At 32.2% G+C, this 57,671-nt stretch carries 52 protein-coding genes and 2 tRNA genes (1 of these 54 running past the window's edge); 32 read left to right on the forward strand and 22 right to left on the reverse strand.

All coding sequences use genetic code 11. The annotated features are described in order from the left end of the window. From AC3IF2_RS00005 to AC3IF2_RS00040, 8 genes are all read left to right on the forward strand, one after another. On the forward strand, positions 1–1,673 hold a 1,673-nt coding region (locus tag AC3IF2_RS00005; RefSeq protein ID WP_489164949.1), incomplete at its 5' end, for an OmpA family protein. Positions 1,674–1,785: 112 nt separating this feature from the next. Next, positions 1,786–2,778 (forward strand): OmpA family protein, encoded by a 993-nt coding sequence (locus AC3IF2_RS00010; RefSeq protein WP_489164950.1) that lies wholly within the window; start codon positions 1,786–1,788, stop codon positions 2,776–2,778. Positions 2,779–2,890: 112 nt separating this feature from the next. Beyond that, positions 2,891–4,456, forward strand: coding sequence for an OmpA family protein (locus AC3IF2_RS00015; RefSeq protein WP_489164951.1), 1,566 nt, complete (start codon positions 2,891–2,893; stop codon positions 4,454–4,456). 120 nt (positions 4,457–4,576) lie between these two features. Beyond that, positions 4,577–7,981, forward strand: coding sequence for an isoleucine--tRNA ligase (gene ileS, locus AC3IF2_RS00020; RefSeq protein WP_489164952.1), 3,405 nt, complete (start codon positions 4,577–4,579; stop codon positions 7,979–7,981). A gap of 6 nt (positions 7,982–7,987) precedes the next feature. Further along, positions 7,988–8,365, forward strand: a complete 378-nt coding sequence (locus tag AC3IF2_RS00025) for a TraR/DksA family transcriptional regulator (protein ID WP_489164953.1) — start codon at positions 7,988–7,990, stop codon at positions 8,363–8,365. 83 nt (positions 8,366–8,448) lie between these two features. Then, complete coding sequence (locus tag AC3IF2_RS00030) at positions 8,449–9,183, forward strand: lipoprotein signal peptidase (RefSeq protein WP_489166895.1); 735 nt, start codon at positions 8,449–8,451, stop codon at positions 9,181–9,183. A gap of 35 nt (positions 9,184–9,218) precedes the next feature. Beyond that, a complete protein-coding gene (uvrC, locus tag AC3IF2_RS00035) occupies positions 9,219–11,012 on the forward strand; it encodes an excinuclease ABC subunit UvrC (protein WP_489164954.1) in 1,794 nt (597 codons plus the stop codon). Positions 11,013–11,040: 28 nt separating this feature from the next. Further along, positions 11,041–13,266, forward strand: a complete 2,226-nt coding sequence (locus AC3IF2_RS00040; RefSeq protein WP_489164955.1) for a patatin-like phospholipase family protein — start codon at positions 11,041–11,043, stop codon at positions 13,264–13,266. Between the two features lie 41 nt (positions 13,267–13,307). Here the strand turns inward: AC3IF2_RS00040 and AC3IF2_RS00045 are convergent, their stop codons facing one another. From AC3IF2_RS00045 to AC3IF2_RS00060, 4 genes are read right to left on the reverse strand one after another with little or no spacing between them, the layout of a single operon-like run. Continuing rightward, positions 13,308–16,823 carry an efflux RND transporter permease subunit gene (locus AC3IF2_RS00045; RefSeq protein WP_489164956.1) on the reverse strand — a complete coding sequence of 1,172 codons (3,516 nt, stop codon included), beginning with the start codon at positions 16,821–16,823 and terminating at the stop codon, positions 13,308–13,310. 9 nt (positions 16,824–16,832) lie between these two features. After that, a complete protein-coding gene (locus tag AC3IF2_RS00050) occupies positions 16,833–18,014 on the reverse strand; it encodes an efflux RND transporter periplasmic adaptor subunit (RefSeq protein WP_489164957.1) in 1,182 nt (393 codons plus the stop codon). 8 nt (positions 18,015–18,022) lie between these two features. After that, the gene (locus tag AC3IF2_RS00055) at positions 18,023–19,342 is read right to left on the reverse strand and encodes a TolC family protein (protein WP_489164958.1); all 1,320 of its coding nucleotides are present in this window, start codon (positions 19,340–19,342) and stop codon (positions 18,023–18,025) included. A 2-nt stretch (positions 19,343–19,344) separates the two neighbouring features. Beyond that, the gene (locus AC3IF2_RS00060; RefSeq protein WP_489164959.1) at positions 19,345–19,950 is read right to left on the reverse strand and encodes a TetR/AcrR family transcriptional regulator; all 606 of its coding nucleotides are present in this window, start codon (positions 19,948–19,950) and stop codon (positions 19,345–19,347) included. A 125-nt stretch (positions 19,951–20,075) separates the two neighbouring features. On the opposite strand from AC3IF2_RS00060, the gene AC3IF2_RS00065 reads away from it, so the two are divergent. The 3 genes from AC3IF2_RS00065 to AC3IF2_RS00075 all read left to right on the forward strand — a co-directional run bounded on the left by AC3IF2_RS00065 (position 20,076) and on the right by AC3IF2_RS00075 (position 21,544). Continuing rightward, complete coding sequence (locus AC3IF2_RS00065) at positions 20,076–21,044, forward strand: polyprenyl synthetase family protein (RefSeq protein ID WP_489164960.1); 969 nt, start codon at positions 20,076–20,078, stop codon at positions 21,042–21,044. Between the two features lie 61 nt (positions 21,045–21,105). Then, positions 21,106–21,179: transfer RNA gene (locus AC3IF2_RS00070), tRNA-Ile, on the forward strand. Between the two features lie 137 nt (positions 21,180–21,316). After that, positions 21,317–21,544, forward strand: coding sequence for a PID-CTERM protein-sorting domain-containing protein (locus AC3IF2_RS00075; protein WP_489164961.1), 228 nt, complete (start codon positions 21,317–21,319; stop codon positions 21,542–21,544). Here AC3IF2_RS00075 and AC3IF2_RS00080 read toward each other — a convergent pair whose 3' ends face one another. Beyond that, the gene (locus AC3IF2_RS00080; RefSeq protein ID WP_489164962.1) at positions 21,545–22,129 is read right to left on the reverse strand and encodes a riboflavin synthase; all 585 of its coding nucleotides are present in this window, start codon (positions 22,127–22,129) and stop codon (positions 21,545–21,547) included. A 113-nt stretch (positions 22,130–22,242) separates the two neighbouring features. On the opposite strand from AC3IF2_RS00080, the gene pdxA reads away from it, so the two are divergent. The 7 genes from pdxA (at position 22,243) to AC3IF2_RS00115 (ending at position 27,690) form a co-directional block, all read left to right on the forward strand. Further along, complete coding sequence (pdxA, locus tag AC3IF2_RS00085; protein WP_489166896.1) at positions 22,243–23,283, forward strand: 4-hydroxythreonine-4-phosphate dehydrogenase PdxA; 1,041 nt, start codon at positions 22,243–22,245, stop codon at positions 23,281–23,283. Between the two features lie 75 nt (positions 23,284–23,358). Then, on the forward strand, positions 23,359–23,889 hold the full coding sequence (locus AC3IF2_RS00090; protein WP_489164963.1) for a YceD family protein: 531 nt from the start codon (positions 23,359–23,361) through the stop codon (positions 23,887–23,889). A gap of 2 nt (positions 23,890–23,891) precedes the next feature. Continuing rightward, complete coding sequence (rpmF, locus tag AC3IF2_RS00095; RefSeq protein ID WP_489164964.1) at positions 23,892–24,086, forward strand: 50S ribosomal protein L32; 195 nt, start codon at positions 23,892–23,894, stop codon at positions 24,084–24,086. A 172-nt stretch (positions 24,087–24,258) separates the two neighbouring features. Then, positions 24,259–25,260: a beta-ketoacyl-ACP synthase III gene (locus tag AC3IF2_RS00100; RefSeq protein WP_489164965.1), complete on the forward strand. Its 1,002-nt coding sequence runs from the start codon at positions 24,259–24,261 to the stop codon at positions 25,258–25,260. A 30-nt stretch (positions 25,261–25,290) separates the two neighbouring features. Next, positions 25,291–25,767 carry an acetyl-CoA carboxylase biotin carboxyl carrier protein gene (accB, locus tag AC3IF2_RS00105; protein ID WP_489164966.1) on the forward strand — a complete coding sequence of 159 codons (477 nt, stop codon included), beginning with the start codon at positions 25,291–25,293 and terminating at the stop codon, positions 25,765–25,767. Between the two features lie 27 nt (positions 25,768–25,794). Further along, complete coding sequence (accC, locus tag AC3IF2_RS00110) at positions 25,795–27,144, forward strand: acetyl-CoA carboxylase biotin carboxylase subunit (RefSeq protein ID WP_489164967.1); 1,350 nt, start codon at positions 25,795–25,797, stop codon at positions 27,142–27,144. Between the two features lie 81 nt (positions 27,145–27,225). Continuing rightward, on the forward strand, positions 27,226–27,690 hold the full coding sequence (locus AC3IF2_RS00115; RefSeq protein ID WP_489164968.1) for an Lrp/AsnC ligand binding domain-containing protein: 465 nt from the start codon (positions 27,226–27,228) through the stop codon (positions 27,688–27,690). Positions 27,691–27,734: 44 nt separating this feature from the next. Here the strand turns inward: AC3IF2_RS00115 and AC3IF2_RS00120 are convergent, their stop codons facing one another. Continuing rightward, positions 27,735–28,427, reverse strand: a complete 693-nt coding sequence (locus AC3IF2_RS00120; protein WP_489164969.1) for a zinc metallopeptidase — start codon at positions 28,425–28,427, stop codon at positions 27,735–27,737. Between the two features lie 176 nt (positions 28,428–28,603). Between AC3IF2_RS00120 and AC3IF2_RS00125 the strand changes: the two genes are divergently transcribed. From AC3IF2_RS00125 to AC3IF2_RS00155, 7 genes are all read left to right on the forward strand, one after another. Continuing rightward, entirely contained in the window at positions 28,604–29,635 is a 1,032-nt protein-coding gene (locus AC3IF2_RS00125; RefSeq protein ID WP_489164970.1) for an asparaginase, read from the forward strand. A gap of 78 nt (positions 29,636–29,713) precedes the next feature. Further along, positions 29,714–29,800 (forward strand) — tRNA-Ser (locus AC3IF2_RS00130). A 74-nt stretch (positions 29,801–29,874) separates the two neighbouring features. Next, a complete protein-coding gene (locus tag AC3IF2_RS00135; protein ID WP_489164971.1) occupies positions 29,875–30,612 on the forward strand; it encodes a MotA/TolQ/ExbB proton channel family protein in 738 nt (245 codons plus the stop codon). Between the two features lie 8 nt (positions 30,613–30,620). Next, positions 30,621–31,070 carry a hypothetical protein gene (locus AC3IF2_RS00140; RefSeq protein WP_489164972.1) on the forward strand — a complete coding sequence of 150 codons (450 nt, stop codon included), beginning with the start codon at positions 30,621–30,623 and terminating at the stop codon, positions 31,068–31,070. A gap of 4 nt (positions 31,071–31,074) precedes the next feature. Next, positions 31,075–31,665, forward strand: coding sequence for an ExbD/TolR family protein (locus AC3IF2_RS00145; RefSeq protein WP_489164973.1), 591 nt, complete (start codon positions 31,075–31,077; stop codon positions 31,663–31,665). A gap of 5 nt (positions 31,666–31,670) precedes the next feature. Further along, a complete protein-coding gene (locus AC3IF2_RS00150; protein WP_489164974.1) occupies positions 31,671–32,144 on the forward strand; it encodes an ExbD/TolR family protein in 474 nt (157 codons plus the stop codon). Between the two features lie 76 nt (positions 32,145–32,220). Beyond that, positions 32,221–32,898: a porin family protein gene (locus tag AC3IF2_RS00155; RefSeq protein WP_489164975.1), complete on the forward strand. Its 678-nt coding sequence runs from the start codon at positions 32,221–32,223 to the stop codon at positions 32,896–32,898. On the opposite strand, the gene AC3IF2_RS00160 is transcribed toward AC3IF2_RS00155, so the two are convergent. The 12 genes from AC3IF2_RS00160 to rplM form a co-directional block, all read right to left on the reverse strand. Further along, a complete protein-coding gene (locus tag AC3IF2_RS00160) occupies positions 32,886–33,500 on the reverse strand; it encodes a hypothetical protein (RefSeq protein ID WP_489164976.1) in 615 nt (204 codons plus the stop codon). The two genes, AC3IF2_RS00155 and AC3IF2_RS00160, sit on opposite strands and share 13 nt — an antisense overlap. Before the next feature lies 1 nt (position 33,501). Then, the gene (rpoN, locus tag AC3IF2_RS00165; protein ID WP_489164978.1) at positions 33,502–34,953 is read right to left on the reverse strand and encodes an RNA polymerase factor sigma-54; all 1,452 of its coding nucleotides are present in this window, start codon (positions 34,951–34,953) and stop codon (positions 33,502–33,504) included. A gap of 70 nt (positions 34,954–35,023) precedes the next feature. Then, complete coding sequence (gene asnS, locus AC3IF2_RS00170) at positions 35,024–36,454, reverse strand: asparagine--tRNA ligase (protein ID WP_489164980.1); 1,431 nt, start codon at positions 36,452–36,454, stop codon at positions 35,024–35,026. 68 nt (positions 36,455–36,522) lie between these two features. Continuing rightward, a complete protein-coding gene (rfbA, locus tag AC3IF2_RS00175; protein WP_489164981.1) occupies positions 36,523–37,383 on the reverse strand; it encodes a glucose-1-phosphate thymidylyltransferase RfbA in 861 nt (286 codons plus the stop codon). Beyond that, a complete protein-coding gene (locus AC3IF2_RS00180; protein WP_489164982.1) occupies positions 37,380–39,779 on the reverse strand; it encodes an efflux RND transporter permease subunit in 2,400 nt (799 codons plus the stop codon). The genes rfbA and AC3IF2_RS00180 overlap by 4 nt, the downstream gene beginning before the upstream one ends. A 65-nt stretch (positions 39,780–39,844) precedes the next feature. After that, positions 39,845–42,352: a DUF5686 and carboxypeptidase-like regulatory domain-containing protein gene (locus tag AC3IF2_RS00185; RefSeq protein WP_489164983.1), complete on the reverse strand. Its 2,508-nt coding sequence runs from the start codon at positions 42,350–42,352 to the stop codon at positions 39,845–39,847. Between the two features lie 99 nt (positions 42,353–42,451). After that, entirely contained in the window at positions 42,452–43,006 is a 555-nt protein-coding gene (frr, locus tag AC3IF2_RS00190) for a ribosome recycling factor (RefSeq protein ID WP_489164984.1), read from the reverse strand. 51 nt (positions 43,007–43,057) lie between these two features. Then, positions 43,058–43,765, reverse strand: a complete 708-nt coding sequence (pyrH, locus tag AC3IF2_RS00195) for a UMP kinase (protein WP_489164985.1) — start codon at positions 43,763–43,765, stop codon at positions 43,058–43,060. 92 nt (positions 43,766–43,857) lie between these two features. Beyond that, positions 43,858–44,679 carry a translation elongation factor Ts gene (gene tsf, locus AC3IF2_RS00200; RefSeq protein WP_489164986.1) on the reverse strand — a complete coding sequence of 274 codons (822 nt, stop codon included), beginning with the start codon at positions 44,677–44,679 and terminating at the stop codon, positions 43,858–43,860. A gap of 32 nt (positions 44,680–44,711) precedes the next feature. Beyond that, positions 44,712–45,503, reverse strand: coding sequence for a 30S ribosomal protein S2 (rpsB, locus tag AC3IF2_RS00205; RefSeq protein ID WP_489164987.1), 792 nt, complete (start codon positions 45,501–45,503; stop codon positions 44,712–44,714). 116 nt (positions 45,504–45,619) lie between these two features. Then, entirely contained in the window at positions 45,620–46,006 is a 387-nt protein-coding gene (rpsI, locus tag AC3IF2_RS00210; protein WP_489164988.1) for a 30S ribosomal protein S9, read from the reverse strand. Beyond that, the gene (gene rplM / locus AC3IF2_RS00215) at positions 46,006–46,461 is read right to left on the reverse strand and encodes a 50S ribosomal protein L13 (protein WP_489164989.1); all 456 of its coding nucleotides are present in this window, start codon (positions 46,459–46,461) and stop codon (positions 46,006–46,008) included. Before rplM ends, rpsI begins: the two co-directional genes overlap by 1 nt. A 288-nt stretch (positions 46,462–46,749) precedes the next feature. Here rplM and AC3IF2_RS00220 point away from each other — a divergent pair, with 288 nt between their 5' ends. From AC3IF2_RS00220 to AC3IF2_RS00250, 7 genes are all read left to right on the forward strand, one after another. Continuing rightward, the gene (locus AC3IF2_RS00220) at positions 46,750–49,386 is read left to right on the forward strand and encodes a DUF5916 domain-containing protein (RefSeq protein WP_489164990.1); all 2,637 of its coding nucleotides are present in this window, start codon (positions 46,750–46,752) and stop codon (positions 49,384–49,386) included. Between the two features lie 105 nt (positions 49,387–49,491). Continuing rightward, the gene (locus AC3IF2_RS00225) at positions 49,492–52,239 is read left to right on the forward strand and encodes a DUF5916 domain-containing protein (RefSeq protein WP_489164991.1); all 2,748 of its coding nucleotides are present in this window, start codon (positions 49,492–49,494) and stop codon (positions 52,237–52,239) included. Between the two features lie 183 nt (positions 52,240–52,422). Further along, entirely contained in the window at positions 52,423–53,268 is an 846-nt protein-coding gene (locus AC3IF2_RS00230) for a helix-turn-helix domain-containing protein (RefSeq protein WP_489164992.1), read from the forward strand. A gap of 96 nt (positions 53,269–53,364) precedes the next feature. Beyond that, entirely contained in the window at positions 53,365–53,739 is a 375-nt protein-coding gene (locus AC3IF2_RS00235; RefSeq protein ID WP_489164993.1) for a DoxX family membrane protein, read from the forward strand. 158 nt (positions 53,740–53,897) lie between these two features. Next, positions 53,898–54,218, forward strand: a complete 321-nt coding sequence (trxA, locus tag AC3IF2_RS00240; RefSeq protein ID WP_489164994.1) for a thioredoxin — start codon at positions 53,898–53,900, stop codon at positions 54,216–54,218. A 108-nt stretch (positions 54,219–54,326) separates the two neighbouring features. Then, entirely contained in the window at positions 54,327–54,884 is a 558-nt protein-coding gene (locus AC3IF2_RS00245; RefSeq protein WP_489164995.1) for a carboxymuconolactone decarboxylase family protein, read from the forward strand. Positions 54,885–55,036: 152 nt separating this feature from the next. Beyond that, the gene (locus tag AC3IF2_RS00250) at positions 55,037–55,492 is read left to right on the forward strand and encodes a nuclear transport factor 2 family protein (protein WP_489164996.1); all 456 of its coding nucleotides are present in this window, start codon (positions 55,037–55,039) and stop codon (positions 55,490–55,492) included. Here the strand turns inward: AC3IF2_RS00250 and AC3IF2_RS00255 are convergent. The 4 genes in view from AC3IF2_RS00255 to AC3IF2_RS00270 are tightly spaced (at most 11 nt apart) and all read right to left on the reverse strand, a layout consistent with a single transcriptional unit that may run on beyond the window. Beyond that, positions 55,481–55,888 (reverse strand): hypothetical protein, encoded by a 408-nt coding sequence (locus tag AC3IF2_RS00255; RefSeq protein ID WP_489164997.1) that lies wholly within the window; start codon positions 55,886–55,888, stop codon positions 55,481–55,483. The two genes, AC3IF2_RS00250 and AC3IF2_RS00255, sit on opposite strands and share 12 nt — an antisense overlap. Before the next feature lie 11 nt (positions 55,889–55,899). After that, the gene (locus AC3IF2_RS00260) at positions 55,900–56,655 is read right to left on the reverse strand and encodes a class I SAM-dependent methyltransferase (protein WP_489164998.1); all 756 of its coding nucleotides are present in this window, start codon (positions 56,653–56,655) and stop codon (positions 55,900–55,902) included. Then, positions 56,643–57,383: a DUF2071 domain-containing protein gene (locus tag AC3IF2_RS00265; protein ID WP_489164999.1), complete on the reverse strand. Its 741-nt coding sequence runs from the start codon at positions 57,381–57,383 to the stop codon at positions 56,643–56,645. The genes AC3IF2_RS00260 and AC3IF2_RS00265 overlap by 13 nt, the downstream gene beginning before the upstream one ends. Further along, a protein-coding gene (locus AC3IF2_RS00270) for a DoxX-like family protein (protein ID WP_489165000.1) crosses the window boundary here: on the reverse strand, positions 57,376–57,671 show its 3' portion. The gene runs 70 nt beyond the window's last position; 296 of the gene's 366 nt are visible here — the last part of the coding sequence; the start codon falls outside the window, past its right edge; the stop codon is at positions 57,376–57,378. The genes AC3IF2_RS00265 and AC3IF2_RS00270 overlap by 8 nt, the downstream gene beginning before the upstream one ends.

The following is a 57,671-nucleotide window of genomic DNA, read 5'->3' on the forward strand; positions in this document are numbered from 1 at the left end:
CTAAAAGACAACATCAAATTATGAAGAAATATCTTTTAATAATAAGTATACTTAGTCTAACATTCTTGTATGCACAAGAGGGTTCAGGTAAATACAGTATCAAAAATTTAGAAGTCAATACAGAGAATTCTGATTTTGGAACTTCTTTTTTAGGAGATGGTAAGTTAGTTTTTACTTCACCACGGAAAGGGTTTAGAATAATCAGAGATGTTTGGGAACCTAATGGACAACGATTTTTAGATCTTTATATAGGCGATATTGGCGAAGGAGGTGATATTTCAAATAAAGAAAGATTACAAGGCGAAGTAAATAGTAGATACCACGAAGGAAATGCTGTATTCACTAAGGATGGTAAAACTGTATACTTTACACGTGATAATTACTACAGAAAACGTCTAGCTCAAGATAATAAAGGTTGGACAAATCTTGCAATGTTCAAAGCGACAGTAAACGAAGAAGGAGAATGGATTAATATTATACCAATGCCTTTTAATAATGTAGAGTATTCTGTAGGGCATCCTGCATTGAGTGAAGATGAAAAGACATTATATTTCGCATCAGATATGCCTGGTACTTTAGGTGAAACAGATATTTTTAAGGTAGATGTAAATCAGAGTGGTTTTGGCGTTCCGGTTAATTTAGGACCAAAAGTAAATTCTAAAGCTAAAGATTGGTTTCCATTTGTAGATGGCGAAGTATTGTATTTTACTTCTGATAGATATGGAGGAAGAGGTGGTGCAGATGTTTATGCTACTAAACTGACTGGTTTTGCACTTGATCCTGTTTTGCTGAATGAACCAATCAATACAATTAATGATGATTTTGCTTTTATCATTAATAAAGAAACAAGAAAAGGATATTTCTCTTCCAACAGATCTGGAGGTAAAGGAGATGATGATATTTATTCATTAATTGAAGAAGAACCAGTAGAATTTAAATGTAAACAGTTAATAGTAGGAGAAGTTCTAGATAAGAATACTGGTGATTTTTTACCTGGAGCAGAAATTGCTCTTAGAGATAAAGATGAAAATATTCTACAAACGGTAACTGCTGATGAAAAAGGAGTCTTTTCAATTGATATAGTTTGTGAAACAGAATATCAGTTAGAAGGTAAAAAAGAAGGTTATACACCCCAAATTAAAAATTTCACGACTTCAGATATTGGAGATATAGAACTTAAAATAAGAATTCTGCTAGGTGAAGGAGATATAAATTTTGCTGATGGTCAAACTACTCAAGATGAAGGAGAAGATGTAAAACCCGAAGGCTTGCCAGATGTATTACCAGATGAAATAGTTCGTTTAAGAGCAAGCACATATGCAGTAAATATTGAACCGATTTACTTTGACCTAAACTCATCGTATTTAAATAAGAAAGCTCAACAAGAATTACAAAAGGTAGTTGATTTAATGAATAAATACCCAAAAATGATTATTGAATCGGCTTCTCACACCGATACTCGTGGACCAGATGGTTATAATATGTGGTTATCTGACCGTAGAGCTAAATCTACAGTGAACTTTATTATAGATAGAGGTATAGATCCGAGAAGAATTACTGGTAAGGGTTATGGAGAAACTCAGTTAATAAATCAATGTTCTGAAGGAGTTGAATGTACTGAAGCAGAACATGAGAAAAACCGTAGAACAGAATTTGTAATTATAAGAATGTAAAAAATATATAATTGAAAAAATAAAAAAGCCTCCAAATTCTCGGAGGCTTTTTTATTTTAGAAACAATACTTTCACCCACTTTTACGTTAGTAATTAGTGTAAAATATATGTTATGAGACTATTAACTTTGTTTTTTCTTATTTCGATCACGTTTCTAAATGCACAAGATAAAAAGGTTGATGCAGTTAAGGTCGGAGATAAAAATGGTCCTTGTGATCAAATTATTAAAGGAGAAGTAAGAGATAAAGCAACAAACGAATTATTACCTGAAACGATAATAACATTAACCGATGAAGACGGTAATCCTATTGAGACACAAATGATGCCCGCTAATGGATCGTTTATTTTTGGTGTAAAATGTAATAAAGGATATATTCTAACAGCAAGTAAAGAATCATATACCTCTCAGACAAAAGAATTCGTAACAAACGATTTAGCCGATAGAACATTGGTAACGATTATTTCACTAGATAAAGGTAGGATAGATTTTGTTAAATCGGCTGTGACAACTGAAACTGCAGATTTAACTGATTTAGAAGCTAAAATATCTACAGAATCAACAGAGGTTAAAAGTATTCCTTCTGTTAAAGAAATACCTCAATTAAAAGAAGAAGTAACTACAGTTGAGGAATCAATAGGAAAACCAAATTTAAATCTAAGCACTACGATTAAACCTGTAGAAGTTGAGAATACGTCTATAACCAAAGTTATACCTCCTGTTAAAACAGTAAAAAATTCGGAAAATAAAGATGTACTAGTTTTAGAACCGGTATTTTTTGAGTATGAATCATCTTATTTAACTAAACAAGCTAAGAAAGAACTGCTAAAGGTTGTAGATATTATGAAGAAGAATCCTAACATGATTATTGAAGCTACTGCACATACTGATGCTAAAGGGCCAGAAAATTATAATATGTGGATTTCTGAAAGAAGAGCAAAAAGAACTATAGAATATATTATTAAAAGAGGCATAAACCCTAAAAGAATTACTGGTAAAGGTTTTGGTGAATTGAAACTTATAAATGATTGTACAGAAGGAGATGACTGTACAGATGAACAAAGAGCAATAAATCGTAGAACTGAATTTGTAGTGATAAAAAAGTAAACACAAAACTTTATAGTTAAAAGCCTTCGTTTATCGAAGGCTTTTTTTATTTAGAGCAGATAGTTTACTACTTTTGGTACAGCATTTGATTTATACTCTAAAAATTGTTAAAATGAAACTTTTATTCAAAATTATAATTGTTTTAAGTCCTCTTATTTTACCAGCTCAAATTGAAAGAGCAGATTCTATTATGGCAGCTAAGTATAGCATTAAAAGTATTGATGCTAATACTAAATATTCAGATTTTGGCGCTACGTTTATGGGAGACAAGTTGGTTTTTTCATCAACTAGACCCAAATCAGGAATTGTAAAAAGAGTCTGGAGAGGTAACAATCAACCATTTTTAGACTTGTATATTGGTAATTTAACCAGTAATGGCGAAGTTGAAAAGATAAGACCTTTTTCAAAAGAGGTAAACACGAAATACCATGACGCATTTGTAAGCTTTACGGAAGACTTGAAACATGTATATTTTACTTCGAATGATAAGGTAAATAGAAAGATAAAATCTAAAAGTGTAAAGCTATTTAAAGGAACAGTTGGTGATAATGGAGAATGGCAAAACATTGAAAATTTACCTTTTAATAGTGATGGCCATGATGCAGGACATCCATTTATTAGTAAAGATGGTAAGCGGATCTATTTTGTGTCAGATATGAACGGTACTTTAGGTGATAAAGATATTTTTTATGTAGATATTAATAAAGGATATTATGGAGCACCTGTTAATTTAGGGCCAACAATTAACTCGCCTCACAAAGAATACACACCTTTTATTGATGGAGATTTGATTTACTTTTCATCTAATAGACCAGGAGGGAAAGGCGGATTTGATATTTATGTAGCAAAAGTTGATGGTTCGTTACCACAACCCATCAATTTAGGATCACCAATTAATAGCAAGGGAGATGATATATCATTTATTATAAATAGTGAAAAGCTACAAGGTTATTTTTCTTCAAATCGCTCTGGAGGAGAGGGAGATGATGATATTTATACATTTGTACAGAAAACCACAATGACTATTTGTGACCAATCCGTAAGTGGTGTAGTAAAGGATAAAGTTACTCGATTACCACTTCAAAATGCATTAGTAACTCTAAAAGACATGAATGGCACCAAACTTAGAACGGTTGCTACGCTCGCAGATGGAGAATTCTATTTCGGATTGGATTGTGCTTTAGATTATACTATAGAAGTTAGTAAGAATGGATTTTTTAATATAGCTGCTGGTCTAGAAACTAACAATTCTAATGGTTTTAAACATAATATGGAGCTTTTTATTGAAGAAAAGGAATTTGTTACCAAAAATGGTGTTGAGATGCTTAATGTAAGTAATATTGATTTTGAGTTGAATAAAGCTGAAATCAAAGAAACATCTATTAATACTTTAGGTAAAGTAGTTCGTTTACTAAAAAAATATCCTAAAATGGTTATAGATTTTGGAGCTCATACTGATTCTCGAGGCCCGGATGGTTTAAACTTATCACTATCGCAACGTAGAGCTGTAGAAACTATTACTTATATTATAAATCAAGGAATAGAACCTGAGCGAATTACTGGCAAAGGATATGGTGAAACACGTTTATTGAACAATTGCTCAAATGGTATAAAATGTAAAGATGCAGAGCATAGAATAAATAAAAGAACAGAATTTATAGTGGTAAAGAAAGAATAAAAACTCAGATTTTGTTTATTATATCATAACATCTCTTTTGAGGTGTTTTTTTTATGCTATAATCACTAGTTATTAATAAAATATGTAATTTCGCGAATCCAAAAGAATTTCGACAGATAGATGAGTGCTAAGTTTAGAGAATATAAGGGTTTAGACCTTGCAAAGGTGGCAGAAGAAACACTTCAGTTCTGGGAAGAAAATGATATTTTTCAAAAGAGTATCACTTCACGTGAAGATAATAAGCCATATGTGTTTTATGAAGGACCACCTTCAGCAAACGGATTGCCTGGTATTCACCATGTAATGGCACGATCTATTAAAGATATTTTTTGTAGATATAAAACATTAAAAGGTTATCAGGTTAAGCGTAAAGCTGGTTGGGATACTCATGGTTTACCAATAGAATTGGGTGTAGAAAAAGAATTGGGTATTACCAAAGAAGATATTGGCAAAACAATATCAGTAGAAGAATATAACGAGGCCTGTAAAAAGGCTGTAATGCGCTATACAGACGTTTGGCTAGACCTTACTAAGAAAATGGGGTATTGGGTAGATATGGAAGATCCATATATTACTTATAAGCCAAAATATATAGAATCTGTTTGGTGGTTACTTAAGCAGATATATGACAAAGGATTGTTATACAAAGGCTATACTATTCAACCATATTCTCCAAAGGCTGGCACAGGACTTAGCTCTCACGAATTAAACCAACCAGGTACTTATCAAGATATTACCGATACAACCGTTGTAGCGCAGTTTAAAGCTAAAGAAGAATCGTTACCTGATTTTTTACAAGACGAAGGTGATGTCTATTTCTTAGCTTGGACGACCACTCCATGGACGTTGCCAAGCAATACAGCTTTAACTGTAGGTCGAAAGATTGATTATGTTTTGGTAGAAACATATAATCAATACACTTTTAAGCCGATGAATGTAATATTGGCTAAAAATCTTGTTGTGAAACAATTTTTAGGGAAATATTATGAAGTTGAAGCAAAATCAGATTTACTAGCTTACGCTGATGGTGATAAGAAGATTCCATATTTTGTAGTAAAAGAATTTAAAGGAAAAGATCTTGTAGGAATAAAATATGAGCAATTATTACAATTTGCTTTGCCATATCAAAATCCAGAAAATGCTTTTAGAGTTATTTCTGGAGATTTTGTAACTACCGAAGATGGTACAGGTATTGTACATACCGCACCTACTTTTGGCGCAGATGATGCTTTGGTTGCCAAACAAGCTACTCCAGAAGTACCACCGATGCTGGTGCTAGACGATAATGAGAATCCAGTACCATTAGTTGACCTACAAGGGCGTTTTACCAAGCATATGGATGAATATGCTGGTAAATATGTAAAGAATGAATACTATAAGGCTGGTGAGGCTCCTGAGCGTTCAGTAGACGTTGAATTAGCAATTCAATTAAAAGAAGAAAATAAAGCCTTTAAGGTTGAAAAATATAAGCATAGTTATCCTAATTGTTGGAGAACCGATAAACCGATCTTATACTATCCTTTAGATTCTTGGTTTATAAAAGTCACCGAGAAACGAGATAGAATGTTTGAATTGAATGAAACCATTAACTGGAAGCCAAAATCTACAGGAGAAGGACGTTTCGGTAATTGGCTTAAGAATGCAAATGATTGGAATTTATCACGTTCTCGTTTTTGGGGAATTCCGTTACCAATTTGGCGTACTGAAGATGGTTCTGAAGATATAATCGTTGGTTCTGTAGAGGAGTTAAAAACCGAGATGAAAAAATCAGTTGAAGCAGGATTAATGAGTCAAGATATTTTCGCTGATTTCCAAGTAGGAAATATGAATGAAGATAATTATGATAAAATAGATCTTCATAAAAATATAGTCGATAGAATTATATTAGTTTCCTCGAAAGGGCAACCCATGAAAAGAGAGTCAGACTTAATAGATGTTTGGTTCGATTCTGGTTCTATGCCATATGCACAATGGCATTATCCTTTTGAAAACAAAGAACTAATAGATCAACAGAAATTCTATCCTGCAGATTTTATTGCTGAAGGTGTAGACCAGACGAGAGGGTGGTTTTATACTCTGCATACTATAGGCAGTTTGGTGTTTGATTCGGTAGCATATAAAAATGTTGTTTCTAACGGATTAGTTTTAGACAAAGAAGGTAAAAAAATGTCTAAACGATTAGGCAATGCTGCTGATCCGTTTACTACCATGGAAAAATATGGACCAGATGCTACACGTTGGTATATGATTTCAAACGCTAATCCATGGGATAACCTAAAATTTGATATAGATGGTATAGATGAGGTTCGTCGTAAGTTTCTTGGCACATTGTATAATACTTATTCGTTTTTCTCTTTATACGCAAATATTGATAGTTTCTCTTACGAGGAAGAAAATATAACGATAGAAAAGCGCCCTGAAATTGATCGTTGGATTCTTTCAGAGTTAAATACATTAACTAAAAATGTTGATGCTTTTTATGCAGATTATGAGCCGACAAGAGCAGCAAGGGCAATTCAATACTTTGTTACTGAGAATTTGAGTAATTGGTTTGTGCGATTAAGCAGGAGACGTTTTTGGAAAGGTGAGTACGGTCAAGACAAGATATCTGCTTATCAGACTTTATATACCTGTATGCTAACTGTAGCTAAATTAGGGTCGCCAATTGCACCATTTTTTATGGATCAATTATATAGAGATTTAGTAAAAGTTTGTGATAAAAATTCTGCAGAATCTGTACATTTATCAGATTTTCCAGTATACGAAAAAGAATTGGTAGACGTTTCATTAGAGCGTAAGATGCAAAAAGCACAAGCTATTTCATCTATGGTGTTATCATTACGTAAAAAAGAAATGATTAAAGTTCGTCAGCCTTTACAGCGTATAATAATACCAGTATTAGACGCTCAAGATCGAGAAGATGTTGAAGCTGTGGCAGATTTAATTACAGCCGAAGTAAATGTAAAAGAGATTGAACTGATAGATGATGCATCAGGCATTTTAGTAAAGAATATTAAACCAAATTATAAGGTTTTAGGACCTAAATTTGGTAAAGATATGAGATTGGTGGCAGTTGAAATTCAAAAACTTACCCAAGATGACATTTTAACTGTTGAAAAAGAGGGTGAGTTAAATATTGAAATTAATGGTAAAAATACTATATTGACCCTCGATGAAGTAGAAATTTCATCACAAGATATAGAAGGTTGGCTTGTGGCTAACCAAGGCAATTTAACTGTAGCTTTAGACGTTACTATATCTGACGAATTAAAGAAAGAAGGTATAGCCAGAGAATTAGTAAATAGAATTCAAAATTTACGTAAAGAATCTGGTTTAGAAGTAACAGATAAAATTAAGCTAAGTGTTATGAAGGATGGCATTGTAGATGATGCTATATTAATTAATGAAAAGTATATTAAAAACGAAACCCTTACTAATGAATTGGTATTAGAAGATGAAGTAAAAAATGGCATAGAAATTGCCTTTGACGACGTAAATACCAAATTATTGATTGAAAAAAATTAGAGTATTATGACAGACAATAAAGTAAAATATTCTGACAAAGAATTACAAGAATTTAGAGAAATTATAGAGAAGAAGATTGCTCTAGCTCAAGAAGATTTAGAACTTATTAAAAGTTCTTATATGAATAATAGCAATAACGGAACTGATGATACTTCGCCAACATTTAAAGCATTTGAAGAAGGTTCAGAAACTATGTCTAAAGAAGCGAATGTGCAATTGGCTATTCGTCAAGAAAAATTTATTCGAGATCTTAAAAACGCGTTATTACGTATTGAAAATAAAACCTATGGTGTTTGCCGTGTTACGGGTAAGTTAATACAAAAAGAACGTTTAAAGCTAGTACCACATGCAACTTTAAGCATCGAAGCCAAAAAACGTCAATAAGAATTTATGAAGCTTCCTAATCAGGAAGCTTTTTTTTGCGCTACATTCTATAATAATATTCTTATTTTTGTGAACTTTTTAAAATTGACTCGTTGAAGAAGGCACTCCTTATCATTATAATAATTCTCTTAATAGATCAGATTAGCAAAATTTGGATTAAAACCCATTTTGAGTTAAGCGAAGAGATTAAAGTATTAGGCTTCGATTGGTTTCGTATACATTTTTTAGAGAATAACGGAATGGCTTGGGGGAAAGAATTTGGAGGTAAGAATGGTAAGTTGTTTTTAACTTTATTTCGTTTAGTTGCTATTTCGGGTATAGGTTATTGGTTACACACTGCTATAAAAAATAATTCACCAAAAGTTCTAATTACTTCTATAGCATTAATTTTTGCAGGAGCATTCGGTAATATTATTGATTCTGTTTTTTACGGACAGCTTTTTGGTGAAAGCACTTACAATTCTGTAGCTACTTTTTTACCAGAAGAGGGTGGCTATAGTTCATGGTTTCATGGTAAAGTGGTAGACATGTTATATTTTCCATTAATAGACACACAATTGCCCAGTTGGGTTCCTGCAATAAGTTTTATTTGGCCAGATTGGTTACCTTTTGTAGGAGGTAAAGATTTTAGCCTTTTTGTAGATAGGCGCTTCTCTTTTTTCGACCCTGTTTTTAATATTGCTGATATGGCTATTTCTACTGGAGTTGGTATTTTATTAGTTTTTAATAAAAAAGCATTCCCTAAAAAAGTAGAAGAAGACATAGATCATATAGTACCACCAATAGTTGTAAAGCATTACGAAAAGCCAAAATCGTAATTTTTAAAAGAAGTTAAAATGTTTAACTTCGCTCAGTGTCAAATTCAGCCTTAGAAATACAGCTTAAAACCTTACCAAATTCACCTGGTGTTTATCAATATTTTGATAAAGATGATGCTATTTTATACGTTGGCAAAGCCAAGAATTTAAAGAAACGAGTTGCATCTTATTTCACCAAAAATCATGAGTATGGTAAGACGAAAGTTTTGGTTAAAAAAATAGCTTCTATTAAACACATTGTTGTTGAAACCGAAACAGACGCCTTATTACTTGAAAATAACCTTATAAAAAAATACCAACCACGTTATAATGTAATGCTTAAGGATGATAAAACCTATCCTTGGATTTGCATAAAGAAAGAATCTTTTCCTAAAGTATTTTTAACAAGAAATGTCATAAAAGACGGATCAGAATATTTTGGCCCTTATACATCTGTTAGAACTGCAAAAGCTCTATTGTCTTTAATTAAGGAGTTATATCCACTACGTACCTGCGCTTATGATCTTTCGCCTAAAAACATTGAAAATAGAAAGTATAAAGTGTGTTTAGAGTACCACATTAAAAACTGCAAAGGGGCTTGCGAAGGACTGCAGCCCGAATCGGAATATTTAGAAGATGTAAAAGCAATTAGAAATATTATAAAAGGAAATTTTAAAGAGTCATTACAAAGGTTTAATCAATTAATGAATGATTTTGCTGCTGATTTAGAATTTGAAGAAGCCCAAAAGATCAAAGAGAAAATAGATTTATTGGCTAATTATCAAGCTAAATCTACTGTGGTTAATCCTTCTATAAATAATGTAGACGTTTTTTCGATTGTATCAGATGAGAGCTATGCTTATATTAATTTCTTTAAGATTGCTAATGGCGCTATTATTCAATCGCACACCACAGAATTAAAGAAAAAATTAGATGAATCTGATAAAGATCTGTTAGAACTAACAATAGTTGAGATTAGACAACGATTCAATTCTCAATCTAAGGAGGTTTATGTTCCATTTAAAGTTGATTTGGGTGATGCTATTAAAGTTACCGTGCCAAAACTTGGTGATAAGAAACGAATTGTAGAACTATCTACTAGAAATGCTATGTATTTCCGCCAAGAGCGATTTAAACAGATTAAAATTGTAGATCCAGATCGTCATGTAAATAGAATTATGGCACAAATGCAAAAAGATTTAAGATTGACAGCTCAGCCAAGACACATAGAGTGTTTTGATAATTCCAATATTCAAGGATCAACCCCAGTAGCATCTTGTGTTGTTTTTAAAAACGGTAAGCCCAGCAAAAAAGAATATCGCCATTTTAACATTAAAACTGTTGAAGGTCCCGATGATTTTGGTTCTATGGAAGAAGTTGTACATAGACGCTATAAAAGGTTATTAGAAGAAGGGCAAGACCTGCCACAGTTAATTGTTATTGATGGGGGAAAAGGGCAGTTATCTTCGGCGTTAAAAAGTCTAGATGTTTTAGGTTTAAGAGGTAAGATTGCAATTATAGGTATCGCTAAAAGGTTAGAAGAAATTTACTACCCTGGTGACTCCATCCCTATGTATTTAGATAAGAAATCAGAATCACTCAAAATTATTCAGCAATTGCGTAATGAAGCCCACAGATTTGCTATCACATTCCATAGAAACAAGCGTAGTAAAAGTGCTATACAAACAGAGCTAGAGTTAATTCCTGGTATTGGTAAACAAACAATAGTGACTTTATTAAAACAATTTAAATCGGCTAAACGAGTTAAAGGAGCAACAATAGATGAGTTAATTGATGCTATTGGTAAAGATAAAGCCAATAAAATATTTAACTTTTACAATACTAAATAATACTCTACTTTTATAGAAAAATTGATAGATGAGGGGTCTTCTGATTTTTATATTCCTACTTACTACTTTTGGTGTTTTTTCTCAAGAAGTTACTTCAGAAAAAAAAGACTTAAAGGTAGGATTGGTGCTAAGTGGTGGAGGCGCGAAAGGATTTGCACATATAGGCGTCCTTAAAGTATTAGAAGAAGCAGGAGTTAGAATTGATTATGTCGGAGGAACGAGTATGGGAGCAATTATTGGCTCATTATATGCATCTGGTTATAATGCCTCTGAATTAGACTCTATAATTAATTCATATGACTTTAACGAATTAATGCAAGATAATTTACCACGTAGATCTAAATCAATTTATCAAAAAGAAAATTCTGAACGCTATGCACTTACGCTTCCAATTAAAAATGGGAGTATAGGATTACCCTCTGCTTTATCTAAAGGGCAAAATGTTTTTAATGAATTATCAAAGCTGACAGAACACATTCACTTTATAGATGATTTTACTAAACTACCTATTCCATTTTTTTGTGTCGCTACAAACTTAGAAAATGGCCAACAAGAAGTTATAGAAAAAGGATTTTTACCAGAGGCGGTTAAAGCTAGTGGTGCTTTTCCTACGTTATTAGATCCTGTAGAGATTGATGATAAATTATTAGTAGATGGAGGTATAGTTAATAATTTTCCAGCAGATATTATGCGTCAAAAAGGAGTTGATGTTGTTATCGGGGTTGATGTTCAAGACCAATTAAAAGTAAAAGAGGGTTTAGACTCTGCACCAACTATTTTAATGCAAATTGTCAATTTTCAGATGTATGATGATGTTGAAGACAAAAAACAGCAAGTTGATAAATACATGCACCCTGATATTACGGGATATACTGTGGTTTCATTTGAAGATACTGAGAAAATTATCAAACAAGGCGAAGATATAGCGCAAGACCAATTTTCTTATTTTAAAGAGATTGCCCAAAAACAAAAACAAAATAATATTATTCAAGGTAAAACTATTCGTGTTAAACGTAAGAATTTACAAATTGATAATGTAATAATTAAAGGAGCGAAGAATTATACGAATGAGTATATTTTAGGAAAGTTAGGTATTAAAGAAGGGGAACCATTGACCTATGAAGAATTTTCTAGAGGAATAGATCAATTATCTGCTACAAAAGATTTTAAAAGCATTCAATATAAATTTATTGACAACAAAACTGTCGAGTTTAAATTAAAAGAGAATGAAGTATCTTCATTTTTGCAAATTAGTGCTCATTTTGATGATTTGTTTAAAACATCTGCACTGTTAAATGTTACTTCTAAACATTTACTTTTTAAGAATGATGTTATTTCTGCTGACCTAATTTTAGGAGATAATATTCGTTATAATTTTGATTATTTTATTGATAACGGATTCCATTGGAGTTACGGAATCAATTCACATTTTAATAGATTTGATAAAGACATTTTTAAAAGCACTTTTATAGAATTAGAAGAAAATGAAACTGACTCTAAGTTAGCCACTAAATACAACGATTTTACAAATCAACTGTATGTGCAATCTTCTTTTACAAATGGTTTTGCGTTACGTTTAGGGGCAGAAACAAAATATTTAAGAATACTAACAGAGAGCATTACCAATAATCAAACAATCAAGACTTTTTATGATAACACTACCTATGGCAACGCTTTCGCAGAAGTGAAGGTTGATACTTATGATAAAACATTATTCCCTAAAAAAGGATTTTTTTTAGATGTTAATTATAAAGCATATTTATTTTCTATTGACAATGTGAAAACTGATACAGAGTTTAATCCGTTTACACAATTAAAAGGAAAATTTGGCTTTGCTTATACTTTTGGCGATAAATTAACAGCTCATATAATTTCTGAAGCAGGTGTTACAATTGGCGAAAATGAGAACGAAGTTCACAATTTTCACCTTGGCGGAAACAATGAAAATTTTGTAAATAACTTTACTAATTTTTATGGTTATGATGTTGGCGACCTGAGCGGTGAAGGGTATTTAAAATCTGCTTTAACTATGCGTTATGAGCTATTCAAAAGAAATTATATTTCTTTTACGGCCAATGCGGCGAGAGTAGATGATGATCTGCTAAACAAAGGAGCAATATTTGAAGACACTAGACTAGGTTACGCAGCAGGATATAGCATTGAATCCTTTTTAGGACCTATTGAAGTTAAATATACATGGTCACCAGATACTTCAAGTAATATTTGGTTTTTTAATGTAGGATTTTGGTTCTAAAAACCAAAACCCTACATCTCATTGTTAACCAAAACAATATTTTATTTATCTAAAGCTAAATCAGATGTAACATCTGCGATCTCTGTAGAAGTTTCTGATTTACTTCTTATCCACATTTTAAATTTTGTAGCCAAAAAGAAAAGAATAGGTACCACAATTAATGTTAAGAAAGTAGCTATAATTAATCCATAAATTACGGTTTTAGCTAGAGGTCCCCAGAATATTACGTTATCACCGCCAAAATAAATATGAGGATTAAACTCACTAAACAGGGTAAAGAAATTAATATTAAAGCCAGTAGCAAGCGGTATTAATCCTAAAATAGTGGTTATGGCAGTTAATAAAACTGGGCGTAAACGTGCTTTACCACCTCTAATAATTGCCTCGCTCAAAGTATCAACATCTACATAATCATTATCATCTACATTTTGTTCAACCTTTTTTCTATCAATTAATAACTGCGTGTAATCTAAAAGAACAACCCCATTATTTACCACAATTCCTGCTAAAGAAATAATACCCATCATAGTCATCATAATTACAAATGGAGCACCAGAAATAATCAGTCCGCCAAAAACTCCTATTAAGCTTAAAAAGATGGCTAACATAATAATTGCTGGCCTAGACACAGAGTTAAACTGAAATATTAAAATAAAGAATATTAAACCTAAACCTGTAAAGAAAGCACCCATTAAGAATGCCATTTGCTTATTTTGCTCTTCTATCTGACCTGTATAATCAATCTTTACTGTAGCTGGTTTTTTAGTAAAATTCTTCATTTCATTTTGAACTTGATTTACTATTGCTCCAGCGTCAGTATAACCAGGAGATAAAGCGGAATAAACTGTTACTACTCTTTTTACATCTTTGTGCTTAATGGCGCTAAAACCAGAGTTGTTTTTTTGTTTTGCTACAGCCGAAACAGGAACTTCTTTTATAGTACCAGAAGATTGATCTCTAAAAATTATTTTCTGGTTAAAAAGAGCACTTGTATTGTATTTGTCTTCTTCGTTAAAGCGAACATAAATGTCATAATCTTCACCGTCTTCTTTATAAACACCAGCTTTAGAACCAAAAATAGAATTACGTAATTGTTGGCCCACTTGCCCTGTACTAACACCTAATTCACCAGCCTTTTTTCGATCTACCTGAACTAACATACCAGGCTTCGATTTATTCACATCTATTTTTAATTCGTCAATTCCTTGAATATTTTTTGAATTTATATAATCGCGCATTTCTTCAGCGGTAGCTATTAATTCATTATAATCTTTACCTTCTAATTCAATATTAATTGGATAACCAGCTGGAGGACCAACTGCTTCTTTTTCAACCGAAATGGCAACACCAGGATAAATATCTTTTAATGCTTCCTGTACTTTCTTTTGTAATTCTTTACTATCTGCACCTTTACGATATTTATACTCTCGCATTGAAGCAGTAATCTTTCCCCTATGTGGCATTTCTGCAGCAGAGCCCCCGTCTGTTTGAGGATTTCCTGCACCCTCACCGACCTGAGAGACTGCACTTTCTACTAAGAAATTATAATCACCATCTTTATATGCATTGTCATTAAGGATATTATATACACGCTCTTCAATATCTTTAGTTATGATATTGGTTTTTTCAATATCTGTACCTTGAGGATATTCTATATAAACAATAATCTGATTTGGTGTATTGTCAGGAAAGAATTCGACTTTTGTACGCTGACTAGCTACCGAAGCACCAAACCCTCCAAAGGCAATGAATAATAATAGAAAAGTACCTATAGAGATTACGTATGGCCTCCAACCTGTTAATGCAGATCGAAGCATCCGTTCATAAAATCGTTCCCATCGAGGTAAAATTTTATTTTGAAAAGTATTTGCCCACCCCCTTAAAAATAATCTATATCCCCATAATAATATTGCTGTTGTAAGCATCAAAGAGCCTAATGCTCTATAAGCACCGCCAAAGATCATAATAAGAACACCAATTATAACTAGAATTACTGTTATACGGATCATTCTACTCATCGGCATTTCTTGATCTTCGGTTTTCATAAATTGTGAAACCATTACCGAGTTAAAGAAGATGGCAACGAATAATGATGAGCCTAATACCACAGATAATGTTACTGGAAAGTAGATCATAAACTGCCCCATAAGACCTGGCCATAGCCCTAACGGCACAAATGCGGCCACAGTTGTAAGAGTTGATATTATAATTGGAAAGGCAATTTCACCTATTCCTTTTTTTGCGGCCTCAACCCTTGGCATACCTTCATCCATTAAACGATATACATTTTCTACAACTACAATCCCATTATCTACTAACATACCAAGTCCCATAATTAATCCAAAAAGGATCATGGTATTCATAGTATAGCCCATGGTATTTAATATCATTAAAGACATAAACATAGACATAGGTATAGCAAAACCAACAAATAGCGCATTTCTAAAACCTAAAAAGAACATTAGAACGGTAACCACTAAAATCACCCCAAATATGATATTGTTAACTAAGTCATCTACTTGCCCAATAGTTCTAGAAGATTGATCATTTGCTATGGTAACTTTTAGATCTTGAGGGAAAACATTATCAATTGCATCTTTAACAATTACTTGAATTTGCTCTGCAGCAGCAACCATGTTCTTGCCTGAACGTTTTTTAACGTCTAACATTACAACAGGAGCACCAAGTTCACGAGCGTAAGTAGTTTTTTCTTTGTCTTTAAAAGTAACTTTAGCAATATCTTTTAAGTAAATAGGGCTATTGTTCTCTGACTTTACTACAAAGTTTTCTAATTGCGAAGGTGTGTCTATTTCACCAACAATTCTAATGGTTCTACGCTGACCACTACTAACCATATTACCGGCAGACATAGTTAAGTTGCCGTTATTAATTGCGCCAATAATATCATTAAAGCTCACTTTTGCCGCCATCATTTTATAGATATCTACAGCAACTTCTACTTCTTTCTCTTGAGCACCACGAATGTCAGCTTTTTTAATCTCTGATAAATCTTCGATTTCATCTTGTAAATATTCCGCATACTCTTTTAGTTTGTTTACAGGATAATCACCAGAAATATTAATATTCAGAATAGGCATCTCCTCAGACATACTCAACTCGAACACATTTGGCTCTACTTTAGCATCATTAAAAGTAGGCCAGTCTTCACTAGAAGTTTCTGAATCAACTTCGTTCTTAACTTTTTGTTTGGCTTCTTCTACTGTAATCTTTTCATCAAACTCAACAATAACCATAGAATAATCTTCTTGAGAAGTAGAGGTTAACTCAACAACATTACTAACTGTTTTTAACCTATCTTCTAGAGGATCTGTTATTAACTTTTCAATATCTTCTGCAGTGTTTCCAGGAAATAATGAACTGATATAAATTTTAGTTTCTTTAATTTCAGGAAAACTTTCTCTAGGCATGCTAAAGAAAGCCGAAATACCTAAATAAAGTATAACAGCTATCAGAACATACATAGTAGTTTTATTATTAATAGCCCAAGAGGATAAACCAAACTCTTTATCGACTTTCTTTTTTTGCTTTTGAGTCATGATGCGTTTTTAAGCTTTTAATATTTTTACTTCTTGCCCGTCTTTTACACTTCTAGCACCTTCTTGAATAATCTGAGCTCCGTTTTCAATACCTTTTAAAACTTCAATTACATCTCCTTGTGTTTTGCCAGTTTCAATAATCACTCTTTGAGCCACCCCTTGTTGTTTTCCATCAATATCTTTAATGTCATTAACAATGAATATATATTGTTGACCTTGTGCATCTTCAGAAATAATACTTTGCGGAATTAACAATGCTTTTTCGTTGGTATAGTCGTTGATTTTTAATTTCGCCGTAAGATTCGGCTTAATACTTTTATCTTTATTAGGAATACCAACTTCAACTTTAAAAGTTCTATTTGCAGGGTTAATAAAATTCCCCGCTTGACGAACTTTCGCCTCTATGGTTTTTTCCAAAACTGGAAATTCAACTTCCACTTTTTTACCCTTAACTACATTGGTTATATAGCTTTCTGGAACATCAGTTTCTATATACATATTGCTAAGGTTTACAATTCTGAAAACCTCAGAACCTTGACCTGGAGCTACAACAGTACCTTGCTCTTTAATTACGTCGTCAATAACACCTGTAAAAGGAGCCCTAATTGTAGACTTAGCTAACTGGCTTTTTAATTGTTTAAGAGCATTTAATTGAGATTCATATGTGGTTTTAGCCTGTAAATATTGAATTTCACTACCAATTTTTTGATCCCAAAGCCTCTTTTGACGCTCAAAAGTAGTTTTTGCTAATGCCGTTTGTGCTTCTACCTGAGCTACTTGACTACTTAATCCGCCATCGTCTATGCTTGCTAACAATTGTCCTTTGCCAACTCGCTGACCTTCTTTTACATAAATGCGAATTAGAGTTCCAGGCATTTCAGGATATATCAAAACATTTTGTTTCGTCTGAACATTACCTTGTAGCTCCAAAAAGTGATTAAAAACTTGCTCACTCGCTTTAAAAGTTGTGATCAATGGAATTTTTTGAGTTGGATCTAATTCAGCTATTTTATCGTCTAATTGTTTTAATTGCTCAGATATTTGTTGTTGTTGAGCTACAATTTCTGATCTTTTCGTTCGTATGGTTTCTAGATTTCCTTCAGCTACAATAGCTTCTACAGATTTCGATTTATTACCTCCGCAAGAAGAAAGAGCTAATACTATTATTAAGATTATATATATATATTTCATTACTGAGATTATTTTAATGGAATGTTTAGTGCGTTTTCTAATTTTGCTTTAGTTGCAATAATATCTAATATAGATTGCAGATAACTATTTTGTTGTGCATACAATTGATTTCTAGCTTGCAGCAAATCAATACTTGTAGTAACTCCCTCGTCAAATTTTATTTTTTGTTTTCTTTCTATTCGTTCTGATAAATCAAGATTTTTTTTAGCTGTTTTGTAATTTTCAATACTTAATTCATAATTACTACGAGCCTGGTCTTCTAGTAAATTGAGGCGTTGTACTGTTTCTTCTAAACGAATATCAGCACTCTCTAAAGCAATTTTTGCTTGTTGAGTTTTAGCACTTCTACCTAGGCTGCTAAAAATAGGAACATTTAAACCTACACCTAATACAGAGGTAGAAACCCATTGTTGTGATGAGTTAAACAGGGTAAACGAGTTTGAATTAGCTAATTTGGAATAGTTTACAAAAGCACTTAATCTTGGCAGAGCTTTGCTTTTTTCTAATTTTAATAATAACCTACTACTCTCACGGTTATTTTCAGCGATTTTATAATCAATATGATTATTTAAATTTAACTCTTTAGATAATAGTTGTAAATCTGTATTGCTTAGAACTAGATCATCTAATGTATCTGTTAAATTTAATTTTGTATCTATTGGATTCCCTATAGACAGATTAAGCATTTTATAAGCAATCTCTTTATTCCTATCTGCATTTCGTTGTTGAGCAATAATATTCCCTTGAGTAATTTCAAATTGCTCAACAGTTTCTAATTCAGTCAACCCGTTTTTATAACCTTCATTTGCCCCTTTTAACTGACGGTCAACTGTTTTTTTGTTTCGCCTTAAAATCTCAATACGCTCTTCTGCAACTAGCACATTTCCATACGCGTTTATAACCGCTTCACGAGTAGCCAGCTCAGTTTTCTCCTTAGCTTGCTCTGTGATTTTCAAGAAAGTTTTGGCTGATTGTAAGCCTACTAAATATGATCCATCGAATAATAATTGCTCTAATGAAACAGTACCTGTAATATTATGTTTGGCGGCAAAATCAATGGTTCCGTCATTATCAAAATCCACACCAGGAAATTGCTGCTTTAGATTATTTACATAATCGATTTTCCCGTTAACTTGAGGTAGACCAATTGTCGTAGTTTCCCATTTCCTTTTAATAGCTGAATTGATATCATTATTTGCAACTTTAGTGTTATAACTATTTTTAATAGCATAATCTATGGCTTCTTTCATTGAGAAGCTCATTTCTTTTTCTTGCGAAAAACCTAACACAATTGAAAAAATAAATGATAGTATAATGAGTCTTTTCATTATTATGATTGATTTTCGTTTGTAAATTGATTTAATATTTCTAATCCTTTCTTAGTGACGATTGCACGTAAGTGATATTCTAAATAACTTTCCATTAAATATTCCATAGTAAATATTTCTCTAGGAAAAATGGTTTCATCTTTAATTCCAGTCATTCCATTAAAATACATTCGTGAAATAAAACCTACATCTATTGTCGATCTAAATAAACCAGTATCTATTCCTTTTTGAAGACTTTCTTGAACAGATTCGTTCATTTTTTCAAATTGCTTAAGACGTAAAACTGAATAGATTTGAGGGTAATATTTTTTTAATTGATGTTGAGGAGATGTTTTTTCATTTTTTAAATGATTCATTACAAACATCTTTATATCATACAACTCTTCTATAGGATTATTAGAGGTATCACAGATGTCATCGATGCCATCGCATATAATTTCAAAAAGAGAAAATGTAACTGCCTGAACTAATTCGGTTTTATTTTTAAAATGTGTGTAAATAGTTTTTTTAGAAATTCCGAGTTCATTAGCAATATCATCCATTGTAACGCTCTTAAATCCGAGAGTTAAGAACATTTCGCCTGCCTTATGTAAAATTTTTCCTTTCATAAATCGAGTGCAAATATATTCAGGAAACTTTAAAAACAAAAAAAGTTTCCAAAGTTTTACAAAAATTTAACATTTGAGTATTTCCTTTCTATTTGATTACTTTATTTTTACAAAAAATTAAAATTTTGACAACAGAAAGATATAAATCTGTTTTTTTAGAGTATTTATCAGAAAGGGTAGAGTTAAAAGAACCTGAGAGTCTGTATGAACCAATAGACTACATACTAAATCTTGGAGGCAAACGATTAAGACCAATCTTGGTTTTGATGAGTTGCGAAGCTTTTGGTGGCAACTATAAAGAAGCTTTAGATGCTGCGTTAGCCGTAGAAATGTTTCACAATTTTTCTTTAATTCACGATGATATTATGGATGAAGCCCCTTTAAGAAGAGGTCAAGAGACTGTACACAAAAAATGGGATTTAAATACTGGAATTCTTTCTGGAGATGCCATGATGATCTTGGCGTACCAACTATTTGAGAATTATAGTGCAGAAAAATTTCAAGCATTAGCAAAACTATATAGTAAAACAGCACTGCAGGTTTGTGAAGGGCAACAATATGATATAGATTTTGAAACCAGAGATAATGTTGAAATAGATGAGTACTTAAAAATGATTCAGTATAAAACTGCAGTTTTAGTAGCTGCTTCATTAAAAATGGGTGCTGTTATTGCAAATACTTCTGCAAAAGATGCCGAACATATATATAATTTTGGATTAAATCTAGGGGTAGCATTTCAGCTACAAGATGATTATTTAGACGTGTATGGCACAAAAGATTTTGGAAAATTAAACGCAGGAGATATAATAGAAAATAAAAAGACATGGTTATACCTTAAGACTTTAGATCTTGCTAATAATAAAGATAAAATAAAATTAAAGGAATTATATTCAGAAGAAAGCTTTGTTAAAGAAGCAAAAATAAGTCATGTTGTTACTATTTTTAATAAATATGATATTAAAAATGAGATTAATAGAGAAATTGAGTTTTATACAAATAAAGCAATAAAAGCTTTAGAGGCTTCATCATTAACAAATACCTCTGTAAGTGATTTTAGAAATTTAAGTGAAAGTTTAATGAACAGAGTGATCTAAAAGTATTTAATTAATCATTGTGTAAATTATAAATTATTGGTAATATTGCACCCTCAAAATAGGTCCTATAGCTCAGTTGGTTAGAGCACCTGACTCATAATCAGGGGGTCCATGGTTCGAGCCCATGTGGGACCACAACATGTTTTATTGCAAATTTAAACTTTACTTAATACTAAAAGTCTTATATTAGTAGTTTAGGGTTAAAAAGAATTTATATATTTGCAATTAATTAACGTTTTAAACGTTACTTGTTAAGTAAAAAGGGGAAGTTTATGTTTAAAAAATATTTTGTTTTAATCTTGTTTTTGTCGCTGTTTTCTGGCATCTATCAAGGATATTCCCAATGTAATCTACCATGTCCTCCTGGTACAAGGCCAAATGGTAATTGTACTCGTTGTGTACCTACACCACCAGGTTTGCCTATAGATGGCGGATTAGGCTTTTTACTATTTTTAGGTGCTGCCTACGGAATTAAAAGACTAAGAGAAAACAAACAATAGTTATTTTTTTAGAAGCCTGGCTACGTATTTCCCAATCACATCAAATTCTAAATTCACAATATCGCCAACTTTTAAGGTTTTAAAGTTAGTATGTTCAAGTGTGTAGGGTATTATTGCTACACTGAAACTGTTGGTCTTCGAATTAACTACGGTTAAGCTTACTCCATTAACGGTTATAGATCCTTTTTCTATTGTAAGATTATTAAACTCACTATCATATTCGAAAGTAAAAATCGAACTTCCTTTAGCTTCAGTAATTTCTATATATTTCCCAATTTGATCGACATGCCCTTGAACTATGTGTCCGTCTAAACGATCACCTAATTTCATGGCACGTTCTAAATTTACTTTATCACCAATATTGAGATTTCCAAGATTAGTCTTAGATAATGTTTCGTCTATAGCAGTAACAGTATAAATGGAATCATTAATGTCAACTACAGTTAAACATACTCCATTATGAGAAACGCTTTGATCAATTTTTAGTTCTGGTGTGATATTACTTTTTATTAAAATATGAAGATTCTTATTTTCATTTTCTAAAGCTATTACTTCTCCAATATCTTCAATAATTCCAGTAAACATAATTATTTATTTAGGTAAACTTTAAGGATGTTATTCAGCTAGTTTTGTTACTTTCGTTATTGAATAACAAAGTGTTATTTAGTTCTCAAAAATAGGAATTATTATATTACATGATGGATAAAGACGAAAAAATAAAGGTAGGTATTTCTGTAGGAGATATTAATGGAATTGGTCTAGAAATCATTTTAAAAACATTTCAAGATTCGAGAGTATTGGATTTTTGTACTCCAATTATATTCTGTTCTTCAAAAGTTGTAAATGCCCATAAAAAATTACTCGGTTTCGATAATATAAAAATTCAACCGCAAAATAATTTAAATAAGGTTGTTTACAATAAATTGAATTTGATCAATGTTTGGAATGAACCTGCAAATGTAGAAGTTGGCAAAGAAACTCAAGACGGTGGTAAATATGCTTTTTTGTCATTACAAAGTTCAGTAAAAGCTTTAAAGAATGGGCAAATAGATGTATTGTTAACAGCTCCTATTAATAAGCATAATATTCAGTCAGATAAGTTTGATTTTAAAGGGCATACAGAATATTTAGATTCAGAATTTGAAGGAGAAAGTTTGATGATTTTGATGACTGATGAAATTAGGATTGGCTTAATTACCGGTCATATTCCTATCACTAAAGTTGCTGAAACCATTTCTCCAGAATTAATAGAGAAGAAAATAGATATTATGTATAATTCTCTTAAGCAAGATTTTGGAATCCCAAAACCTAAGATTGCTGTTTTAGGATTAAACCCACATTGTGGTGACAATGGAGTAATAGGTGATGAGGATGATAAAATTATAAGACCAACAATAGATAAAATACAAGAAGAAAGAAAATTAGTATATGGACCGTATGCCGCGGATAGCTTTTTCGGCTCTGAGGCATATAAAAATTTTGATGGAGTTTTAGCAATGTATCACGATCAAGGTTTAGGCCCGTTTAAAACTTTATCCTTTGGCAATGGTGTTAATTTTACAGCAGGTTTAAGTATTGTAAGAACTTCTCCAGATCATGGTACTGCTTATGAAATTGCAGGTGAAAACAAAGCAAACCATAACTCTTTTAAAGAGGCTCTTTTTACAGGAATAAAAATTTATAATACTCGAAAAGCTAATAGCAAATTACAAGCGAATAAGTTGGTGGCAAGCAAGTAATTAAAAACTTATTTTTTTTAGTTAGAATTATAATTATTTTTTATCTTTGCGCGCTCAAATTGATGTTGATTGAAAATGGATAAAATGTTTGTTATTCCTTTTGTAGGATTAAAAGAAGGAATTCATCAGTTTGATTATGTTGTAAACAACACGTTCTTTGAGTCTTATCCTTATGACGAAATTTTAGGTGCAGATATAAAAGTACATTTAGATTTTGTTAAAAAGAGTACATTGTTAGAATTAAGTTTTAGTACTCAAGGCAATATAGAAGTTGCTTGCGATCTAACGAACGAACGTTATCATGAACCAATAGAAACCTCTTTAGATTTAGTTGTTAAATTCGGTGATGAGTTTAACAACGAAAACGAAGAAATATTGATTATTCCTCATTCAGAATATCAATTAGATGTTTCCCAGTTCATTTACGAAATGATCGTTTTAGCTGTTCCTTTAAAAAAGGAACATCCTGGTATAGCAGACGGCACATTGCAATCAGATATTTTAGATAAACTCGAAGAATTACAACCAAAAGAGAATAATAATAGTCAAGATACAGATCCAAGATGGTCTAAGTTAAAAGACTTGTTAACAGATAAAAAGAAATAACGATGGCGCATCCTAAAAGAAAAATATCAAAAACTAGAAGAGATAAGAGAAGAACTCATTATAAGGCTACTACGCCTCAAATAGCTGTAGACTCTACAACAGGTGAAGCTCACTTATACCATAGAGCTCATTGGCACGAAGGTAAGTTATATTACCGTGGTCAAGTAGTAATTGATAGTGCAGAATCTGAAGCTTAATTAAAACCTAAAAATCTTCAAAAACCCTCATTTTTGAGGGTTTTTTTTATGTTTTATGTTAGAAATTGACAAAAAACAACATTTTTTTTTCAAAAAACCAAAATAATTTTTATTACTTTGACCCCACTTTTGTGAAAGATAAGACTTAAAAAATTATCTAAACTAAACTATTATGAGCGAGATTACTGCAGCGATTACAGCCGTAGGAAAGTATCTTCCAGAATATGTACTTTCTAATCAGATTCTGGAGACAATGGTAGAAACTAACGATGAGTGGATTACCACGAGAACTGGAATTAAAGAACGCAGAATCTTAAAAGAAGACGGAAAAGGATCTTCATTTATGGCCATAAAAGCATCTGAAGATTTAATTTCTAAAACTAACCTTAACTCTAAAGAAATTGATCTTGTAATAGTTGCATCGGCAACGCCTGATATGCAGGCAGCATCAACAGCGGCATTTGTAGCATCTAGTATAGGAGCAACAAATGCTTTTTCATTTGATATAGATTCAGCTTGTTCTAGTTTTTTATATGGCATGTCGGTAGCTTCAAGTTTTATAGAAACTGGTAAATACAAAAAAGTATTATTGATTGGTGCTGATAAGAATTCATCTATGATAGATTATAACGATAGAGCTACATGTATCATTTTTGGAGATGGTGCTGGGGCAGTTTTATTTGAGCCTAATTTTGAAGGTTATGGTTTGCAAGATGAATATTTAAGAACTAATGGAGAAGGAAGAGAGTTCTTACAAGTCCAAAAAGGAGGTTCGGTTCATCCATTCAAAAAAGGTGAAGTTTTTGGCGATGGAGAAGGGTATTATGTAAAACAAGAAGGTAGAACTGTTTTTAAAAATGCAGTGTTTAATATGGCAGATGTTTCTGGAAAAATACTTGAAAGAAATAACTTAACGAAAGAAGATGTAGCTTGGTTAGCCGCTCATCAGGCTAATAAAAGGATTATAGATGCTACAGCAGAGCGTATGGGATTAGATGAATCTAAAGTGATGATGAACATCCATAAATATGGTAATACCACATCTGCTACATTACCTTTATTATTAAATGATTACGAAAAACAACTCCAAAAAGGAGATAATATAATTTTTGCTGCATTTGGTGGTGGTTTCTCTTGGGGAGCCATTTACTTTAAATGGGCTTATAATTCTTAAATTAAGATTAACAACTAACTCTAAAATAAAATGGATTTAAAAGATATTCAGAATCTAATAAAGTTCGTAGCAAAATCAGGTGCTAGCGAAGTGAAATTAGAAATGGAAGATGTTAAGATTACAGTTAAAACGGGTACTGGTAAAACAGAAACTACAATTGTGCAACAAGCGCCTGTAGCTCAGGTTCCAGCAGCTCCAGTAGCAAGTAGCCCTGCACCAGTTGCTGAAACTCCTGCTAAAGCAGAAGCGCCAACAGATGATTCTAAATATATAGTAATTAAATCACCAATTATTGGCACTATGTATAGAAAACCTGCTCCAGATAAACCAGTGTTTGTTGAAGTAGGTAGTACAATTAACGTAGGTGATACAGTTTGTGTTATTGAAGCGATGAAATTATTTAACGAAATTGAATCTGAAATTTCAGGTAAGATCGTTAAAATATTAGTTGATGATGCTTCTCCAGTTGAATTCGACCAACCTTTATTCTTGGTTGATCCTTCATAATTTCTTACTAACCTAACATTAGAAATTATGTTTAAGAAAATTTTAATTGCCAATAGAGGCGAGATTGCCCTTCGTGTTATTCGAACATGTAAAGAGATGGGTATTAAAACTGTAGCAGTTTATTCTTCTGCTGACGAGGAAAGCCTACATGTAAAATTTGCTGATGAGGCAGTTCGTATTGGTCCTGCTCCGAGTAGCGAATCTTATCTTAAGATTTCAAATATTATTGCAGCTGCAGAAATTACTAATGCAGATGCTATTCATCCGGGATATGGATTTTTATCCGAAAATGCTAAATTCTCAAAAATTTGTGAAGAGCATGGTATAAAGTTTATTGGAGCTTCCGCGGAAATGATCTCAAAAATGGGCGACAAGGCAACAGCTAAAGCTACGATGAAGGAAGCAGGTGTACCATGTGTTCCTGGTAGCGATGGGATTATTAAGGATTTTAAAGAGTGTGAAAAGATAGCTAAGGATACTGGTTATCCTGTGATGCTTAAAGCAACTGCTGGAGGTGGTGGTAAAGGAATGCGTGCAGTTTGGAAAAAAGAAGACTTAAAAGATGCTTGGGACTCTGCTAGGCAAGAATCAAAAGCTGCTTTTGGAAATGATGATATGTACATGGAGAAACTCATAGAAGAACCTCGACATATCGAAATTCAGGTTGTTGGTGATTCTACAGGTAGAGCGTGTCATTTATCTGAACGTGATTGTTCTGTACAACGACGTCACCAAAAACTCACTGAAGAGGTTCCTTCACCATTTATGACAAGTGCATTACGCAAAAAAATGGGTGAAGCAGCGGTAAAAGCTGCGGAATTTATCAAATATGAAGGAGCTGGTACAGTTGAATTCTTAGTTGATAAGCACAGAAATTTCTATTTTATGGAAATGAATACACGTATTCAAGTTGAGCATCCTATTACCGAACAAGTAATTGATTTTGATTTGATTCGTGAGCAAATATTAGTTGCTGCTGGTGTTCCAATTTCAGGTAAGAACTATACACCAAATTTACATTCAATTGAATGTAGAATTAATGCTGAAGATCCTTACAACGACTTTAGACCTTCACCAGGTAAGATCACAACATTACATGCACCAGGTGGCCATGGTGTTCGCTTAGACACACATGTTTATGCTGGATATATGATTCCACCTAATTATGACTCTATGATAGCTAAATTGATTACTACGGCTCAAACAAGAGAAGAGGCAATCAATAAGATGAAGCGAGCTTTAGATGAGTTTGTTATTGAAGGTATTAAAACAACCATACCTTTCCATAGACAATTGATGGAACATCCAGACTATTTGGCTGGAAATTACACAACCAAGTTTATGGAAGACTTTGTAATTAAAGAAGAAGTCGAATAAATTTCAAACTGTAACAAATTATAAAGGATATGTTTAGGCATATCCTTTATTTTTTTAATTTTATATCAAAATTAGAATGATATGAAAGAAAAAGACTTACATATTGATGGTATAGATAAAATCATCCTTAAAAATTTGATGACTGATGCCAGAGCTCCAATTTTAGGTATTGCTAGAGAAGTAGGGATTTCTGGTGCGGCTATTCATCAGCGGTTACGCAAATTAGAAAAGTCAGGATTATTAGCTGGTTCTAAATTTGTAATAAACCCTAAAGTTCTTGGGTATAAAACTTTAGCTTTTGTGGGTATTTTTTTAGATGCCGCTAGTACTTATAAAGAGGCTATAAAAAGACTTAGAGAGATTGATGAAGTGATAGAAAGTCACTATACCACAGGTAATTATGCTATTTTCGCAAAGGTATTATGTAAAGACAATGAGCATTTAATGTACGTTTTAAACAAACAAATACAATTAATAAAAGGTGTGGCTAGAACAGAAACTTTTATATCTTTAGAACAACAAATAGATAGACAAATTAAGATATAAAAAAATCCCGCTTTCGCAGGATTTTAAATTTATAATTGTTTAAATTAATCTCTTCCTAAAATTTGGAAAGCCCAATAAAGAAGCATTGCTAAAGAACCTAAAGCAGCAACTAAATAAGTTCTAGCTGCCCATTTTAAAGCATCTTCAGAACCTTTGTATTCTTCCTGGCTTACCATATTCTTGTTTTTTAACCAAGCTAATGCTCTATTACTAGCATCATATTCTACAGGTAAAGTAACGAAGCTAAATAGTGTAGAAAGCCCCATAAATACTAACCCAGCAATAGCTATCCAATATCCTAAACCTAAACCAGCAGCGGCGCCCAAAGCAATACCTCCAATAACTAACCATTGCGACATGTTAGAGGTTACACTAACAACAGGAACTAATTTAGAACGCATTGTTAACCATTCATAAGATTTAGCATGTTGTACAGCATGACCGACCTCATGTGCAGCTACAGCAGCTGCAGCTGCATTACGTTGATTGTATACACCTTCGCTTAAGTTTACAGTTTTATCTTTTGGATTATAATGGTCGGTTAACATTCCTTTAGTAGAAATCACTTTTACGTCATTAATGCCATGATCTGCTAACATTTTCTCAGCGATTTCTGCTCCACTCATGCCATTGCGCAATTGAACTCTAGAATAATATTTAAACTTGCTTTTTAATTTATTGCTTATCAACCAGCTCACGAGAGCGATAACACCAATAATTGCATAAAATCCTATCATAATATTTATATTGTTTTTAGTTGTTAATTTAATAATCTTGATAAATTTACAACATAAATTATTCCAAAATTTAAAAGGATTCTTAATTTCTTCTTTTTGGAAGAAAAAATAATGTTATTATATTGAAAATAAAGAAATTACATTTATTTCAATTTGATTTTAACAAAAACAAGAGCATGACAAAAGTTCCTGAAATACTACTGATTTATACTGGAGGTACCATTGGTATGATCAAAGATTATGAGAGTAATGCACTAAAAGCATTTGACTTTAATCATCTTTATGAAAAAATACCAGAGCTGAATCAATTGAGTTGTAATATAGAATCTGTTTCTTTTGATGAGCCCATTGATTCATCTAATATGAACATCAGGTATTGGATAGATATAGTAAACATCATCGAAAAATATTACCATAATAAAGATGGTTTCGTTGTGCTTACGGGTTCAGATACTATGTCATATACTTCTTCGGCAATTAGTTTTATGTTTGAGAACCTAAAGAAACCAATAATTTTTACAGGTTCTCAATTACCAATAGGTGATTTAAGAACCGATGCTAAAGAAAACCTGATTACAGCAGTTCAAATAGCAGCAGCAAGAAATCCGCAAAACGAGCCTTACATTAAAGAAGTAGGTCTCTATTTTGAATACAAATTATATAGAGCTAATTGTACTACTAAAATTAATGCCGAGCAATTTGAGGCATTTACATCACCGAATTATCCTGCACTAGCTGAAAGTGGCGTGCATCTAAAATTTGATGAAAACTCATTACTTAAAGAGTCTAAAGATGGAGAGTTTACAGTTAGAAAACGTTTAGAAGATAGTATAGTAATATTAAAATTGTTTCCAAGCATTACAAAGAATGTGGTTGAAAGTATTTTGAGCATTCCTGATTTAAAAGGAGTAATTCTAGAAACTTACGGATCGGGTAATGCACCCTCAGAAAAATGGTTTATAGATTTATTAAAAGAAGCCTTACAAAAAGGATTAGCTATCGTAGATGTAACTCAGTGCGCCGGAGGTAGTGTTATATTAGGGCAATATGAAACGAGTGTACAACTACAAAAAATAGGATTGATAAATGGTAAAGATATTACTACAGAATCGGCGGTTGCCAAACTTATGTATCTTTTAGGAGAAGATATTCCAAAACAAGATTTTAAAACTATTTTCGAAACTCCTTTAAGAGGAGAAATGAGCTGATTTTTATCTTAAAATTTTCATTAAACAATTTTTTTTTTGTTACTTGCTCATCCTTAAATTAAAAAAAGCAATTTTTTAGGAGAGATGGCCGAGTGGTTTAAGGCGCATGCCTGGAAAGCATGTTTACGAGAAATTGTATCGAGGGTTCGAATCCCTTTCTCTCCGCAGATAATAGCATTTTTTAATAAAAATTTATATCTTTAACCCGTTAACTAATTTAATTAATTAAGATTTACACAATGAAAAAAGTATTTACTATCCTAGCAATCACAGGATTATTTTTAGGTTCAGTTCAAAATAGCTTTGCGGCTGTTGCAACTGTAATGCAAGAAGAAGCTGCGGCTGAGCAAACATTTCATCAAGTTATTAAACAACGTTTTATCGAAGGTGGCCCATTATTTATGGGTATCGTTCTAGTTGTACTAATTCTTGGCTTAGCAATTGCAATCGAAAGAATTATCTACTTAAACATGGCTACTACTAACACTAGTAAATTGGTAAGTAGTATAGAAGATGCACTTTCTTCTGGTGGAGTAGAAGCTGCTAAAGAAGTTGCAAGAAACACTAAAGGCCCTGTTGCTTCAATATTCTATCAAGGTTTAGATAGAATGGATGAAGGTGTAGAACAAGCTGAAAAAGCTGTTGTAAGCTATGGTGGTGTACAAATGGGATTATTAGAAAAGAATATTTCTTGGTTATCATTATTTATTGCGTTAGCGCCAATGCTTGGTTTCATGGGTACTGTAATTGGTATGATTGATGCCTTTGATGCAATTGCTGCTGCTGGTGATATTTCTCCAGGTATTGTTGCAAATGGTATTAAAGTAGCATTATTAACTACAGTATTCGGTTTAATTGTAGCAATTATTCTTCAAATATTTTATAACTATATTATCTCTAAAGTAGACGGTATTGTAAATAATATGGAAGATGCTTCAATTTCACTTGTTGACCTATTGGTTAGACACAAAAAATAATCAATACTATGGATACGTATAAAATATTTAAATATGTAGCTGCTGCTGTAGGCATCATCGGAATTATATTTTTAGTTCGTATGATGATGGTAGGTAGTGATGCTATTGAAAGTGATCCTAGTAAACAAGGTGTTGCCAATGCATTTGTAATGTTTGCATTTTGGTTACTTGTTATAGTTGCTGCAATCACAGTGATTTTATCAGTTTTAAATCTGGTTAAAAATCCTCAAAACCTTAAAAAGACCTTAATGGGATTAGCGGCTCTTGGAGTTTTATTAGCTATATCGTATTTTATGTCTTCAGGTGATGCGGTTATAGATGGTTTTGGTAATGTTGTTAAAGGAGGAGAAGCTGGTAGTACTTCCAAATGGGTTGGTACATTGATAACATTTACTGGAATTTTAGGAGCAATAGGTCTTGTAACCATTGCTTTAGGTTTCTTTAAAAGATTAAAATAGATTTATGGCTAGAAGAGACACCCCAGAAATTAATGCAGGATCGATGGCAGATATTGCCTTCTTACTATTAATATTCTTTTTAGTAACTACTACTATGGATATTGATACTGGGATTCCTCGCAAACTGCCAGAAAAACAACCAGAGGATATTACTCCACCAATATTAAAGGAAAAGAACGTTTTTGAAGTTAATATCAATAGACGCAATGAAATTTTAGTAGAAGGTGATCAGTACATGCAAGTTGATGAAATAAGAGAAGCAGCCATGAAATTCATTGATAATGGAGGTGGTACCGCTGCTGACATGGCTAATGAAAACCTTAAGGTTTGTACTTGGTGTAAAGGAGAGAAAGATCCTACTTCATCAGATCATCCAAAAAAAGCAATTATTTCTTTACAAAGCGATAGAGGTACATCTTATGCTACTTATATTGCTGTGCAAAATGAGCTGGTAGGTGCTTATAATGATCTAAGGAATAGGTATTCTAATGAAAAATATGGTAGGAATTTTGATGATCTTACAAGAGAGCAGCAAAAGGAAATTCAAATAGAAATTTATCCTCAAATTATTTCTGAGGCTGAACCAACAAAATAAAGAATATGTCTAAATTTAAAAAGAAGAAAAAAGGAATGCCAGGTATATCTACGGCATCTTTACCAGATATAGTTTTTATGTTACTATTCTTTTTTATGGTTACTACGGTAATGCGTGAGACTGAAATGAAAATTAAAAAGCCTCAATTACCAAAAGCCACTGAAGTTAAAAAGTTAGAAAAGAAGAGTTTGGTGAATTATATCTATGTTGGTAAATCTAAAGATGGAACTACCAAAGGAGATAAAATACAATTAAACGATAAAATCGCTTCTGTTGATGAAGTTCCAGCTTTTATTTTTGGTGTAAGAGCTAAACACTCAGAAGAAGATATTCCTAAACTAACAACTTCTATCAAAGCAGATGTTGATGCTAATGTTGGTACAATTACTGATATTAAACAAAAATTAAGAGATGTAAATGCTCTTAAGATTAATTATTCTACGCTTAAGGGAAGTGCATTAGATAATGTTAAGAACTAATTAAATTAGTATATAAATTAAAAGGCAATCAATAATTGATTGCCTTTTTTTATTTTGATACATTTGCTATAAGACCATGAAAAAAGTAACATTTATACTACTGTTTTTTTGCCTGTATAGCGCTGCGCAAACCAATGACTCTAGTGTTGATACTAAGTATTTAGAAGATCAAATCTATTTTGGAATTTCATATAATATTATGAATAAAAGACCAGATAGTATTTCTTCTAATGGTTTTTCTAATGGTTTTTTTATTGGTTTTATTAAAGATATCCCTCTCAATGAAGAACGAAATTTTGGATTTGGGTTAGGATTAGGATATGGAAGAAATACATATTTTCAGAACCTTAAAATAGCTGAATTAAATAACAATACAGTTTTTGAATCTATAAAAGGACAATCTTTTTCTCGAAATAAGTTTTCATTACATAGTGTTGAAGTGCCTTTTGAAATTCGATGGAGAAAATCAACACCTACACGCTATAAGTTTTGGAGAGTATATACAGGTGTTAAATTTGGTTATATCTTTTCTTCTAACGCGAAATTAAAACAAGGAACTACAATTAAAGTCAAAGGAATAGACGAGGTAAATAAATTCCAATATGGGTTAACTTTTGCAGCGGGATATGGCACTTGGAATGTAAATGTTTATTACGGACTAAATAAAGTTTTTTCTAACGCTAACCTTACACCTTCAAACGAAAAAATTGATATTAGAGAATTAAGAATAGGTTTAATTTTCTATATACTATAGTTTAAGTACATGCTGTAAGCCGCAAGTTGAGCTACCAATCCTATTAAGAAACCAATATAAACTTCCAAATTTTTATGGGCATCTAATTTTAATCTTGATGTAGCAATGATTCCAAAAAGAATAAATAAAAAGATTATAAGCCAGAGTAAGTTTAGTTCATATTGATAGCTTAAAACTGCCGTGAATCCTATTAAACCAGCAATGCTCAATGTATGTAAGCTAGATTTTATTTTTAGAGAAAATAAGGCATAAACTATTATCAATGCCAATGCACATCCAAAAAAAGAAAAAGCGAGCAAGTCTACAAATTTAGGGTCTAATAAGAGCCTTCCTAACAAGAAGAATAAAAAAATCATAAATATTATTGGAAACCTTCTTTCTTCAATAGTTTTTAAATGGTAATTTTCTATGAGCTTAAATTTTTTGAGGAAGAATAAAAGCAGAACAGGTATAATATAAGTTGTTACAAATACGATACCTAAAACAGCACGCTCATTTTCGTCAGGGATGTGATTTGGAGTAATAATAAAATATAAAAAGGAAGCTATAGTAGAAAATAGAACAGGATGAAAAATATAAGATATAGCTCGCCAGAATAACATTTTAGATCTCTTTACGTAAACGAGCTACAGATATACCTAATTGTTCTCTATACTTTGCAACAGTTCTACGAGCGATCAAATATCCTTTTTCTTTAAGTAATGCTGCTAGTTTATCATCGGTTAAAGGTTTCTTCTTGTTTTCATCCTCTATCACCGTCTGAAGTATTTTTTTAATTTCTCGAGTAGAAACATCTTCACCTTGTTCATTTTTCATTGATTCAGAAAAGAATTCTTTTATCAATTTAGTTCCATAAGGAGTATCAACATATTTACTATTCGCTACACGCGATATAGTAGAAACATCCATATTAATCTTATCGGCAATATCTTTAAGAATCATTGGTTTCAACTTTCGCTCATCACCAGTTAAAAAATATTCTTCTTGATGATGCATAATAGCATTCATAGTTAATAACAATGTTTGCTGACGTTGCTTAATTGCATCTATAAACCACTTAGCGGCGTCTAATTTTTGCTTAATAAAAAGAACAGCATCTTTTTGAGATTTAGATTTGTCTTTAGACTCTTTATAGCCTTTAAGCATATTATTATACTCAGAAGAAACATGTAACTCAGGAGCGTTTCTAGAATTCAAAGTCAACTCTAATTTTCCTTCAATAATTCTTATAGAAAAGTCAGGTACAATTTGCTCGACAATCTTATTTGAATTTGCGTAAGAACCACCAGGCTTTGGATTTAATTTTTCAATTTCTTGAATAGCATTCTTTAATTGTTTTTCAGAAATATCAAACTTTTGAAGTAATTTCTTGTAATGTTTCTTTACAAAATGATCAAAAGCATTTTCAAGAATTTTTATTGCTAAAACTCTATTTTCAGATTCTTCCTTTCTTTTTAATTGAATCAATAAACATTCTTCTAAACTTCTGGCACCAACACCGGCAGGATCTAACTGATGAACAACATCTAACATTTGTTTTACCTCATCATCAGATGTGTATACATTAGCAGTAAAAGCTAGATCGTCTACAATATCTTCAACGGATCTTCTTATGTAACCACTTTCATCTATACTACCTACTAAAAATTCAGCTATCTGACGTTCTTGTTCGTTTAAACGAAACGTATTTAATTGGTTTTTTAAATGTTGATTAAAAGAAGTGCCTGCGGCATATGGTATATGTTTTTCTTCATCGTCACTGCTATAATTATTGGTTTGCAATTTATAGCTAGGCATTTCATCATCGCTCAAATATTCATCGATATTAATATCAGTTTCAATCGATTCACTACCAGAATCATCATACTCATCTTGACTTGAATCGCTAAAATCATCTTTTTCATCTTTGCCACTTTCTAAAGCTGGATTCTCTTCAATCTCTTGCTTAATCTTTTCTTCAAAAGCTTGTGTCGGCAACTGAATCATTTTCATTAACTGAATCTGTTGCGGAGATAATTTTTGTGATAATTTATATTGTAAATGTTGTTTTAACATATAAACTTAACTCTGATTGAAATAAAAGTACAAAAAAGAACTAAAATGATTTCGCTTTCGCGGAATATCATTAAAATTCAGCATTTTGAGGTGTTCTAGGAAACGGAATTACATCGCGAATGTTGCCCATTCCTGTAATGAACATAACCAGACGGTCAAATCCTAAGCCGAAACCTGAATGAACAGCTGTGCCGAATTTACGAAGATCTAAATACCACCATAATTCTTCTTCGCATATATCTAAAGCTGCCATTTTTTCTTTAAGAACATCTAAGCGCTCTTCACGCTGTGATCCACCAACAATTTCTCCAATTCCTGGAAATAGAACATCCATTGCACGAACCGTTTTTTCATCTTCATTTAAACGCATGTAAAATGCCTTAATATTGGCAGGATAATCAAATAGAATCACAGGACACTTAAAATGTTTTTCTACCAAATAACGTTCGTGTTCACTTTGTAAATCGCTTCCCCAACCTTCTATTAAGTACTTAAACTTCTTTTTCTTATTTGGTTTAGAGTTTCTAATAATATCTATAGCTTCGGTATAAGAGACTCTTTTGTAGCTATTGTTAACAACAAAATTTAATTTTTCAGAAAGCGTCATTTCATTTCGTTCTGCCTGAGGTTTTTGCTTATCCTCGTTAATTTGACGTTGTTCTAAAAAGGCGATGTCATCTTTATTATGTTCTAAGACATAGGAGATGGAATATTTTAAGACATCTTCTGCCAAATCCATATTGCCATCTAAATCCATAAAAGCCACTTCTGGCTCTATCATCCATAACTCCGCTAAATGCCTAGAAGTATTAGAGTTTTCTGCTCTAAAGGCAGGGCCAAACGTATAGACTTTACCAAGAGACATTGCGTAAGTCTCTGCTTCTAGTTGGCCAGAAACAGTTAAGTTGGTTTCTTTACCAAAAAAGTCTTTTTCAAAATCTACCTTTCCGTCTTTATTATTTGGAACATTATCTAAGTCTAATGTTGTTACTTTAAACATTTCTCCCGCACCTTCTGCATCACTTCCAGTAATAAGAGGCGCATGCATATGAAAAAATCCATTTTCATTAAAATATTTATGAATGGCAAATGACAACGATGATCTTAAACGCATTACTGCGCTAAACGTATTTGTACGCGTTCTTAAGTGAGCATTTTCACGGAGGAATTCAAAACTATGTTTTTTTGGCTGAATAGGATATTCTTCTGGGTTTGAATCTCCTAAAATTTCGATACCAGAAACTTGAATTTCAACGGTTTGTCCTTTGCCTTGACTCTCAACTAAAGTTCCATCAACTGAAATAGCAGCCCCAGTAGTGATACGTCTTAGCAATTCTTCATCTGTGCTTTCAAAATCAACAACACATTGTATATTGTTGATCGTAGATCCATCATTTAAGGCAATAAAACGATTGGCTCTAAATGTTCTTACCCAACCTTTTAAACTTACTTCTTGTGGAAACGAATTATATTGTAATAATTCAGCAACACTCTTTTGCATTCTTCTAAAATTTTATCGAAATGCAAAGATAATGATTGATTTATGATTGGCGAATTAAGTAATGTGAATTATTTGATAAGATTCATTAAATATTGACCATAACCACTTTTAAGCAACGGTTTGGCTATTTCTTGAAGTTGCGATTTAGAAATAAACTTCTTTATGTAAGCAATTTCTTCAATACAACCAATTTTTAGACCTTGACGTTCTTCGATAACTTGAACAAATTGTTGTGCTTGTATTAATGAATTGAAAGTCCCTGTATCTAACCAAGCTGTGCCTCTACTAAGTGTACTAACTTTTAATTTACCTTTTTTTAAGTATTCTTTGTTAACATCAGTTATCTCATATTCTCCACGAGCAGAAGGCTTTAAATTTTCAGCAATTTCTACCACTTCATTATCATAAAAATAAATACCTGGAACTGCATAATTCGATTTAGGATTCTCTGGTTTTTCTTCGATAGAAATTACATTGTTATCTTCGTCAAATTCAACAACACCATATCGTTCAGGGTCATTTACAGGATACGCAAATACAGTACCTCCTTCATTCTCTGAAGCATTTATTAACGCACGATGCATTCCTCCTCCATAAAAAATATTATCCCCTAATACTAAGGCAACTTTATCATCCCCTATAAATTCTTTGCCAATTACAAATGCTTGAGCTAATCCGTTAGGTATTTCTTGAACTGCATATTGAAAGTTGCAACCTAGTCTTTTACCGTCTCCTAACAGGCGTTCAAATAGAGGTAGGTCGTGAGGCGTAGAGATAATTAAAATATCTTTGATACCAGCTAACATTAATGTTGATAGCGGGTAGTAGATCATTGGTTTATCATAAATAGGCATTAGTTGTTTACTTACAGCTAAAGTTAGAGGGTGTAACCTAGTGCCGCTACCGCCAGCTAAAATGATTCCTTTCATGATTCGTTATTTAAAAATTCTTCTATTTGTTCTTCCTCTTCTTCTTTAGGGAGAATCTTCATAGCAGGTTCTCTAAATACTTTCTTATTAGCTATTCGTTGCTCTAATGATAATAACAACGATGGTAACAACAATAAATTTGATACCATAGCGAATAATAAGGTTACCGATACTAACCCACCTAAAGCGATTGTTCCTCCAAAACTAGAAACGATAAATACTAAAAACCCAAAGAAAAGTACTATAGAGGTATAAAACATACTAACACCAGTTTCTCGAAGCGCAGCATATACTGACTTTTTAACACGCCAGTGATTGGCTTGTAATTCTTGCCTATATTTTGCCAAAAAATGAATTGTGTCATCTACCGAAATACCAAATGCAATACTAAATACTAGTATAGTTGATGGTTTTATGGGGACGCCTAAAAACCCCATGAGACCAGCAGTAACCAATAAGGGCAAGATGTTTGGCAAAAGAGATATTAGTATCATTTCAAATGATCTAAACATCCAAGCCATAAAAACTGATATTAAAAGAATTGCTAGCGAGAGCGAAACAACCAAGTTTCTTATTAAGTAATTGGTGCCTTTTAAGAATACCAATGCTTTACCAGTCATTTTAACATCATAACGTTCTCGAGGGAATTCTTTATCAATTCTGGCTTGCAAGCGTTCTTCGATACGCTCCATTTTTTCGGTGCCAATATCTTTCATAAAAGTGGTTATACGAGCATATTGACCTGTTGAGTCTACAAAATTATTTAGGAGGTCAGAATTGGCGTCAGAATTTTTTGTAAACTCTAAAATAAAAGCGCGTTCTTGGCCATTTGGTAATTGATAATATTTTGGATTTCCGTTATAATAAGCCTGTTTTGAATATTTTACTAAGTTTAAAACTGAAACGGATGGAGATAATTCGGGAATTTCATCTATAATTTCATTCAGCCTTTCCATACGCTTGAGAGTAGCTAATTTCATAACACCTTTCTTGCGCTTAGTATCAATAATTATTTCTAATGGCATAATACCACCAAATTCCTTCTCGAAGAAAACAATGTCCTTAAAGAACGGTTTGCCTTTTGGCATATCTTCGATCATACTTCCTGAAATACGGATCATATACACACCAATAATGCTTGTAACAATTATAAGTACTGTAGAAATATAAATTGCAATACGATTGTGGCGCACCATATTCTCCATCCAATCTACAATACCTTCAATCCAACGTTTTTCAAGATGTTTTAAATGTTTGTCTTTTGGTTTTGGCTGAAAACTATATATAATCGGTATAATAAGAAGCGATAACATAAATATTGCCAGAATATTAATGGAAGCGATAATACCAAACTCATTTAATAATTGGCTCTTAGTAAAAATAAATGTAGCAAAACCAGAAGCCGTTGTTACATTAGTCATTAACGTAGCATTACCAATCTTAGAAATTACACGCTGTAAAGACTTCGCTTGATTACCATGACTTTTTACTTCGTGTTGATATTTGTTGATGAGAAATATACAGTTAGGTACACCAATAACAATAATTAAAGGTGGGATCAATGCCATTAAAACAGAAATTTCATATTGAAATAATCCTATAAAACCTAAAGCCCAAATTACTCCAATACTAACAACAAGCATTGTAATAAATGTGGCTCTAAATGATCTGAAAAAGAAAAAGAAAATTAAAGAAGTAACTAGTAATGCAAGACCTACAAAAACACCAATCTCGTCGATGATATTTTGTGCATTCATAGTACGTATATAAGGCATTCCAGAAATGCGAACGTCTAACCTATTATCTTTTTCAAACTTTTCTATGGTAGGGTTAAGAATATTGAAAATGAAGTCTTTACGTTTTATGGTATTAACTAAATCTTTTTTTATATAAATAACAGAACGGATAGTACCTGTTTCTTTGTTAAACAAGAAATTGTCAAAAAACGGTAGATTTTCGAAAAGTTCCGTTTTAATTCTTAAAACATCTTCGTCTGTTTTTGGGCTTTCTTTATAAAGTGATTCAATAGTAAATTTTTTATTTTCATCATCCTTTTTTAGTTTTTTAATATCACCTATGGAAACACTAAAATCAACTTCAGGAAATGTATCTAATTGTTGTGATAATTGATTCCAGTTATTAAATTTATTTGCAGTGAATATGGTAGAATCTTGTACGGCTAGGATAATAATATTTCCTTCCTCACCAAAAATTTCCAAAAATTTATCATACTCAACATTTACAGGATGATTAGAAGGTAAAAGATTGGCTTCTGTGTGCGAAAATTTTATGTTTTCGGTCTGTGTATATAAAAAGTAAGTAATTAGACCTAAAATGATAAGAATAGGGATCCTTCCTTTTAAAATTACCCTAGAAACAACAGACCAAAAATTCATTAAAGGCTTCTTTTTATAAGAACAACAAAGGTAGTAAAATAGTTGAGGTAATTTAAGTCATTAATTTAAAAACCTAAACTCAAAACATAGGTTAATTTTACAGCTAAATTGTCTGAAAATTTCTCATTGCTATAGGCTCCATATCTGTAAAATGAACTAATACCAAAACCTTTAAATAAATGATTTAAAACAAAGCCAGATTCGAGATATCCTTTATTCATTTTTTTTATAGGAATGCTATGATTTTGAGGCTCATCAATTGTGCCAATTGCAAATCTACTAATGAGACTTAATCGAGGCCTGAATTTTTGGCTAATCCTAAATCGATGAAAGTTATGTCTTCCTTGAAGTGAAACATATCTTTCAGATATAAATTCATTAAATGTCATTGTTTCGAAAGCATTTGTGCCTGAAAAATTGACGCGCTTCCGCCAAGGATTTCGTAGAGAATAGTTAGGTGTAGCATTATACAAATGTGTTAAAGGAGCATTACCACCTACAACACCACCTTGAAGTAAAAATGAAGTAGAGCTATTACGTAAAAGTTTAATTACATGTTCTATTTTAAAATTGAATTGAGTAAAGTCTACATCACCATCTAAAACATTTTCAAAACTCTTTGTTAGTTGAGCAGTAATTTTTGGAAAGCCTTTTTTAATAGTAATTTTCCCGACAGGTGAATTCATATATTTACTAAAAGGTGTCCACTTAACGGCTAAAGTAGCAGTAGTTAGATTATAATCTTCAAAAATTTGACCATTGTTAGTAAATTGATAATCAAACTTTGTATTAAATCTACCATGACTTAATTTTAGTTTTGTTTCAACGTTTGGAAATATATCATGCTCAACATTTATGTCATAAGATCTATAACCATAAAATTGACTAATATTTAAATTTCTTGGATTAATTAAAGAAAAAGAAGTGTCATCAAACAGAAAATCAATTTTGGCAGCTTCCTGTAGATCATCAGTATAACTAAAACCTAACCAACTGTTATTTTGTTTATTAAATCTTAAATCTGCCCCTATTTGATATTTTATTTTAGAGTCTTTGAAACCATAGGCAGTATAACCTTTTAATCTAAATTTATTTGAAAAAGAAGAGTTAGTAACACCACCAAAACCGAATCGAAAACCTTCGTAATTGTTAAAATTAATAAGTTGACTAAGATCAAAATCAAAGTATTTTGTTGGATAGTATCCTTTTAATATTTTTCTAGCAATATTTAACTTTTTTTCAGCGCCTTCTTTTTGAGAAAGACTATCTATAATTCTATATGTTTCTAAACCTCTTTTAGAAATAGAATCGGTTCTAAATTTATTCCAATATGTTTCATCACGATTTGCAATATTATCATCTATTTCTATACTCGAAGCTGAGTTCAATACCTTAACAGGTTCATTAATATTTATATCTAAAGTCTTGGTTTTAGAAATTAAATAAGATACATCACTTGGATCTTTTTTGTTTGTTTTTACAATAGAATCATTTTCTTTACTAGCACTAAAAGTAATCGAACCAAATAATTTTACAGGAGTTTTGTTTTCTCCTTTACGGAGAGAAATTTCAGTTTCTTTAGGAAACCAAATATTATGTTTAGGCTGATATTCAAAATTTTGTACTGCTTTTACGTTTACAATACCTTTTAATTGTGCAATACCTTTTTCTAAAGCAAATTGTTTAGAATTGATATATAGAACACCCTCTAAACCAATATCTTCACTGGCCTTTTTAGGTTTATAATAAATCATAAAAGTTGAGTCTTTTTGGCGACTAATTGTATCTAAAATTTTATAGTTGTATTTTTTTAAAGCATTTTTAGCTAAAGGATTAATGTATTTGTTACCAAGTAGTGTATACACTTCTTCATAAAAGGTAAAATTTTCGATACCTAAGGCTAAGAATTCATAAATAGGTTGTTTAAAACCGGCCATTCGAGAAGCCAGAATAGTTTCTTTTTTATTCTTTCCTCTTTTAAAAGTATGTTCAGATATTTTCTCTGAAAGATATAAATGACTTCTATCTATACGTTTTTTAAATTCATAATTACTAGAGTCAATTTTTTTAAAAACTTTTTGTCCTTTTCGTAACACAAAAACTGAATCGATGTTTGCTGAAATAGAATCGGGATCAGCACTAACAACAAACTTGTCATACGATGTATATTTAAAAGAATTTAATGCCTTTTGGATATAATTTTTATTTCTATTAGCTATAGTATTTCTGATAACCCTTAACGCAGGATTTTCTTTGGCAACGACGACGACTTCATTTAAACTTTCCTGACTTGGATCTAAAAGAATTGTAATATAATTTGAGGTTTGATCTAAGGTGATTTTTTTGGATTTATATCCTACGTAAGAAATAGATAATTCTGTAATTATTTCTTTAGATCTGATTACAAATTTTCCATCTACATCTGAAATTTCACCTAATCCAGCATTAGTAACTATGGTAGCAAAGGGTAGTGGAGCTCTGGTTTTTACATCCTTAATAATTCCTGAAAAAGAACTTTGGGCAATAAAAAGAATAGGATATAAAAGTGTAATTAAAAAGATCGCTCGCTTCATTCAAAATTTTTGGCCTTCAAAGAAATACCAGATAAAATTAAAAAGCAACCATTAAGGCTGCTTTTAACATAAGTTTATATTTGATTAAATGATTCAAAATTAAACAGTCATTATCTCTTCCTCTTTTTTTGCATACATTTCATCGATGATCTTAATGTATTTATCTGTCATTTCTTGGACATCTGCTTCAGTATTCGATTTCATATCTTCAGAAACATCTAACTTTTTGATATCATTATTAGCATCTTTACGTGCGTTACGAACACTTACTTTATCATTTTCTGCTTCTGCTTTTGCTTGTTTAGCCAATTCTCGTCTACGTTCTTCTGTCAAAGCAGGAACATTTATAATTATTGATTCACCATTACTCATTGGGTTAAAACCAATATTGGCAATCATTATTCCTCTTTCAATTTCCTGAAGCATGTTTTTTTCCCAGGGCTGAACTGTAATAGTACGAGCATCCGGAGTATTTACATTTGCAACTTGATTTAAAGGTGTTTGAGAACCATAATAGTCTACCATTACACTTCTCAGCATTGCAGGTGAAGCCTTACCAGCTCTTATGTTTGCTAGTTCCTTCTTTAAGTGAGCCACAGCATTGTCCATTTGTTCTTTTGCCGTGTCTATTATAAATTCAACTTCTTCGTTCATGTTAAAAAAATTTCTAATTCGAATTTAGCAAATCAAAAAGTAAGCCACAAATTATAGATTTACTTTTGTGCCAATATTTTCTCCAGAAAGCACTTTCATTAAATTACCTGGCGTATTCATATCGAAAACAACAATAGGTAATTCATTTTCTTGACTTAAAGTAAAAGCTGTTGTGTCCATTACTTTTAATCCTTTTTTCAAGACATCATCAAAAGATATATCATCAAATTTTATGGCATCGCTATTTTTTTCTGGGTCTGATGTATATATACCATCTACTCTGGTTCCTTTAAGAATTACATCTGCACCAATTTCTATAGCTCTTAAAACGGCGGCTGAATCAGTTGTAAAATAAGGATTACCTGTGCCACCTCCAAAAATCACCACACGTCCTTTTTCTAAATGTCTCATTGCTTTACGTCTTATAAAAGGCTCGGCAACTTCATTTATTTTTATAGCAGACTGTAGCCTTGTTTGTACTCCAGCATTTTCTAAGGCACTTTGTAAAGCAAGACCATTTATAACAGTAGCCAACATGCCCATATGATCTCCTTGTACACGATCCATACCATTACTGGCTCCAGCCACGCCTCTAAAGATATTACCACCACCAATTACAATTGCGACTTCTACATCCTTTTCTACCACATCTCTAATTTCATCGGCGTATTCTGCTAAGCGTTTTGAATCTATGCCGTATTGCCTTTCTCCCATTAAGGCTTCGCCACTTAGTTTTAATAAAACTCTTTTGTATTGCATTTTTTTGAAAGTTTGACAAATATACAAATTCTAGAAACAAAAAAACCTCACCATTTGGCGAGGTTTTTTGTTCCACGAAAGTGAAAAATATATTATCCTAAAGCAACTCTTTTAAAGTCACTTACAGTTACGTCTCCAATAGATTTTACATATTGAGCAACACTAACTTTACTATCTTTAATAAAAGCTTGGTTTACTAATGTGTTATCTTTAAAGAAACGCTTTAATTTACCTTTAGCGATATTATCTAACATTGCTTCTGGCTTACCTTCTTGACGTAATTGATCTTTAGCAATCTCAATTTCTTTTTCGATAATTGAAGCATCAACACCTTCTTCGTTTAATGCGATAGGGTTCATTGCGGCAGCTTGCATAGCAACATCTTTTGCAACAATATCAGAGCCTTCAACGTTTGCAGATAAACCTACAATTGTAGCTATTTTATTACCAGCATGAATGTAAGAACCTACAAAAGGAGCTTCTACTTTTTCGAATGCATTGATATCTAATTTTTCACCGATAACACCTGTTTGTTCGATTAATTTATCCGCAACAGACATCCCGTTAAAATCAGCAGCTAAAAACTCTTCTTTAGTAGAAGCATTTAAAGCTAATTCAGCTAACTCGTGTGCAAGGCTAACAAAATTTTCGTTTTTACCTACAAAGTCAGTTTCGCAACCTAATACGATAGATACACCTACTGTGTTATCTACATTTACTTTTGCGATAGCAGCACCTTCAGTTGACTCACGGTCAGCTCTTTTAGCAGCTACTTTTTGTCCTTTTTTACGTAAAATTTCAATTGCTTTATCGAAATCACCTTCTGCCTCAACTAATGCATTTTTACAATCCATCATACCAGCTCCAGTAGTCTTTCTTAATCTATTTACTTCAGCAGCGGTTATTTTAACCATTGTACTCATCCTTTATAAATATTATTAAACTTTTATTTTTCTTCTTTTACTTCTGCAACAGCTTCTTCTACTTTAGCTTCCTCAACTTTTGGAGCGGCAGCAGCTTCTTTTGCAGCAGTAGCTTTATCTTTATCAGCTTTTCTTTCAGCTAAACCTTCCGCAATAGCGTCAGTAACAAAAGATAAAATCTTATCAATAGATTTAGATGCATCATCGTTTGCAGGAATTGCAAAATCTACTGGTCTAGGATCTGAATTTGTATCTACCATTGCAAAAATTGGAATATTCAATTTTTGAGCTTCTGCTATAGCAATATGCTCACGCTTAGTGTCAACAACAAATACAGCACCTGGTAAACGAGTCATATCAGTAATAGAACCTAAGTTCTTTTCTAATTTAGCTCTTTGGCGATTGATCTGTAAACGTTCTCTCTTTGATAAAGCATTAAAAGAGCCATCTTGTTTCATTCTATCGATTTGAGCCATTTTTTTAACGGCTTTACGGATAGTTACAAAGTTTGTTAACATACCACCTGGCCATCTTTCTGTGATGTAAGGCATATTTACATTCTTAGCTTTATCTGCAACGATGTCTTTTGCTTGCTTTTTAGTAGCTACAAATAATATCTTTCTACCAGAAGCCGCTATCTTATGAAGCGCTTTAGAAGAGTCTTCAATTTTAGCAGCAGTTTTATACAAATCTAAAATGTGAACACCATTACGCTCAGTATAAATATACGGAGCCATGTTTGGATTCCATTTTCTAGTCAGGTGACCAAAGTGTACACCTGCATCTAATAAATCTTTAATTTCAATGTTTGCCATCTTGTTTTTTAGTTTACGTTCCGTTTAATTAGCAATAATTAAGTAGCCACTAGGTGAGTCTTAACTATTTGGGTGCTAAACTTATACGATAACAGTTTATAATTAATAATATATGATTAACGTTTAGAGAATTGGTATTTCTTACGAGCTTTTTTCTGACCGAATTTCTTGCGCTCTACCATTCTAGGATCACGAGTTAGTAACCCTTCTGGTTTTAATACCGTTCTGTGTTCTTCATTAATAGAAACTAATGCTCTGGTGATCGCCAAACGAATTGCTTCTGCCTGACCTGTTACACCACCTCCATAAACATTTACGCTGATATCGAAAGATTTTTCGTTGCCAGTTAACATTAATGGTTGCATTACTTTATATTGTAAAGTACCAGTAGTAAAATAATTTTTTAATTCTCTTTTATTGATAGTAAAGTTTCCTTTACCTTCAGAAACATATGCACGAGCTACAGCCGTTTTTCTTCTACCTATCTTGTGTATTCTTTCCATTATCTAAGATCGTTTAGGTTTAATGCTTTTGGATTTTGAGCTTCGTGTTTGTGCTCAGCACCAGTATATACATGTAAATTTCTAAATAAAGCGCTACCTAATTTATTTTTAGGTAACATTCCTTTTACTGCTTTTTCTACTAATCTAGTAGGGTTTTTGTCAAACATTTCTGTTGCAGTAAGCGATCTTTGACCTCCTGGGTAACCTGTATGGCGGATGTATGATTTTGCCTCCCACTTGTTTCCAGTTAAATTAATTTTTTCAGCATTGATAATTACAACATTATCACCACAGTCTACATGAGGTGTGTAGTTTGGCTTGTACTTACCTCTAATTAGCATTGCTACTTTAGAAGCTAAACGACCCAATGTCTGCCCGTCCGCATCAACTAAAACCCACTCTTTATTTACTGTGGTTTTGTTAGCTGATACTGTTTTGTAACTTAATGTGTTCACACTATTAGTTTTTGTCTATTAATAAATATTTTTTGTTCCTTAAAAAAGGTCTGCAAAGGTATAACTATTTATTTATATAACAAACAGCGTTTTAACTATATTTTTAGCTATAGATTTTAACACATAAGGAAAAGTTAATTAACAAATTTTTATGATAATGAGGTCATAGATTCGATCATGAAAATGTAACACTATTTATTTTGCAAAGTCTTTACTATCAAACAAACTAAATAATTCATCTACAACCACATGAAAAATCTACCTTTTTTATGCTTCTTAGCATTTCTTATGCTTAAGAATGTTAATTCTCAGGAAGAGCAAAAAAAACAAGAAATAGTTCCTAAACGTATTTACACTACAAAATATATTGGTCAAGATGAGCCTCCATTAATAGATGGAATATTAAATGATGCTAGTTGGAATATTGTAGAATGGACGAGCGATTATATTGAAAATCAGCCAGATGAGAATACTCCTCCGAGTGAACAAACAAGGTTTAAGATAATTTACGATAAAAAGAATTTATATATCGGTGTTAGAAATTTTGATAGTCAACCTGATAGTATTGTTAAACGATTATCAAGAAGAGATGGTTTTGCTGGGGATTGGGTTGAATTTAATATTGATAGTTATCATGATTTAAGAACAGCTTTTTCATTTACAATCACAGCTGCTGGAGTAAAAGGAGATGAATTTATTTCGAATAATGGAAATAATTGGGATGGTAGCTGGAACCCAATTTGGTACGCAAAAACGAATATTGATGACAAAGGGTGGACGGCAGAGATTAAAATTCCTTTAAGTCAACTTAGATTTGGAAAAAGCAAAGAACAAGTTTGGGGATTGCAATCAACTAGACGGTTTTTTAGAAAAGAAGAAAGATCTTTATGGCAAAGAAAACCTCAAGATGCTCCAGGATGGGTAAGTGAATTTGGCGAGTTGCATGGTTTAATAGATTTAGAGCCTCAAAAACAATTAGAAATTCAACCGTTTACTGTTACAAAAGCCGATAGTTATCCTCGGGAGGATGGTAACCCTTTTCGCGACGGGAAAGACTCTGAATTGAATGGTGGATTAGACGCTAAAATAGGTATCACAAACGATCTAACACTTGACCTTACTGTTAATCCTGATTTTGGTCAAGTGGAAGCTGATCCTTCAGCAATTGCGTTAGATGGATTTGAAGTTTTCTTTAGAGAACAACGCCCTTTCTTTGTAGAGAATAACAATATTTTTAATTATCAATTTTCTAGATCTAATGCAGGAGACACCTTTGGCTCTGATAATTTATTTTTTTCGAGGAGAATTGGTCGTAGCCCTCAGGGATTTCCTGATGCAGAAGACGGAGAATATGTAGATCAGCCAAATAATACAACAATTTTAGGGGCAGCAAAGTTTAGTGGTAAAACTAAAAATGGATGGTCAATAGGTGTTTTAGAAAGCATGACAGCTAAAGAATATGCTGATATAGCAAGAGTAGTAGACGGAGAAATAGTTGAGAGAAGAGATGAGGTAGTTGAACCATTAACTAATTATTTTGTAGGTAGGTTACAGAAAGATTTTAATGAACGAAATACATTTATTGGAGGTATTTTTACTGCTACAAACCGTAATTTACCTGAACATTTAGAATTTTTACATGAATCAGCTTATTCAGGAGGGTTAGATTTTAAGCATCAATGGAAGAATAGAGCTTGGTATCTAGGAGGAAATGTTGTTTTTAGTCATGTTAAAGGTACTAAAGAAGCTATTCAAGAAACACAAAATTCGTTTAGGCATAGATTTCAAAGAGTTGGAGCAAGTTATTTAGATTATGATCCAGATCGCACTTCTTTAACAGGAACTGGGGGTAATATTCAAATAGGTAAACAGGCCGAAGGACATTGGCGTTTCGAAAGTGGCTTTACTTGGCGCTCACCAGAATTAGAATTAAATGACCTTGGTTTTCAAAGACAATCGGATGATTTAAGACATTATACATGGGTTGGTTACCGTACTCTAAAACCTTTTTCCATTTTTAGACAAGTGGGCTTAAACTATAATCATTGGTCTGCTTGGGATTTTGGAGGCAATCATAATTTATTACAACTTAATGTAAATAGTTGGGCGAATTTTAAAAATAATTGGTTCGGCAATTTTGGAATTACCTATGTAGGAGTTAATCATTCTAATTTCGCCTTACGTGGTGGGCCAAGACTACGTTTTACGCCAAGTGTATTTTTTTGGAATAATCTTGGTACAGATAATCGAAAAAAAGTACGATTTAATATAGGGCATAATGGAAATCGATCTTTTGACAATTCACGAAATAGATATAGAGTATATTTTGGGGTTTCATACCAACCATTAAATTCATTGAGGTTATCTTTAAATCCATCATATAACCATAATAGTGATAAAATACAGTATGTTGAAAATGTTGAGGTAGGTAACGAGGTAAAATATATTAACGCTACTATAGATCAACGTACTTTAAGTACCTCTTTGAGAATAAACTATACTATTAATCCTAATTTAACAGTGCAGTACTGGGGTCAACCTTTTGTGTCTAGAGGACGGTATATGAACTATAAATATATAACGAACCCACAGGCTAGTAGTTTTGAGAATAGATTTGAGTCTATTACAGATGAACAAATGAGTTTTGATGCTGATGACGAAGTCTATCTTATTGATGAAAATTTAAACGGAACAACTGATTATTCTTTTAGCAAACCCGACTTTTCTTTTGTGCAATTTCGCTCAAATTTAGTGGTGCGATGGGAATATATTCCAGGATCTGAAGTATTTTTAGTTTGGTCTCAAGGAGTAACAGGAAATGGAAATTCGTCAAATGACCTTTTAGCAAATCTTGATAATCAAATTCTTGGTCAAGAAAAAGATAATACCTTTTTAATTAAAGCAACGTATCGTTTTAGGTTGTAAAATTTAACAGTTCAATAGGCTGAATTAACAAAACCTTAAGAAGGCATTATAGTATCTTGCCCTCGCTAGATGATCGGTGTTGATGAAGCCTTTTAACTATATAATATGCCAATAAACCGATTAATTCAACTCTCTTTAACGCTTGTATTTTGTTTAATTTTTTCCTTACAAAGGGTTCATTCTCAAGATGAACAGAAAACAGTGGTTCCTAAACGGATATACACCACTCAATATACTACTCCAGATAAGGCTCCGGTAATAGACGGTAAACTTGATGATGAAAGTTGGAATATTGTGGATTGGGCTACAGACTTTATAGAAAATGAACCAGATGAAAATACACCACCTACTTTTCAAACTAGATTTAAAATAGTTTACGATGATAAAAATCTATTTGTCGGAATTCAATGTTTTGATAAAGCCCCAGATAGCATAGTTAACCGCCTTTCGAGAAGAGACGGTTTTGTTGGGGATAGAGTAAATGTATTGATTGATAGTTATCACGACCAGAGAACTGGCTTTGTTTTCACCACTACAGCAGCAGGAGTTAAAGGAGATGAAATAGCTACCGATAATGGAGATAATATTGATGATAGTTGGAACCCAGTTTGGTATACAAAGGCTAATATAAATAATGAAGGATGGACGGCGGAAATGAAAATACCATTAAGTCAATTACGTTTTGGTAAGTCTAAAGAGCAAATATGGGGTTTAAATGTGGTACGTCGTATTTTTAGAAATAACGAAACATCTTTATGGCAACGTATTCCTGTAGATGCAGCTGGTTTTATAAGTGAAGCTGGTGAGTTGCATGGACTTAAAGGTTTAATTCCGCAAAGGCAATTAGAAATTCAACCTTTTACAGTATTACAATATGATACGTTTCCAAAAGATGGAAATAATCCTTTTCGAGATGGTGATGATTTTATATTAAATGGAGGATTAGATGCTAAAATAGGTATTACAAATGATCTAACATTAGATTTGACTATAAACCCTGATTTCGGGCAAGTAGAAGCCGATCCAGCTGCTATTGCATTAGATGGTTTTGAAGTATTTTTTAGAGAACAGCGACCATTTTTTGTAGAAAATAAAAACATTTTTGATTTTCGCTTTGGTGGGAATCAAGATAATTTGTTTTTTTCTAGACGTATTGGTAGAAATCCTCAAGGTTCGATTAGTACTGATGGCGACGATTTTACAGACCGACCTTCAAACACGACTATTTTAGGAGCTGCCAAATTCAGCGGTAAAACAAAAAATGGATGGTCAATTGGCCTATTGGAAAGCGTTACTTCAAAGGAAGTTGCTGAGATCGCTGACAATGAATCTCCAGGCACCAGACGAAAAGCAATTATTGAACCAATGACTAATTATTTAGTTGCTAGAGCTCAAAAAGATTTTAATGACCGAAATACTTTTGTAGGAGGTATTTTTACAGCAACTAACAGAAATTTAGGCGAACAGTTTAGCTTTGACTATGACTCAGACGCTAATGAGTATACTGATTCGGATTCAAATCAAGTTATTAATCCATTTACAATAGATAGAAAGGAAAATAACCTAAATAGTATTAGGAAATCTGCCTATTCAGGAGGTGTTGACTTTAGGCATCAATGGAATGACAGAAAGTTTAATATTGAAGGGAATATAATTTTTAGTCATGTTGAGGGGAGTAAAGAAGCAATTGAGAGAACACAATCATCTTTAACACATCTATTTAATAGAGTAGATGCAAGTCATGTTGAAGTAGATCCTAATAGAACATCATTAACAGGTACTGGCGGAAAGTTAGAGTTTAGTAAGCAAAGTAAAGGAAACTGGCGTTATGGTATTGGAGCAAATTTTCGCTCACCAGAATTAGAATTAAACGACATTGGTTTTCTGAGGCAAGCGGATGAAATTCGTCAATATGCTTGGTTAAATTATAGAATCTTAAAACCTACTAAAACATTTAGAAATATTTGGACAGGATTTAATATGTTTACTACCTATGATTTTGATGGAAATTACAATAGAATTCAATATCGATTAGGATGGTTTGCAAGATTTAATAATAATTGGTGGTTAGATGGGGCTGTATTTCATAAACCTAGAATATACACAAATACAATTTTAAGAGGCGGCCCAAGATGGCGTTTTTCTAGAGAGAATATTAATTTTTTGTTTTTTGGTTCAGATCAAACTAAAAAATTTAGTTTTAGAGCTGGTTATGTTTATTCACAGGCTAAACAAAACAACTTTTCTTTCTTAAGCCTTGAAACTAGGTTTACATATCAACCAATAAATTCTTTTAGTATTTCTTTGAGCCCAGAATACCGAAAGAATCCTAGTAAAACACAGTATGTTACCCAAACAGATTTTAATGGAACTCAAAGATATGTTTTAGCGAATATTGATCAGCAAACCTTAAGTGCAGCGATTAGATTGAACTATACTATAAACCCAAATCTTACAGTTCAATATTATGGACAGCCATTTGTATCTAGAGGGAGGTATAGTAATTTCAAGTACGTTACTAACCCAACTGCAGATAATTTATATGACCGCTTTTCAACTTATAGTGATAGCGAAATTCAAATAATTGATGGATCTTATCTAATAGATGAAAATGGCGGCGGAACCGATTATGAGTTTGGTAACCCAGACTTTTCTTTTGTACAATTTAGATCAAACTTGGTAGTTCGTTGGGAATATATACCAGGGTCAGAAATTTTCTTAGTATGGTCACAGGGAGTTACAGGTTCAGGAGACCCAAGTAATCACTTATTTGAAAATTTAGATAATCAAGTTCTTGGTCAAGAAAAAGACAACACTTTTTTAGTTAAAGCTACTTATAGATTTAGAAGGTAATTACCGTTAAATGATCAATACCTATTTAGAGCCTTATATAAAGTTGAGAGGAAATTAATTATATGCTAATGCGTTTAGTCTTGTCAAGATGTAGAGGTAGAATTTTAATTCATTTCTAAAATAAGAGTATGTTTTCGTAAAAAACCATAATTTTTACGACTAAAGCTTCACAATAAAACTTAAATGGCGGTTCAAGAAATACAAACCTATACATTTAAAGACATCTTTTCATTAAAAGTGGTAGGTTTTGAAAAAGCTTGTGTGGTTAACAAACCAGAACAGGTAGATAGCTATCGTATTTATTGGATTAAAGATGGAAAAGGTTCATATAGCATTGACTTTAACACCTATGATTTTAATGGAGAGGTCTTATTCTTTCTATCGCCAGGTCAAGTATTTTCGGTTAATTCTGAAAAAGTAAAAGAAGCATGTCAAATTTCGTTTGTTAGAGATTTTTATTGCATACAAACACACGATAAAGAGGTGTCTTGTAACGGAGTATTATTTAATAATATTTATGAATCTCCATTTGTAAAACCTAATCAAGAAGAAAGTAATAAGTTAACTACTATACTTACTAATTTAACTGAAGAGTTTCGTTTAGAAGATACTGCCCAGTACGATATGTTACAAGCGTATTTAAAACAGTTTATTGTGCATTCGGTTCGTATTAAGAAAGAACGAGATGTTGTAAAAGAAGTTGCCGAAACTAAATTGTTTAAAGACTTTAGCACTTTAGTTGATCTTAATTTTAAGAAAGAACATTCAGTTACTTACTACGCAGAACGTCTTGGGTTATCTCCTAAATCATTAACAAAACATTTCCAAAATATAGGAGTGCAAACACCCAGTGATTTTATTAAAAACAGGATTATACTAGAAACAAAGCGTAAATTACTCTATACAGATGATTCTGTAAAGCATATTGCTTATGATTTGGGTTTCAATGATCCTGCTTACTTCACACGATTTTTTACGAAAGCTGTAGAAAAATCGCCTCTACAATTCAAAAAAGAATTAAAAAACTAAGACTGTGCAAGTTCAAAGAACTTTTGTCCATGTTTTACTATCTTATTACACCCTAGTTTTGCATCAAAATTTAATACAAACCAAAATATATAAATTATGTTCAACGGAAATTTATTAATTAGAATAGGTATGGGTCTGCTTTTTATATGGGGTGGTCTAGAGAAATTTTTTATTGGCTTTCTCGGAGGTGTCGGCTTACAAAAAATGGCAGAAGGTTTACAAAGTATCGGTTTCGGGTTTCTTGGAGATACTGGTAATCTAATCTTAGCTGCGCTTTTAGCCGCGACAGAATTAGTAGCTGGTATTTTAATACTAGCAAATAAAAGGTTGTATGAAGCTTACGCGTCTATGGCTATTGTAATATTAGTGGCTTTGGTGCTGGTACATATTCCTTCGGGTAGTTGGATGAATAGTATGATTCATGTGGCACTTACATTAACGCTTGCAGGATTAGCTCTTAATAAGAAGTAAACTTCATTTAAATTTTAAAATATTTTGAGCCCGATTCGAAAGAATCGGGCTTCTTTTTTATCAGAAACTCAACTCTGTCCAAACCTTAGGAACTTTTGTCCATTTCCTTGCCTTAGTATCCGCCGCATCTTTGTATCAGAATTTAAAAACAAAGAATTATGGACATACAATTAGATCAAAAAGATTTTCAAACAACAATAGAAAATAATAAGAATGTACTAATCGATTTTTATGCAGACTGGTGTGGACCATGCCAAACCTTGTTACCAACAGTTCACAAATTGGCAGAGGAATTTGAGGGAGATGTAATAATTAAAAAGGTGAATGTAGATAATAATAAAGAATTAGCGCAAAAGTTTGGTGTTCGTAGCATACCTACATTGATTCATATTGCAGATAAGATTGAAGTAGGTCGCGAAGTTGGCCTTATTTCAGAATCAGATTTACGTACAAAAATCAATAATTTAAAATCAGCATAACATGAATAAAAATAAACAATGCCCAAACTGCTGGGGCTATCAAGAGTATGATGTAAACAGCTGTGACAAAAAATAAAACAAATAATAATAATTAAAAATTTAGAAATAATGAGTACAAGAATTGAAACATTAAACCCAGAAACAACTACAGGAGAATCAAAAGAATTATTTGATGCAGTAAATAAAAAATTAGGATTTATACCTAATCTTATTAAAGTATTTGGTAATTCGCCAGCTACGTTAAAAGCCTATTTATCTTTAGGAGAAATTGCTGGAAGCGGAAACTTTAACGCAAAATTTAGAGAGCAATTGGCTTTAGCTATCGCTGAAGAGAATGAATGTAACTATTGTTTATCTGCTCACACTGCAATTGGTAAAATGAGTGGATTAACAGATGAGCAAACTGAACAAAATCGTTTAGGAAACTCAGAAGACACTAAAACTCAAGCTGGATTGAAATTTGCGCAATTAGTTACTAAAAATAGAGGTGTTGTTAATAATGAAGAATTACAAGCTGTTAAAGACGCTGGTTATACAGATGGTGATGTATTAGAAATTGTATTAAATGTAGTTTCGAACACTCTTACAAATTATGTAAATCATATAGCTGATACAGAAGTAGACTTCCCAAAAGTAGAGGCGGGTAAATTTGCAACAGCAGTATAGACTGTCATTTTGAGCAAAATGAAAGATCTCAGAGATTTTTCACTTCGTTCAGAATGACAAAATAAAAGCGAGCTTAAGCTCGCTTTTTGTTTACCATATTTTTAACACTTAATAGCCTGTTAATTAATTATATTTGAGAAAAATCACAAACCATGAAAACACTAACCATACTACTTGCATTATTTTTTTCAATTCAATTAACCGCTCAAGATAAGGATCAAGCCATTAAAGATGTGACTCAAGCAGGATACAATTATATTGACACTTTTTATAAAGCAGATACTACTTTGGCGTATAAAAGTGTACACAAAGATGTACGCAAAGTTGGTTGGTGGTTTGATAAAAAGAAAGATGCTTACTCTGATAAATCTGAAATGTCTTTTGAAAGATTAATAAAACTTGCTAAAAGATGGAATGCTAAAAGAGATCGAGCAAATAATCAATCTCCAAGAAAAGTTGAGGTATTAGAAGTTTCCGATAAAATAGCCGTTGTAAAAGTAATAGCCGAATGGGGTATTGATTATTTGAATATGGTAAAAACAGATGATGGATGGAAAAGCATCAATATTATTTGGCAATCGCCGCCTAAGTTTTCTTTAAATGAATGATTTGCCTAGATAGGTGAGCAAAAATACTACTGTAAAATAGATCCAAAGAAAGCTAAAAACTATATGAACTATGGTTTCAAAGGCTTTGCCTTTCCATAGTTTTTTTGAATAAACAAATTGTTGAAAAAGGAAGCGAACTGCCCAAAATATGGTTAAACCTAAGGCTATATCATTTCCTAGTTTAGTTGATGTCAGACTATAAGAATGTGTTATACAAAGTAGCCCTATTAAAAAAACGGTAAACGCTATAAAAAATGTATGCACTTGCATCACTTGTCTGTTAATTAAGCTCATGGATTTTAAATCTTCTTTCCAATGAAAATATTTAGGGAAAATGACATGGACTAAAGCTAGCATAATGAGAAGAATACCAGTAATTTTTAAATGAGTTTCCATTAATTAATAAATTAGGGAGAGCAATTAAATATAGACATAAAGGGAGTAAACTTTTCTTCATCAAATGACGAAAAGCCAGCACTTTTAAAGGCGTTTTTCCATGTTTCTTTTGAAAAGAAATGGGTAAATCCAACAGAAAATGCCAAGAAATTAGGGAAATCACGTAAATGTTCAACCACAATTACTTGCCCATCTGCTTTACAGATTCTTCGACATTCTTTTAAAAATTGTATTTTTTCATGATGAGATCTTATTTCATGGATGGCAGATAATAAAAAAACGGCGTCTACAGACTTGTCCTCAAGTGGAATCTTGCTTGAAGCAATTTGTTGTGTGTTTGGATATACTAAGCTAACTTTTCTAGCCCTAATAATTGCTGGTTCAGTATGACGCTTTTTATTATAAAAATCAAATACTCTTAAGTTAGATTTTGGAGCTTTATTTTTAATAATAAAACTAGTTTCATCAAAGCCTGCATTAATATTAACTATTTCAGCTGTTTTTGAGTTCGGTATTTGATAATTGTCTAGCCAATTAAAATTATAATAACCGGAAAAATCATAGACATAAGCTGAGACTAACAATGGCATGATAAGCCCATATAAAAAAGTTGCGATAATCACCCATAACCAAACAATTGGCCATTTAAGAATAAATTGACTTATGATGATCAATGCTAAAACGACACTACCTGTAATATAGAAATGCCTGTTAAAGCTTAATATATTTAAAGCACCCTGAAATTTTCTTCTTCTTAGTTGTTCCATATTTCAACTTTTCCTTTTTTCCAGGAATAGGGAATTTCGCTAACTAAAAAACCATTTGCTAATCGTATTTCATTGAAAGATTTCTGTTTTAAAAAGCCAACATTTTCCTTTAGAATTTTTATTGGTTGAGGTTTCCAATTTTGGCGAACACCTTCAATGATCAGTACTTCTTTTTTATCCTCATTATAAGTAAATGTAAAGGGTAAAGGTCCTGCAAATCGCCTGGCTTCTTTCCAATTGGAAAAAGGCGAATATTCGGGTAGTTTTATGTCATCTGAATAGGCATCAATACAAATATCTAAGTCTGATTTTTTAGATGTGATAAGAATTTGATTTTCTTTTGGATGAAAATTTATATCCGTTGTTGTATAGTTGTAATGCGTGAACAGATTGCCAAAAAAGGACATTTTCTTTTTATTAGTCTCTGATTTTAAGATATATAATCCGCGTAAGCGTTTACCTCTGTTGTCATTATATTTTACAAAAACACGATATCCGATTAAAAAGAAATCATTTCCTACAAAACTTGGAAAACCTTTTGGTCGTAAATTCCGTGTTTGCACCATGGCAATAGCAATAAAAGCCCATTTATCTTGAAAAGTATCGAGTTCTAAACATTCTGGAATTAAAGGCGCTAATTCTTCTTTAGCAATGGCGTAGGTAACAACAATTGACTTGTCAAAATATGTTTCTACAGCAAAGGGATGGTCTTTTAAGAAATCAAGCATTTTTTGTTTTCAAAACAAACTCATTTACATATATTAAAGATACAAAAACAAAAGAGAAAAATAGGTTAAAGCCACCGAAAAGAAGGAGATCTTTGGCAAGAAAGAATTCGATAAAATTCATTAAAAGGATAATAAATATTTGTACCGCAGCGCATAGCTTTGATTTAAATCTGCTCAAGATCCAAACCACCATTAAAATTTCGAGAATTCCTATAATTCTTGTTAATGAAAAGGCATATTCTTCTCCTAAAATTCGACTTACAATTTCTTGATGTCTAGGTTCTAAAT

The organism is Maritimimonas rapanae, from assembly GCF_057837205.1.

Coding starts and splice junctions, on each gene's coding strand:
- AC3IF2_RS00225 (WP_489164991.1), top strand. CDS start 49,492: ATGCCAATAAACCGATTAATTCAACTCTCTTTAACGCTTGTATTTTGT.
- rpsI (WP_489164988.1), bottom strand. CDS start 46,006: ATGGAAAGAATACACAAGATAGGTAGAAGAAAAACGGCTGTAGCTCGT.
- AC3IF2_RS00010 (WP_489164950.1), top strand. CDS start 1,786: ATGAGACTATTAACTTTGTTTTTTCTTATTTCGATCACGTTTCTAAAT.
- pyrH (WP_489164985.1), bottom strand. CDS start 43,765: ATGCAATACAAAAGAGTTTTATTAAAACTAAGTGGCGAAGCCTTAATG.
- AC3IF2_RS00185 (WP_489164983.1), bottom strand. CDS start 42,352: ATGAAGCGAGCGATCTTTTTAATTACACTTTTATATCCTATTCTTTTT.
- AC3IF2_RS00075 (WP_489164961.1), top strand. CDS start 21,317: ATGTTTAAAAAATATTTTGTTTTAATCTTGTTTTTGTCGCTGTTTTCT.
- AC3IF2_RS00090 (WP_489164963.1), top strand. CDS start 23,359: ATGGATAAAATGTTTGTTATTCCTTTTGTAGGATTAAAAGAAGGAATT.
- AC3IF2_RS00135 (WP_489164971.1), top strand. CDS start 29,875: ATGAAAAAAGTATTTACTATCCTAGCAATCACAGGATTATTTTTAGGT.
- asnS (WP_489164980.1), bottom strand. CDS start 36,454: ATGCAAAAGAGTGTTGCTGAATTATTACAATATAATTCGTTTCCACAA.
- rpoN (WP_489164978.1), bottom strand. CDS start 34,953: ATGTTAAAACAACATTTACAATATAAATTATCACAAAAATTATCTCCG.
- AC3IF2_RS00100 (WP_489164965.1), top strand. CDS start 24,259: ATGAGCGAGATTACTGCAGCGATTACAGCCGTAGGAAAGTATCTTCCA.
- AC3IF2_RS00080 (WP_489164962.1), bottom strand. CDS start 22,129: ATGTTTACTGGAATTATTGAAGATATTGGAGAAGTAATAGCTTTAGAA.
- AC3IF2_RS00260 (WP_489164998.1), bottom strand. CDS start 56,655: ATGGAACAACTAAGAAGAAGAAAATTTCAGGGTGCTTTAAATATATTA.
- AC3IF2_RS00220 (WP_489164990.1), top strand. CDS start 46,750: ATGCTTAAGAATGTTAATTCTCAGGAAGAGCAAAAAAAACAAGAAATA.
- AC3IF2_RS00025 (WP_489164953.1), top strand. CDS start 7,988: ATGACAGACAATAAAGTAAAATATTCTGACAAAGAATTACAAGAATTT.
- AC3IF2_RS00160 (WP_489164976.1), bottom strand. CDS start 33,500: ATGTTATTCTGGCGAGCTATATCTTATATTTTTCATCCTGTTCTATTT.
- AC3IF2_RS00015 (WP_489164951.1), top strand. CDS start 2,891: ATGAAACTTTTATTCAAAATTATAATTGTTTTAAGTCCTCTTATTTTA.
- AC3IF2_RS00180 (WP_489164982.1), bottom strand. CDS start 39,779: ATGAATTTTTGGTCTGTTGTTTCTAGGGTAATTTTAAAAGGAAGGATC.
- pdxA (WP_489166896.1), top strand. CDS start 22,243: ATGGATAAAGACGAAAAAATAAAGGTAGGTATTTCTGTAGGAGATATT.
- AC3IF2_RS00230 (WP_489164992.1), top strand. CDS start 52,423: ATGGCGGTTCAAGAAATACAAACCTATACATTTAAAGACATCTTTTCA.
- tsf (WP_489164986.1), bottom strand. CDS start 44,679: ATGGTTAAAATAACCGCTGCTGAAGTAAATAGATTAAGAAAGACTACT.
- accB (WP_489164966.1), top strand. CDS start 25,291: ATGGATTTAAAAGATATTCAGAATCTAATAAAGTTCGTAGCAAAATCA.
- AC3IF2_RS00140 (WP_489164972.1), top strand. CDS start 30,621: ATGGATACGTATAAAATATTTAAATATGTAGCTGCTGCTGTAGGCATC.
- frr (WP_489164984.1), bottom strand. CDS start 43,006: ATGAACGAAGAAGTTGAATTTATAATAGACACGGCAAAAGAACAAATG.
- rfbA (WP_489164981.1), bottom strand. CDS start 37,383: ATGAAAGGAATCATTTTAGCTGGCGGTAGCGGCACTAGGTTACACCCT.
- AC3IF2_RS00120 (WP_489164969.1), bottom strand. CDS start 28,427: ATGATAGGATTTTATGCAATTATTGGTGTTATCGCTCTCGTGAGCTGG.
- AC3IF2_RS00040 (WP_489164955.1), top strand. CDS start 11,041: ATGAGGGGTCTTCTGATTTTTATATTCCTACTTACTACTTTTGGTGTT.
- AC3IF2_RS00145 (WP_489164973.1), top strand. CDS start 31,075: ATGGCTAGAAGAGACACCCCAGAAATTAATGCAGGATCGATGGCAGAT.
- AC3IF2_RS00055 (WP_489164958.1), bottom strand. CDS start 19,342: ATGAAAAGACTCATTATACTATCATTTATTTTTTCAATTGTGTTAGGT.
- AC3IF2_RS00255 (WP_489164997.1), bottom strand. CDS start 55,888: ATGGAAACTCATTTAAAAATTACTGGTATTCTTCTCATTATGCTAGCT.
- AC3IF2_RS00125 (WP_489164970.1), top strand. CDS start 28,604: ATGACAAAAGTTCCTGAAATACTACTGATTTATACTGGAGGTACCATT.
- AC3IF2_RS00060 (WP_489164959.1), bottom strand. CDS start 19,950: ATGAAAGGAAAAATTTTACATAAGGCAGGCGAAATGTTCTTAACTCTC.
- AC3IF2_RS00045 (WP_489164956.1), bottom strand. CDS start 16,823: ATGACTCAAAAGCAAAAAAAGAAAGTCGATAAAGAGTTTGGTTTATCC.
- accC (WP_489164967.1), top strand. CDS start 25,795: ATGTTTAAGAAAATTTTAATTGCCAATAGAGGCGAGATTGCCCTTCGT.
- AC3IF2_RS00050 (WP_489164957.1), bottom strand. CDS start 18,014: ATGAAATATATATATATAATCTTAATAATAGTATTAGCTCTTTCTTCT.
- AC3IF2_RS00115 (WP_489164968.1), top strand. CDS start 27,226: ATGAAAGAAAAAGACTTACATATTGATGGTATAGATAAAATCATCCTT.
- AC3IF2_RS00155 (WP_489164975.1), top strand. CDS start 32,221: ATGAAAAAAGTAACATTTATACTACTGTTTTTTTGCCTGTATAGCGCT.
- AC3IF2_RS00245 (WP_489164995.1), top strand. CDS start 54,327: ATGAGTACAAGAATTGAAACATTAAACCCAGAAACAACTACAGGAGAA.
- rpmF (WP_489164964.1), top strand. CDS start 23,892: ATGGCGCATCCTAAAAGAAAAATATCAAAAACTAGAAGAGATAAGAGA.
- AC3IF2_RS00150 (WP_489164974.1), top strand. CDS start 31,671: ATGTCTAAATTTAAAAAGAAGAAAAAAGGAATGCCAGGTATATCTACG.
- ileS (WP_489164952.1), top strand. CDS start 4,577: ATGAGTGCTAAGTTTAGAGAATATAAGGGTTTAGACCTTGCAAAGGTG.
- AC3IF2_RS00265 (WP_489164999.1), bottom strand. CDS start 57,383: ATGCTTGATTTCTTAAAAGACCATCCCTTTGCTGTAGAAACATATTTT.
- AC3IF2_RS00235 (WP_489164993.1), top strand. CDS start 53,365: ATGTTCAACGGAAATTTATTAATTAGAATAGGTATGGGTCTGCTTTTT.
- AC3IF2_RS00250 (WP_489164996.1), top strand. CDS start 55,037: ATGAAAACACTAACCATACTACTTGCATTATTTTTTTCAATTCAATTA.
- rpsB (WP_489164987.1), bottom strand. CDS start 45,503: ATGGCAAACATTGAAATTAAAGATTTATTAGATGCAGGTGTACACTTT.
- trxA (WP_489164994.1), top strand. CDS start 53,898: ATGGACATACAATTAGATCAAAAAGATTTTCAAACAACAATAGAAAAT.